Genomic DNA, 55,158 nt, shown 5'->3' on the forward strand with positions numbered 1-55,158 from the left:
CGATGCTGCATGGGAGGAGAGCGGCAGCTCAGCCAAACCGCTCCGTCGCCCAGGCATACAGGCTGCCGTGAATCGGCTTCTCGCCGCCGCGGCCCTTGGGAGAGATGTGCAGGCCGATGATCTCGGGGTTGGTGACGAGGCCGAGATAGCTCGACGGATCGAAGAACAGTTTTGGCTCGGCGTGCACGGCGTAGAACGATTGCTTCGGCAGCGCATAGGGCAGCTCGCCGGTGCGGCGCGCGAGCGCGGTCAGCGCCGCGGGCCCGTAGATCGCGACGCGAATGTCGGAGAGACGGTTCGAGCCGCCGCGCAGGCGCCGCATCATGAAGGTGACGCGATGGCGCACCGACAGCCAGTTCGGCGTCAGCTCCTCCTGCTCCATCAGCTCTTCGAACGCGGCAACGATGCCGTGCTCGGGCGGAAGATAGATCACGGAGTTGCCGAGCTGGCGCGGCCGCTCCCAGGCGAAGTAGGGCTTCTCCGGATCGATGTCGACCGGCTTCAAGAGCAGCACGTCGGCATCGAGCCAGAGGCCGAGGCCCTTTGCCATCAGCTTCATGCGGAAGAAATCGCTGAATTGCAGCGTGGTCCAGTCGCGCCAGCTGCCGTCCGGCTGCGGCGGCCGCAAGCGCTCGGAGAACGCGTGCGGCAGGATCGCTTCGGCATCGGCATTGTCGACGCCCGGAGGAAGACCCGGGATGGTGTCGAAGCTATAGACCGTGACCTTGTGGCCGGCAGCGAGTTGCGAGCGCAGACAGGTCTGGCGCAGCGCGTCCATCGGGCCATGCCAGAAGGTGACGATCTCGGGCAGCATGAGGCGAGCTATACGGGATAACGAGGGCAAAGAAAAAGCCCCGGCACGCACCGGGGCTTCGAATGAAACTAGAGCCTGATCCGGAAAAGTGTGCAGCGGCTTTCCGAAAAGATCATGCTCAAACCATATGGGATCAGGCCCAGGTGCGTTCGCGCTTGAGCTTCTCCTCATAGGTGTCGATCGAGGACTTCTTCTCCATCGTGAGGCCGATGTCGTCGAGGCCGTTGATCAGGCAGTGCTTGCGGAACGGGTCGATCTCGAACTTGACCTTGCCGCCGTCAGGACCGCGGATCTCCTGGTTCGGCAGGTCGATCGTCAGCGTCGCGTTGGCGCCGCGCTCGGCGTCGTCGAACAGCTTGTCGAGGTCTTCCTGCGACACGCGGATCGGCAGAATGCCGTTCTTGAAGCAGTTGTTGTAGAAGATGTCGCCGAACGAGGTCGAGATCACGCAGCGAATGCCGAAATCGAGCAGTGCCCAGGGCGCGTGCTCGCGGCTCGAGCCGCAGCCGAAATTGTCGCCGGCGACCAGCACCTTCGAATTGCGATAGGCGGGCTGGTTGAGGACGAAATCCGGGTTCTCGCTGCCGTCGTCCTTGTAGCGCTGCTCGGAGAAGAGCCCCTTGCCAAGGCCGGTGCGCTTGATGGTCTTGAGGTACTGCTTCGGAATGATCATGTCGGTGTCGACATTGATGATCTTCAGCGGCGCCGCAACGCCTTCCAGCGTGGTGAACTTGTCCATTTCGGGCTTCCCGGTTCGAAGTCAGGGGAGGGCTGTTTAGCCCGGTTGGTGCGCGAATCCTAGGCCGGATTCGGCAATCTTGGTCTGTCAGAGGGGCGGAGCCATAGCGTCAGGAATCATGGCGTCAGGGACAAAGCCGGTCGGTAGGCCGTCGATGCTCTTGCTGTTCTTCAGGCCCCAGTATTTCCGCAGATTGTTGACGCCCTGCGCCGTCCAGTAACGCACGAGGCTACCGCGCTCCTGCTTGTAGTCGAACAGCGGCACGCCCATGCCGCACGATGTCTGCACGAGCTCGACCGAGAGGCGCACGATCTGGCGGGCCCCGGTCATGTCTTCGAATCGAGGGGCGAGATCGGCGTATTCAGGCGTGCCGCGCATCAGCGATCGGCCCTGGCCATAGAGCCGCAGGATCACCGGCGGGCCCTCGAAGGCGCAGAACATGATGGTCAGGCGCTTGTCATCGGAAGCGATCAGGTGCGCACGGGTCTCGCTGCCGCTGCCGGTGCAATCGAGGTAGGCGACATCGCTGTCTCCGAGCACCCGGAAGGAGGACAGGCCCTTCGGGGACACGTTGATGCGTCCCTTCGGCGGGGCGCTCGCGACGAAGAAGATCTTCTGCCGCTCGATGAAAGCCCTGTGCTCGGGCTCGATCTTGGCGAATTGCTTGCCCATGTCCGTGCGTCCTTCGAAGTCGGATCAAAGGCTAGCACGCGGTAGATACCGGTTTAAGGTTCTATGTTATACTGGTATAAATACCACCATGATAAGACAAGACCCACTTGCTCCAGCCCTCTCGCTCAGCGCGTTCCTGCGGGCGCTTCGTGAGCGCCAGTCTCCGGTAGAATTCGGCCTCGCCGCCGGCTCCCGGCGGCGTACGCCCGGCCTGCGGCGCGAGGAGGTGGCTCAGCTCTGCGGCTTGAGCGTCACCTGGTACACGTGGATCGAGCAGGGGCGCGATGTATCCGTCTCTGCTTCGGCACTTGCGCGTCTCGCAAACGGATTGCGCCTGTCGCGGGCCGAGCGCAGCTATTTGTTCGAAGTCGCCGGCAAGCGCGATCCCGAACGTCCCGGAAACAGGGATGATCCGCCTGACGAGATCATGACCTGCGTCGATGCGATCGATGGACCCGCCTACATCCTCGATCGCACATGGCGCGCGCGTCGCTGGAATGCGCAAGCGTCCTTTCTGTTTGCGGGATGGCTCGATGCGGACGGCGAAAAAAATCTGCTGCGCTACATCTTCCTCAGGCCGGAGGCGCGAACCCTGATCCTTGACTGGACCACGCGAGCACGTCGCGTCGTCGCAGAGTTCCGTGCGGCGGTGACAGCCTACGCCGACGATCCGGAGATTCGCCGGCTGGTCGAGGAACTGAGACTTGGAAGCCCCGATTTCGAACGCTGCTGGGAAGCGCAGGGAGTCCTGGCGCGCGAGGGAGGCGAACGTGCGTTCGATCATCCGACCATGGGACTCCTGCACTATCAGCAGGTGTCGCTGTCCCTCGCGGGGTGGTCCGATTACCGATTGACGATGCTTCTCCCTGCACCCCGCCTGGATAAATCTGTGTCCTACTCTGCCTGAGCCTCAATCGCTTCCATATCGTCGTCCGAGAGACCGAAATGATGCCCGATCTCGTGGATCAGGACGTGGCGGACGATGTGACCGAGGCTCTCGTCGTGCTCGGCCCAGTAATCCAGGATCGGCCGGCGGTAGAGCCAGACCATGTTGGGCAGCCGCGCTACGTCGCCGAAACTCTGCTGGGGCAGGCCGATGCCCTGGAACAGGCCGAGCAGGTCGAACTCGCTCTCGCATTCCATCTCGTCCAGGACCTCCTCGGTGGGGAAGTCGTCGACGCGGAGGATCACGCCGACACAGAGCCTGCGAATTTCCGCCGGCAGGCGCTCGAAGATATCGTGCGCCGTCGCTTCCATCTCGGCCAGCGAGGGCGCTTTCAAGTCCGTCCACATGCGCTCTCCTGACGTGGGTTTCGCGGCGGTGCATCCGGCTTTATAAGCGCTGTGAGGTTGACGGGCGACGCCAAAACGGGGAGCGTGGGCCTTGAGTGGGACCTTTCAGGTGGGCGATAAAAAATGCGAGCGAAAACAGCGCTGACGCTACTGTGCATGGGGTTGTTTTCGCAATTTGGCGTGAGCGCCCAGGCCGAGAGCGCCGCGCAGACCGCCGGCACGGTGGTCCACATGGCCCAGGCCGTCTCACCCGACGACGTCCCGCCACCACGCAAGCGACGGCCGCAGACGCGCCTGCGCGTCACGCCCTATTACACCCCCGATGGGGTCTATCCGCGTTACAACCCGGGGCCGGATGCTGTCCGCGAGTGCAACGCGACCTATGTGCAGGAATACCGGCCGAGCGGCACGGTGATCGTGCCGCATATGAGCTGCTACTGGCGTCGCGGCTGACGCGAGGACGGTGCCCGCGCAGCGCGTTGCGATCGCGCGATCTGCGTCGCTGATTGTTGTTTTGCCGAGGCATGAAATGTTGCGCCGATGCACAGGAACTTAGCCTGTGCCTTCGGCATTCATGTCCGGGGCGCGTTCATCCACAACAGATAGAAGCCCGCGGTGCGACTGTTCCGTCGCGCCCGCGTGCCGCGACGTCTGATCCGTGCGCGCGCCCCGCAACGATGTCAGGAGATCCAACGAAATGCAGTCCTTGAAAATGCTCGGCCTTGCGGCCGCCGGCGCGCTGTTCGTCCTCGCCGCACCGGTCGAGCGCGCGCAGGCGGTGTCGCTGATCAATCCCGGCGCCGCGCAATCGGTGCAGGATGAAGCCAGGCCGACGACCGAGGTGCGCTGGCATCGCCATCACTGGCGTCCTCGTCACTGGCGCGGACACCGCTGGCATCACCATCGCCGGTGGTGATGAGTCGCTCGCGTTGAGAACAGGCCCGTCATGCGGGCCTGTTTTAACTTGCGGGCGACCGTGTGATGCATTCATGTTGCGGGCGGAGGTCGTCATGGCGAGATGGATTGCATTGGCCGTTGTTGTCGGGCTTGCCGCGAGCGTGTCTCACGCATCGGCAGCGCAGAGAGCGACGAAGCTGCCGGATGCCTCCGCGGGGCGCGCGGTGTTCGATGGGCAGCGGCACATGCGGTATGATGTCGCGCGCTACGTCCCGCGGCCTGATCCGCACTATTACGCGCGACCTGTCTATTACCGTCCCTATCCCTACGGCGTGCCCGCGCCGTTCGTGCTCGGCTATGGGCCGTTTTGGTGACGCGGCTCAGGCGCCGGGCGTAAATCCCTTCACCAGCAGCACGGTGGCTTGCGCGCCCGCCTTGCGATCGCGCGAGATGTCCTGGTAGTCGGGTGAATTCGAGAAAGCGAAGAACGCAGCCTCGTCGGCAAACGACATCATGACCAGCTTGTCGTACGGCCAAGCGCCTTCGAGCACGCGCGGCTGTTCATCAGCCGCAAGCAGTCGTCCATTGAATTTCCTGAACACATCGAAGAAGCGCGCCTGGTAGCGGTCGTAAGTCGCGCGGTCCGTCATCTTCAGTTGCGCAATCGCGTAGACGGTCATCTCGCAAAACTCCTGAGGTCGAGGAACGTCGTTCATTCATGGCGCGTTCACGTCACTGTCCCTAGTTTAATCTTGGGAGCGACTGCAAATGAACAGCGATGGCGCAAGACGCTGCGCCGGAATGGCGCTGTCCACATTCAGGGAGAAATTCCATGCTGAGGATCTTGGGTCCCGGGACAAGTTCGCTGCGCCTGCTCGGGCTTGCAGCCGTTGCCACGCTGATGCTGGCGGCCGGGACCACGCGCCGCGCTGAAGCGATGACGCCGATCAATCCGACCGCGTTGCCGGCGGCGAAGGCTGCAAGCGCCGACATGATGATCCAGGTCCGCCATGGCGGCGGCGGCGGTGGCGGACATTTCCATGGCGGCGGCGGACATTTCGGCGGCTTCCACGGTGGTGGAGGTCACTTCCACGGTGGCGGCTTCCGCGCTGCGCCGGCCTTCCATGGCGGCGGCATGCGCTACGGTGGCATCCACTATGGCGGCTATCATCGTCACTGGGGCGGCGGCTACTATCGTCCGCATTACGGCTATCGCCATTTCCACCGGCGCTATTATTACGGCGGCTATTATCCCTCCTACCACTATCCGCGCCGCTGCCGGGTGATCTGGACCTATTACGGTCCGCGCCGCATCTGCCACTGGCACCGGTGGCATCGCTGGCACCACCCGTACCGCTACTATTGATGATGTGAGTTTGTGCCAGCCGCGCACGCGTCATGGCCGGGACGAGCCCGGCCATCCACGTTCTCAAGTGCGCGCGTCAAAGACGTGGATGCCCGGGACCGAGCCCGGGCACGACGGAGAGACTTGCTACTGCCAACCCTTCAGCTTCCACGACGCCGGCGTCCACCGCATCAGCGTCTCGATCTTCCATTTTCTGAACATCGCAGGCGGCCAGCGGCTCAGCTTCGAGGTTTCCTCGACCTCGGGCTTGGCGACGATACGCAGCGGCGCCGCGCGCCGCCGGTGCTGGCGAGTCGCGTCGCTGATCAGATCGACATATTCAGGCTTGTTGGCCATGCGCTCGTCCTCGCGAACCGTCGCGAGGACGAGAATGTGGGCGAAGCCGCTTAACGGCCGCTTGCCGCGATCACTACAATTGCAGGGAGCGGCTCAGCGCCAATCCCTGACGTCGACGAAGTGGCCCGCGATCGCCGCGGCCGCCGCCATCGCCGGCGATACCAGATGCGTGCGGCCCTTGAAGCCCTGGCGTCCCTCGAAATTGCGGTTCGAGGTCGAGGCGCAACGCTCCTCCGGGGCAAGCTTGTCCGGGTTCATCGCGAGGCACATCGAGCAACCGGGCTCGCGCCATTCGAAGCCGGCCTTGATGAAGATCTTGTCCAGACCCTCAGCCTCGGCCTGTTCCTTCACGAGGCCGGAGCCCGGCACGACCATGGCGTTGACATGTGCGGAGACGCTCTTGCCTTCGGCGATCTTGGCCGCGGCGCGCAGATCCTCGATGCGGCCGTTGGTGCAGGAGCCGATGAAGATGCGGTCGAGCTTGATGTCGGTGATCTTCGTCCCTGCGGTCAGGCCCATATATTTCAGCGCGCGATGCTTCGAGATGCGCTTGGCCTCATCCGCGATCTTGTCAGGGTCTGGCACGAGGCCGGTCACCGAGATGACGTCCTCAGGCGAAGTGCCCCAGGTCACGATCGGCGGCAGCTTCGCGGCGTCGAGGCGCAGCTCGTTGTCGAAATGCGCGCCTTCGTCTGAGCGCAATTTCTCCCAGTAGCGCATCGCCGCGTCCCAGTCGGCGCCTTTCGGCGCCTTCGGGCGGCCGCGCAGGAAGTCGTAAGCCTTCTGGTCGGGCGCAACGAGACCGGCGCGGGCGCCGCCTTCGATCGACATGTTGCAGACCGTCATACGGCCTTCCATGCTGAGCGCGCTGATTGCATCGCCGGCGTATTCCAGCACGTAGCCGGTACCGCCCGCGGTGCCGATCTCGCCGATGATGGCCAGGATGATGTCCTTGCCCGTCACGCCCTCCGGCAACTTGCCGTCGACGGTGACGCGCATGTTCTTCGCCTTCTTCTGGATCAGCGTCTGCGTCGCCAGAACGTGCTCGACCTCCGAGGTGCCGATGCCGTGCGCGAGCGCGCCGAACGCGCCATGCGTCGAGGTGTGGCTGTCACCGCAGACGATGGTGGTGCCGGGCAGTGTGAACCCCTGCTCGGGGCCGATGACGTGGACGACGCCCTGGCGCTTGTCGAACTCGTCGTAATATTCGATGCCGAACTCCTTGGCGTTCTCCGCCAGCGCCTTGATCTGCTCGATGCTTTCAGGATCGGGATTCGGCTTGGTGCGGTCGGTGGTCGGCACATTGTGGTCGACGACGGCGAGCGTCTTCTCGGGTGAGTGCACCTTGCGGCCGGTGGCGCGCAAGCCTTCGAACGCCTGCGGCGAGGTGACTTCGTGGACCAGATGGCGATCGATATAGAGCAGGCAGGTGCCGTCCTCGGCTTCGTGCACCAGATGGTCGTTCCAGATCTTGTCGTACAGGGTGGTCGGCTTGGACATGAGCTTAAGCTCCGAAGGACTGTGTGAAGCGAATGTGCGCGGGTGACGCGCGGGCAACAAAATCGTCAGCGCAGCTTTCAGGCTGCGCGCGTAAGCTCTGACGTTGCCGAAGTCGCGAAGCGTCCGAAGAACCGGCCAGGCAGCCGCGAGCGGTCGTCGATGACGATGCGCCGGGGGCCCACGAAGCTGGTCGGATCTGGAAACATTCCAGGAATATATAGCAGGCCGGTTTGGAAGCGCGAGTGGTTTGACGCGCACGGCTGACGCAACAAAAAAGCGCGGGGTTTTGCCCCGCGCTCTCTCAAACTCGTCTGGTCGCGGAGCTTACTCGTTGACGGCCTTGGCGTGCTCGGTCTTCTCGACGATACGAGCCGACTTGCCGCGGAGATTGCGGAGGTAATAGAGCTTGGCGCGACGCACCTTGCCGCGACGCACCACCTTGATCGAGTCGATCATCGGCGACATCACCGGGAACACGCGCTCAACGCCTTCGCCGTAGGAGATCTTGCGAACGGTGAAGCTCTCGTTGAGGCCACCGCCGGAACGGCCGATGCAAACGCCTTCATAGGCCTGCACGCGGGTGCGGTCGCCTTCGACGACCTTCACGTTAACGATCACGGTGTCGCCGGGACCGAATTCCGGAATGTCCTTGCTGGCGGAGAGCTTGTCGAATTGCTCTTTTTCAAGCTGTTGGATCAGGTTCATGGGTAAATCTCCATCGGCGCGCCCAGCCTTGGAAACGGGGGCTGCGCGAAATTCGTTTATCCAGCCATTGCGGATGTGGCCGCTCCTATAAGGCAAGCCGGAGCGTTTGTCACCCGTCTGTCTTGTTTTTTGGCGTTTTTTGGCGTCCCGGCCGATTCGGGGTTTTGGGCGGAATTTGAGACCATAAATCGGGCCGCCGCGCCGCTGTCAGAGCCTCGGATTGCGCACGCCGCCAGCTAGCGACCTTGGCGTGGTCCCCGGAGGTCAGGATCTCAGGGATCGGGACCCCCTCGAATAGCTGCGGGCGGGTGTATTGGGGGTATTCGAGCAGGCCGTCGGAGAAGCTTTCGTCGGTTCCCGAAGCTTCCTTGCCCATCACCCCCGGCAGCAGCCGGACGCAGGCGTCGATCAGGGCGAGGGCCGCGATTTCGCCCCCGGAGAGCACGTAATCGCCGATCGAGACCTCTTCCAGGCCACGCCCGTCGATGACACGCTGATCGATCCCCTCGAACCGCCCGCAGACGATCAGGGGGCCGGGACCTCGAGCAAGCTGGGTCACGCGGGCCTGGGTCAATGGCCGACCGCGTGGGCTCATCAGCAGTTTCGGCCGATCCGGGCTGATTTCAGCGGCGTCGATGGCCGCAGCGAGAACGTCCGCCCGCAGCACCATGCCCGGCCCTCCGCCGGCCGGGGTGTCGTCGACGCTGCGATGTCGATCGGTGGCTGAGGCCCTGATATCCCGCGCCTCGATCTCCCAGAGGCCGGACGCCAGCGCGCGGCCAGCGAGGCTCACGCCGAGCGGCCCCGGAAACATCTCCGGAAACAGCGTTAGCACCGTCGCGCGCCAGGGTGAGGGATGGGTCATCGTGCTTCAAAATTCCGTCGTCCCGGCGAAGGCCGGGACCCATAGCCACTGCAGTCAATTTTGCGGCGACTGGAGTCATCAGCTTAGCCAAAAACCACGGGCTGTGGTTATGGGTCCCGGCCTTCGCCGGGACGACCCGGAGAGAGGTCCTCGTCTCCGTCCTTATCGCCCTCGATCTCCTGCGGCATCGCGATCACGACGCGGCCGCCGGCGATGTCGACCTCGGGCACCACCGCGTTGGTGAACGGCAGCAGCATCGTCGCACCCTTCAGCGGCGCGATCTCGATGATGTCGCCGGCGCCGAAATTATGGATGGCGAGCACGCGGCCGAGTGCATCGCCATCAGTGGTGACGGCGGCGAGCCCGATCAGATCGGCGTGGTAATATTCGTCCTCGTCGGTCACGGGCAGCTTTTCGCGCGCGACGTAGAGTTCAATGCCGTTGAGGCGCTCGGCCTCATCGCGGGTCGTGACTCCCTTGAAGGTCGCGACCAGATGGTCCTTGGCCTCGCGGGCCTGCGCCAGCTCGAACTGGCGCTTGCCGTCCTTGGACAGAAGCGGACCGTAGCGCTTCACGGCAAAGGGATCTTCGGTGAAGGTCCACAATTTGACCGCGCCGCGCACACCATGCGCGGCGCCGATCCGCGCGACGCAGATCAGCGCCGACATGGATGAGCCTTAGCCCTTCGCAGCGGCTTCGGCCTGCGCCTTGCGCTCCTTGCGCGGCACGGCCTTCTCTGGGTTGTTGCGTGCTTCGCGCTTCTTGACGCCGGCGGCGTCGAGGAAGCGGGACACGCGGTCCGACGGCTGCGCGCCCTTGGCGAGCCAGGCCTTCACCTTGTCCATGTCGAGCTTCAGGCGGGTCTCGTTGTCCTTCGGCAGCAACGGGTTGAAATAGCCGAGACGCTCGATGAAGCGGCCATCGCGGGGGAAGCGCGAGTCGGCGACGACGACGTGATAGACGGGACGCTTCTTGGTGCCTGCGCGGGCGAGGCGGATAACGACGGACATTTAGTTCTCCTTCAAAGTACGTTTTGTTCGGTTGATTGGTATTCCGCGTTGCGCGAGACCGATGCGATCCCGTGCGACGAATTCCTCATTTCTTCTTGCCCGGAAAACCGCCGAGACCCGGCAGCGTCGGCTTGCCGCTCAGCCCGGTCAGTCCAGGGACGTTCGGCAGGCCGGTGCGAAGCCCGGCCGGCAAATCCTTCGGCAGGCTGGGCAGACCCTGTCCGCCGCCGCTCTGCATCTTCTCCTGCAGCGCCTTCATCTCGTCCGGAGACGGCATCTTCATGCCGCCGCCAAAGCCCATCGCCTGTGCGATGCCGGCGAGCGGGCCGCGCTTGCCCGAGCCCATGGCCTTCATCACGTCGGCCATGTTCCGGTGCATCTTGAGGAGCTTGTTGACCTGTTCGACGCTCTGGCCCGAGCCCGCGGCGATGCGCTTCTTGCGGCTGGCCTTGAGCAGGTCGGGATGACGGCGCTCGTCGCGCGTCATGGAATCGATCACCGCGACCTGGCGCTTCAAGATCTTGTCGTCGATGCCGGCGGCTGCGATCTGGTTCTTCATCTTGGCGATGCCGGGCATCATGCCCATCAGCCCGCTGATGCCGCCCATGTTCGCCATCTGCAACAGCTGCTCGCGCATGTCGTTGAGGTCGAACTGACCCTTGCGCATGCGCTCGGCGGTGCGCGCGGCCTTCTCGGCGTCGATATTGGCGGCGGCACGTTCGACCAGCGAAACCACGTCGCCCATGCCGAGGATGCGGCCGGCGATACGATCGGGATGGAAATCTTCCAGCGCGTCGGTCTTTTCGCCGGTGCCGATCAGCTTGATCGGCTTGCCGGTGACGGCGCGCATCGACAGTGCGGCGCCGCCGCGGCCGTCGCCATCGACGCGCGTCAGCACGATGCCGGTGAGGCCGACGCGCTCGTCGAAAGCGCGGGCGAGATTCACGGCGTCCTGGCCGGTGAGCGAGTCCGCGACCAGCAGCACTTCATGCGGGTTCGCAGCCGCTTTGATCGCAGCCGCCTCCGCCATCATCTCTTCGTCGAGCGTGGTGCGGCCGGCAGTGTCGAGCAGCACGATGTCGTAGCCGCCGAGCTTGCCGGCTTCCATCGCGCGCTTCGCGATCTGCGGCGGCTGCTGTCCGGCGACGATCGGCAGCGTCGGAATGTCGAGATCGCGGCCGAGCACGGCGAGCTGCTCCATCGCCGCCGGGCGATAGACGTCGAGCGAGGCCATCAGCACCTTGCGCTTGTCGCGCTGGACCAGGCGGCGGGCGAGCTTTGCGGTGGTGGTCGTCTTACCCGAGCCTTGCAGACCGACCATCATGATCGGCACCGGCGGCACGGAATTGACGTCGATGGTCTGGCTTTCGGCGCCGAGCGTGTTGATCAGCTCGTCATGGACGATCTTGACCACCATCTGGCCTGGTGTGACCGATTTGACGACGGTGGCGCCGATCGCCTGCTCGCGGACGCGCTCAGTGAAGCTGCGCACGACCTCGAGCGCAACGTCGGCCTCGAGCAGCGCGCGGCGCACCTCGCGCATCGCGGCATCGACGTCCTTTTCGGTCAGCGCACCGCGCCCCGTCAGACGATCGAGAATGCCACCAAGCCGTTCCGACAGATTGTCGAACAATGAAGTTGTCCTTGTCCTGCTCGCCAGAATGGCGATCTTCCAAACACCTTTACGCCCGAGGGCGCATAGCGCTGTCGGGCGTTGACCTCTGGCCTCAGGGGCCAGGCGGCGGGTCGAAAAGAAAGCCTTTCCGAGAAAGTGGCGGGGTTAAACGCCGCCCGAGCCCAAAAGTCAAGGAAAGTTAGGGTGCCGGGGAGCGTTTGCCAACGCAAGGCCTTGAAAACAGGGCGTTTCCGGCGATGGGTTCCTTTTTCGGCGGTCCCGCCCATATAGCCGGGGATGTCTTACCGACCCAACCATCCCTGAAGCGCGCCCCGTGTCGATCACCCGCCGCCGCCTGTTCGGACTGCTTGCCGGGGCCGGCGCGCTGGTCGGCGTGCCCTCCCTCTGGATGTCCCGCATGAAAACCTATGACGGCCCCGTCTCCGACCATTTCAATGGCCTGCATTTCTTCGATCCGGACGGTTCGCCGCCAAAATCGCTCCGCGAGGTGCTGCGCTGGCAGTTCAGCGGGCGTGAGCGGGCCAAATGGCCGGATTGGGCGCCGAGTCCCCATGCCGATACCCCTCCGGAGCGGGTCGAGGGCGACAAGACGCGGCTCTCTTTCGTCGGCCATGCCAGCTGGCTGATCCAAACCGGCGGCCTCAACATCCTTGTCGACCCCGTCTGGTCGATGCGGGTCTCGCCGGTCAGTTTTGCCGGGCCGAAGCGGCACAACGATCCCGGCATCGCCTTCGAGAAGCTGCCTGACATCGACGTCGTGCTCGTCTCGCACGGCCATTACGATCATCTCGATATCGCGACGCTGTCGCGGCTCGCCAAGAATTTCGCGCCACGCGTGGTCACCCCGCTCGGCAACGACGTGACGATGCGAAGCAGCGACTCCTCGATCAAGGTCGAGGCGTTCGATTGGCACGAGCGCGTCGAGCTCGGTAACGGCATCGCTGCGACGCTGGTGCCGACGCGGCACTGGACCGCGCGCGGCGTGTTCGATCGCAACAAGGCACTGTGGGCGAGCTTCGTGCTGGAGACGCCGGCGGGGAAAATCTACGTCGTCTGCGATTCCGGCTATGGCGACGGAAGCCACTTCCGCCGCGTCGCCGAGAAGCACGGGCCGCTGCGTCTGGCGATCCTTCCCATCGGCGCCTACGAGCCGCGCTGGTTCATGCGCGACCAGCACATGAATCCGGAAGATGCGGTGAAGGCGCTCGCCGATTGCGGCGCGGAGCAGGCGCTCGGGCACCATCACGGGACGTTTCAGCTGACCGACGAGGCGATCGATGCGCCGGCGAAGGCGCTGGTCGAAGCGCTCGATGCCGCCAGGATTCCGCAGGAGCGGTTTGTCGCGATGAAGCCTGGGCAAGTGGTGGAGATTTAGTTCTCGCTACACTCTCCGCTGTCGTCCCGGCCTTCGCCGGGATGACGCTTTTGTTGCAGCAGGCAGTGCGCCTCTTACCGCCTACGGCTCTTTCGCTTTAATCGCCCAGCTCACATTCACCGTCACCGACAGCGTTTCCTCGCCCGGCGCAACCGCGGCAGGCGCGGCCATGGGTGCTGCGGCCATGCGGCCCTTGAACAGCGGCATCGGAGCGCCGCCTTCGGAGACACTGAGCGGCGCACCCAGCGTGACGCCGGTGGCCTTGGCGTAAATCTCGGCCTTGCGCCGCGCATCCGCCACAGCCTGCTCACGCGCGTCGTCCAGCAGCTTTGAGGCCTGCGTCACCTCGAACGAGATGTTGCCGATGTCGTTCGCGCCGGCGCCAACCAGCGTGTCGATGATGCCGGCGACCTTGGTCACGTCGCGGATCTTCACCGTGACGCGATTGGAGGCGCGGAAGCTGACCACGGGCGAAGCGCCGGTCGAGCGGTTCGGCGCATATTGCGGCTGCAGCGACAGACGCGAGGTTTGGTAGTCCTTTTCGGGGATGCCGGCGCCCTTCAGCGCCAGCAGCACCTTGCCCATCGCGGCATTGTTGGCGTCGGACGCTTCCTTCGCGGACTTGGCGTCATTGGCGACGCCGGCGTCGATCTGCGCGAGGTCGGGCGCGGCCGAGACGGTCGCCTCGCCGCTGACGGTGATGGCGGACGGAAAATCGTCGGCGAGCGCGGGCGCGGCCAGCAAAGTGGCGGCGAAAATGGCGGCGAGGGCGGCAGGCTTTTTCATGGGTCTCACTTCAGCGGCACGAACACATTGATCACGAGCTTGTCCTCGGCCGTCTTCAGGGGATCGGTGACGTACTCCTCGACGAACGTGTCCTTGGCTTCGAGCTTCTTGTCGTCGAGGTGATTGGTGATCGCCTCATAGGTATTGTCCATGTTGTCGTAAGAGCCGTGATGAACGAATTTCAGCGCCTTGCCTTCCGGCGATTTTCCGATGCTCATGTCCTTGGTCAGGTTCTTCGGATCCTGATCGACCGGGATCTCGGCGAGGAAGGTGAAGCCGGTATCGTCCGTCGAGGTGTAGACAATCATCGGATTGCCGGCGCGCTTGATGCCCTGCTTGTCCAGCAGCGCGGTCAGCGCCTTGAAGGAGTCGATCAGCGTGTCGAAGGCGGAGTCCCAATTGGCGGTGCCCTTGATCATCACGACCTTCCTGGCCTCGAGCGTGGTCTCCAGCCCAAACGGATCGGCGGTCTGTACCGGGGCGGGTGTGGCGGCCGCGGCAGGGGGCGGAGCCGCCGGGCTCGGTGAGGCGCTGGCGGCGGGGGAGGGCGATGCCGCCGGCGACGGCGTTGCCGCTGGCGTGGGCGAAGCGCTCGCAGCCGGGGCGGGCGCGGCCGACGGGGCCGGCGCGGGGCTCGCCGACGCCGCGGGCGCCGGGCTCGGGGTCTGCGCGAGCACGCCGGGCAGGCCAAGCGTCAAGGCCGCTGCCGGGATCAGCGCGGCCAGTGCGAAACGACGAAACCCGATCATTCTATTCTCCCCAAAACCTTCCGCATCAAAGCCTTGCCCACCAAGGCCCAGATCCGGCCGCACATCCCTGATCGCGCGAATTGCGCCGTTCTAACACGCGAGCGCCAAATTCGTCCCATGACAGATGCGTCATGGCAGACGTCTGGGCCTCGGGCCGTAAATCACTGGCCAAGCGGGCCAAGGATCGCCATATAAGGCAGGCGAAATTCGGGAATTTTCATGAGCGCGCTGGCCAACCACGCATTTGCCAAGATGAACGGCATCGGCAACGAGATCGTCGTTGTCGATATGCGCGATTCCGCCGACAAGATCACGCCGGACGACGCCCGTGCGGTGGCGTCCGCGCAGGGCGGCGTGCCCTATGACCAGCTCATGGTGCTGCAGAAGCCGCGGCTCGACGGCACCGAAGCCTTCATCAGCATCTACAACAATGACGGTTCGGAAGCCGGTGCGTGCGGCAACGGCATGCGCTGCGTGGTTCGTCGCATCTTCGAAAAGACCGGACAGGCCACGGCGACCTTCGAGACCGCGGCCGGCCTGCTCAATGCCTGGCAGGGGCCGGCGCCCGATCTCTACACCGTCGACATGGGTGCGCCGAAGTTCGGCTGGCAGGACATTCCGCTGGCGGAAGAGTTTCGCGACACCCGCTATATCGAATTGCAGATCGGACCGATCGACAAGCCGATCCTGCATTCGCCATCCGTGGTCAGCATGGGCAATCCGCACGCGATCTTCTGGGTCGACGACGTCAACGCCTATGATCTCGAGCGCTTTGGGCCGCTGCTGGAAAATCATCCGATCTTCCCCGAACGCGCCAACATCACGCTCGCTCATATCGCCGATCGCGAGCACATCACCATGCGCACCTGGGAGCGTGGCGCTGGCCTCACCAGGGCCTGCGGTTCGGCGGCGTGCGCGACTGCGGTTGCGGCGGCGCGGCTGAAGCGCACCGAGCGCAAGGTCGAGATGACGCTGCCCGGCGGCAGGCTTGGCATCGAATGGCGCGAGCGCGACGACCACGTGCTGATGACGGGCACCGCGACCTTCGAATATGAAGGCAATTTCGATCCGGCGCTGTTCGCGCCGGCCGGCTGATGGCCGTCGATATCGTCACCTTCGGCTGCCGCCTCAACGCCTTCGAGGCCGAGGTGATCCGCAGCAAGGCGGAAGGCGCGGGTCTTTCCGACACCATCGTCATCAACAGCTGCGCCGTCACCAACGAGGCGGTGGCGCAGGCGCGCCAGTCGATCCGCAAGTTGAAGCGCGAGCGGCCCCATGCGCGCATCGTCGTCACCGGCTGCGCCGCGCAGACGCAAAGCGGCATGTTCGCCGAGATGGCCGAGGTCGATCGCGTCGTCGGCAATGACGACAAGATGCGCGGCGACGCCTGGCGCGCGGCGCGCGAGGCCTTCGATCTCGGCGCCGGCGAGAAGATCGCCGTCAGCGACATCATGGCCGTCAGGGAGATGGCGCCACATCTGATCGACGGCTATGCGAGCGGCCTGCCGCGCGTGTTCGTGCAGGTCCAGAACGGCTGCGATCATCGCTGCACCTTCTGCATCATCCCCTATGGCCGCGGCAATTCGCGTTCGGTGCCGATGGGCGCGGTGGTGGATCAGGTGCGCACGCTGGTCGAACGTGGCCATGCCGAGATCGTGCTCACCGGCGTCGATCTCACCAGCTACGGCACCGACCTGCCGGGCGCGCCCAAGCTCGGCATGCTCACCAGGCAGATCTTGCGGCACGTGCCGGAGCTGAAGCGCCTGCGCATTTCCTCGATCGATTCGATCGAGGCGGATGCCGATCTGTTAGATGCGATCGCTGATGATGCGCGGCTGATGCCGCATCTGCATCTGTCGCTGCAGTCCGGCGACGACATGATCCTGAAGCGCATGAAACGGCGGCATTTGCGGAGCGACGCGATCGCGTTCTGCGATCAGGTGCGGCGGCTGCGGCCGGATATCGTCTTCGGTGCTGACATCATCGCAGGCTTTCCGACCGAGACCGAGGAGATGTTTTCGCGCTCGCTCGACCTGGTCGACGAATGCGGCCTGACGTTCCTGCACGTCTTCCCGTACTCGCCACGCCCCGGCACGCCGGCCGCGAAGATGCCGCAGGTTGCGGGGCCCGCGATCAAGGGGCGCGCGAAACGGCTGCGTGCGGCGGGCGAAGCTGCGTTACGGAAGCGGCTGGATGCAGAGATCGGCGCGACGCGCGATGTGCTGATCGAGAGCGACGGGCAGGGGCGCACCCAGCATTATCTGCCGGTGGCGATTGCCGGTGAGCGCGTGGGCAGTGTCGTGCCGTTGACGATCGTCGGCAGCGATGGCGAGCGGCTCACGATATAGCTACGACGCCCGCACCTGCCAGAAGCGCAGCGTGCGCCGCGCGTTCTCCGGCGACATGCGTGCAAAATTGTTCTTTGCTCTTGCAACATCCGCGGGCTTCATCGCGCCGGTCGCAAACCGGCTTTCGAGCACGGCGGCGGTGGTTTCCCAGCTCAGCTGCGCCGCCTTGCACGGCACCAGCAGTCCGTCTTCGCGCAGGCTCTGCATCAGCGGACGAATCACCTCCACGGTCGAGCCGGACAGTGCCGCCAGCGCAGCTACGGCCTCCTCGTAGCGCCGCTGCCTGGCGAAGCCGAGCAGCGTCGCCTCGTTGAGCTGGCCGGTTGCCTTGAGGTTTCCGATGGCACGCTTGGCGCCCTCGAAATCGCGCACGCCCGACATCTCGCGCTCGACGCCGACGGTCACCGCGGCGATCGCATTCTGGATTTCGTCGAACAGGTCTGGCGGCGCGCGCGACAACAGGCGGGTGCGAACGGTGTCGGTTGCGGAACGCAGCAATCGGCGGCGCAGGTCCGATGGCAGGTCGACGCGGACGCCGATGTTGACCGCGAGCTCGGGATCGCTCTCGGCCTGTCCCACGATGACGGTGAAGCCCTTTCCGGACAGGCGCGCGCCGGGATTGGCGGCGAGCCGCCGGCTCACGCTCGGATAGCGGCGCGCCAGCAGCGCGTCGGTGACGATCTCCTTCAGCCACCAGCGGCCGGCGACCGCGAGCAGATGCGTCTCGCCCTTGCTGGAGGCGATCTTCACCAGTTCGCCGTCGTCGAGGCGCGCAGATTCCTGGAGCACGGGACCGGCGATGCGGATTTCGTCATTGTTGGCGAGGCGGCGGATGACGGAGGGCGGCGCCTGCGCGATCGGCGCGAGCTGGGTGCTGATCTCGGCCAGCGCAACGCGCGCGCCCATGTCGGCGATGGCGCGCAGCTCGATAGTACCGATCAGCCGCTCGAGCACGTCGTCGAACAGCGCGATCTGCTCGTCGTTGAAGCTTCCGGCGGAGGAGAGAAACAGGTCGGTGACGCGCCGGGCGGTCTCCAGGCCCTTTTCCGACGAGCCGGTCCGGATTGCGGATTCGACCTCGTCGATGATCGATAGCTGGGCCGTGGACATGACGCGTTGCTCGTCCTGAGCGGATGACGGAAGCTTGTTCTAAGCAACCGCCATCATTAGCGACGAGCACTGAACGTTTCGTAAACCATGCCTTGGAGAAGTCGCTATTCCCCGTTCCAGCCGCAGGCGCGGAGTTTTTCGTGCATGTGGGGCGGGGCCGGCGCGACGACGCGGACTGGCTCCTTGTTCCGCGAGATCGGCACCACGATCTCGCGGGAGTGCAAATGCAGCTTCGGCTCGCCGAAGCGCGGGCCGTTGCCGTAAATGTTGTCGCCGAAGATCGGCCAGCCGGTCGCGGACGAATGCACCCGCAATTGATGGGTTCGGCCGGTCACCGGTTCCATGGCGAGCCAGGTGAAGCCGTCGCCCCGGCCCATCACCTTCCAGTTGGTGATCGCCTTCTGCCCCTCCGGGTCCGGTTTTTGCCACCAGCCACGCTCGGCATTGAGCCGGCCGAGCGGCATGTCGATGGTACCTTCGTCCTCGGCAGGCCCGCCCTCGACCACGGTCCAGTAGGTCTTGCCGATCTTGCCGTGCTTGAAGAGCAAGCCGAGCGAGGCGGTGGCTTTCCGATGGCGGCCGAGCACGAGGCAGCCCGAGGTGTCCTTGTCCAGCCGGTGGGCCAGCACCGGCGGCCGGGGCAGCCCGAACTGGAGCGCGTGGAAGGAGTCTTCCAGATTGGCGCCGCCCTTGGGGCCGCGATGCACCGGCAGGCCCGAGGGCTTGTCGATGATCAGCATCAGCCCGTCGCGATGAAGTACGCGCGCCTGGATCTCCTCGGCGGTCAATTGGGGAACATCGAGCAATTGCAGGACCTTTGGCTCAACACTTTCGTTTAGAGGCGGGAACGGCTAACACACCGCCACCATGAACGATACCACTGACACCCCCAAGCTGAGCTGGTGGCGCCGCCTGTCGAACGGGCTGAAGCGCACCTCGTCCTCGCTTGGGACCGCGGTCGCCGACCTCGTCACCAAGCGCAAGCTCGACCGCGCCATGCTCGACGACATCGAGGACGTGCTGCTGCGCGCCGATCTCGGCACCGCAGTCGCGGTGCGGATCGCCGATGCGGTCGGCACCGGGCGCTACGACAAGGCGATTTCGCCCGACGAGGTCAAGGACGTGGTCGCGACCGAGGTCGAGAAGGTGCTGGCGCCGGTGGCGAAGCCCCTCGAGATCGAGGCGGGCAAGAAGCCGTTCGTGATCCTCGTGGTCGGCGTCAACGGTTCCGGCAAGACCACGACCATCGGCAAGCTCTCGCAAAAATTTGCGTCCGAAGGCCGCAAGGTGATGCTGGCCGCCGGCGACACGTTTCGAGCAGCAGCCATCGAACAGCTCAAGGTCTGGGGCGAGCGCACCAGGACGCCGGTCGTCGCGGGCGCGCAGGGCTCGGACTCGGCGAGCCTCGCCTTCAACGCGCTGACCGCGGCGAAAGAGCAGAACGTCGACGTGCTCCTGATCGACACCGCCGGCCGCCTGCAGAACAAGGCCGAGCTGATGAACGAGCTCGAGAAGGTCGTGCGCGTCATCCGCAAGGTGGACGCTTCGGCGCCGCACGCGGTGCTGCTCGTGCTCGACGCCACCGTCGGCCAGAACGCGCTGTCGCAGGTCGAGGCCTTCCATCGCACGGCGGGGGTGACCGGCCTGGTGATGACCAAGCTCGACGGCACCGCGCGCGGCGGCATCCTGGTGGCGCTCGCGGAGAAATTCAAACTGCCGGTGCATTTCATCGGCGTCGGCGAAGGCGTCGACGATCTCGCGCCGTTCACCGCGCGCGATTTCGCCCGCGCCATCGCCGGAATCGAAAGCTAGAGAATGGACAAGACCCAGCCGCATCCGCTGTTCAAGCTTGCGACCGAACTCGGTCCGCTGCTCGTGTTCTTCTTCGTCAATGCGAAGTTCAACCTGTTTGCGGCGACCGGCGCCTTCATGGTCGCGATCGTGGCGGCGATGATCGCGTCCTATGTGGTGACGCGCCATATCCCGATCATGGCGATCGTCACAGGCGTGATCGTGCTGGTGTTCGGCACGCTGACGCTGGTGCTGCACGACGAGACCTTCATCAAGGTCAAGCCGACCATCATCTACGGCCTGTTCGCCGCGATCCTCGGCGGCGGCTTGTTGTTCGGCCGTTCCTTCATCGCCGTGATGTTTGACCAGATGTTCAACCTGACCCCGCAGGGCTGGCGCATCCTCACCCTGCGCTGGGCGCTGTTCTTCGCCGGCATGGCGGTGCTGAACGAGATCGTCTGGCGCACCCAGAGCACGGACTTCTGGGTGAACTTCAAGGTGTTCGGCGTCACGCCGCTGACCATGATCTTCGCCATCGCCCAGATGCCGCTGACCAAACGCTACGGTGTCGAGCCGGTGTCGCTGGAGACCAGTGAGGCCGAGGCGGGGGATGTGCGGAAGGGCTGACGGTCTCTCCACTCGTCATTGCTTCGTCGCAAGAGCTCCTCGCAATGACGCGGCGAGAGCGCGCTCGCAATGACCGGCTTGGCTAAGATCCCGCCTTCAACGCCTTCTCCATCTGCGGCAGCAGCACCGTCCGATAGTTTTCTGCCGTGATCGGCCCGACCAGCTTGTAGACGATGGTGCCTTCGGGGCCGACGACGAAGGTCTCGGGCACGCCGTAGACGCCCCATTCGATCGAGGCGCGGCCATTGGCGTCGGCGCCGACGCGGCCGAACGGATTGCCGTAGCGCCCGAGGAAGCGGCGCGCGTTATCCGGCGCGTCCTTGTAGTTGATGCCGACGATCTGGAAGCGCTTGTCCTTGGCGAGCTCCGTCAGCAGCGGTGCCTCGTCGTGGCAGGGGACGCACCAGGAGGCCCAGACGTTGACGAGGCTGACCTTGCCCTTGAACGCGGCGGGATCGAGCCCCGGCACCTGGGCGCTATCGGCCTGCAACCCCTCGAGCGGCGGCAGCGTGGTCTGCGGCGCGGGGTGACCAATCAGCGCAGAGGGAATGCGCGAAGGATCGCTGCTGCCGAGCCGGAACCAGAACAGCACGGCAAGTCCGATGAAGGCGAGCAGCGGCAGCACCATCAGGAAGGTGCGGCGCTGCGGCGGCGCGGAGGTTGTTTGATCGCTCATGGTGTGTCCGTCGCGCTGCGGCCCGAACGGCGGGTGACGCCGCTGCGTTCGAGCTGGCGCAGCCGCTGCGTCTGGTTGCGATAGTCGATGATGACCCAGCCGATCAGCAGCGCGACCACGATGCCGGCGGCGGCATATGACGTGACAATGAACCACGCGTAGGGACCAAGCGACATGATCATGCAGCCCCTGTTGATGCGTTTTCCTGACGCGAGCCGGTGCCCATTTCGCTCGAAAACGCGACGCGGCTCGCTTGCATCATCTGCAACGACCGCACGCGCCGGCGCAAAATCTCGTTGCGCATCGCCGCCAGATGCAGCGTGACGAACAGCAGCGTGAACGCGACCGCCATCACCAGCAGCGGAATCAGGAACGCCTTGTCGAGCGTGGAACCGCCCATGCGCATCACCGAGGCCGGCTGGTGCAGCGTGTTCCACCAGTCGACCGAGAACTTGATGATCGGAAGATTGAGCGCGCCGACCAGTGTCAGCACCGCCGCCGCACGCGCCGCGCGCGAGGGATCCTCCACCGCGCGCCACAGCGCCATCAGGCCGAGATACATCAGGAACAGGATCAGCACCGACGTCAGCCGCGCATCCCATTCCCAATAGGTGCCCCACATCGGCCGACCCCACAGCGAGCCCGTCAGCAGCGCGAGAAAAGTGAAGCTGGCGCCGATCGGAGCTGCGGCTTTCGCGGCGACGTCGGCGAGCGGATGGCGCCACACCAGCGTGCCGAGCGAGGCGACGCTCATCACGCCCCACACGAACATCGACAGCCACGCATTGGGCACGTGGATGAACATGATCTTCACGGTTGCGCCCTGCTGATAATCATCAGGCGCAAGAGCGGATTGATAGAGGCCGATCGTGAGCAGGATGATTGTCGCGGCCGCAAGCCATGGCAGCACCCGTGCACTGAGCGCGAGGAACCGTGTGGGGTTGGCGAGGTCGATCAGCGTCATGTTATTCTGATAATCACCGGAGACTGCTCACGCAATCAGCATGAAAGCGCGCAGCGAAAGTTGATCGGGGTCGAGGCAACCGAGCCCATGTCAGTCCAGTCCATGTTTCAGGCTCGCAGCGGCCGCGAATGGGCCGATCACGAGGCTCACCAGCGACAGCGCGCAGAGGATCGAGAACGGCGCACCGAATGACGACGGTCCCGTGATCGCGGCCTGCGAGGCCGCAACCCCGAAGATCAGCACCGGGATCGACAGCGGCAGCACCAGCACGGCCATCAGCAGCCCGCCCCGGTGCAGCGTCACCGCCAGCGCCGCGCCGATCATGCCGGTGAAGGTCAGCGCCGGGGTGCCCGCGAGCAGCGTCAGCGCCACTGCGCCGGTTGCGACCATATCGAGGTTGAGCAGCAGGCCCAGCACGGGGGTTGCGACAATCAGCGGCAGGCCCGCGGCCAGCCAATGCGCCAGCGCTTTGGCAGCGCAGGCCAGTTCCAGCGGGGTTCGGCTCATCGCGATCAGGTCGAGCGAGCCGTCTTCGTGGTCGGACATGAACAGCCGGTCGAGCGTCAGCAGGCTCGCCAGCAGCGCGCCCAGCCACAGGATCGCCGGTCCCAGCCGTGACAGCAGCGCGAGGTCCGGGCCGACGGCAAACGGCATCAGCACCACCACGGTCAGGAAGAACAGAACGCCGATCAGCGCCCCGCCGCCAACGCGGAGCGCGATCCGGATGTCCCGGCGGATCAGGGCGGAGAGGGCGGTCATGGGACGGCCCCTCCGGCGGGCGGATGGACATGGGAGCCCGGCCCACGCCTCAAGCAGACTGCGCTCCCTCCCCCCTTGCGCGGGAGGGTTGGGGAGAGGGGTAGCCCCGAAAAAGCTGCGCTTGGGTCGAGAGAAGGACTTCGTTCGATTGCGAGAGTCCCCGTGTGGCACCCCTTTCCCTGACCCTTCCCCGCAAGGGGGGAGGGAAGGGAAAGAGCGGAGCCCAGCCGCTTGGAAAGCTGAGGGTCGCGCCGTCTCATGCCGCACCCCCGATCCGCAACTCCCGCGAACCGATCCCGAGCGGCCCATGGGTCGCCGCAATGATCATCCCGCCGCGCGCCAGATGGTCGCGCATCAGGCCGCCGAACATATCCTGGCCGGCGACGTCCAGCGCGTTGGTCGGCTCGTCGAGCAGCCAGACGGGTCGGCGCACCGTGAGCAGCCGGGCCAGCGACAGCCGCCGGCGCTGGCCCGCCGACAGGAAAGCCGCGGGCAGATGGGCGGCGTGGTCGAGGCCGACGGTGGCGAGGCTTTCGGCGGCGTCGCAACGTTCGCCGCCCAGAAATTCAGCCCAGAATGACAGGTTTTCCGCCACGCTCAGCGCCGGCTTCAGAGCATCGCGATGGCCGAGATAGTGGCACTGCTCGGGCAGCGTCATGTCGGCGTCGCCGCCGCCCAGTAAGATCGTGCCGTCAGCCGGAATGAGCAGCCCGGCGATCAGCCGCAGCAGCGAGGTCTTGCCCGATCCATTGCGCCCGACAACCGCCAGGGCTTGGCCGGAGGCAGCCTCGAAATCGAGCCCGGAAAACACTTCGCGCCCGCCCCGCACGCAAGTCACCCCGCGTCCGGACAGCTGCATCTGGCCTGGTACCAACCCGTTCAAAGTCGGGCCTCAGGAAATCTTGGGGTAGCGCATCAGAATTTGTGGCTCGCGACTTGCTGGGTTCGATTGTGGCTGTGGCGGCGCGGTTAGAAAGCTTCTATAAGCCCGGAACTACTTGATGCAGCAACTCAACCTGCCCCTGCAAGCGATCCAGCCCGATACGCTGAAGGTGTTAAAATACCCCCTGCCGGGTAGAACTAACAATTGGGATTTCCTTTCATGACCTCGCTCGACAGCTTCAAATGCAAAAAGACCCTCAAGGTCGGCGCCAAGACCTATGTGTATTACAGCCTGCCCACGGCGGAGAAGAACGGTCTCAAGGGAATTTCGAAACTTCCCTATTCGATGAAGGTCCTGCTCGAGAACCTGCTCCGCAATGAGGACGGCCGCTCGGTCAAGAAGGAAGACATCGTCGCGGTGTCGAAGTGGCTGCGCAAGAAGTCGCTGGAACACGAGATCGCGTTCCGCCCCGCCCGCGTGCTGATGCAGGACTTTACCGGCGTTCCCGCGGTGGTCGATCTCGCCGCGATGCGCAACGCGATGCAGAAGCTCGGCGGCGATGCCGAGAAGATCAATCCGCTGGTGCCGGTCGATCTCGTCATCGACCACTCCGTGATCGTGAACTTCTTCGGTGACAACAAGGCCTTCGGCAAGAACGTCACGGAAGAGTACAAGCAGAACCAGGAGCGCTACGAGTTCCTGAAGTGGGGCCAGAAGGCGTTCTCGAACTTCTCGGTCGTGCCGCCCGGCACCGGCATCTGCCACCAGGTCAATCTCGAATATCTCTCCCAGACGGTGTGGACCAAGAAGGAGAAGATGACGGTCGGCAAGAAGACCGGCACCTTCGAGGTCGCCTATCCCGACTCGCTGGTCGGCACCGACTCGCACACCACCATGGTCAACGGTCTCGCCGTGCTCGGCTGGGGCGTCGGCGGCATCGAGGCGGAAGCCTGCATGCTCGGCCAGCCGCTGTCGATGCTGCTGCCCAACGTCGTCGGCTTCAAGCTGAAGGGTGCGATGAAGGAAGGCGTCACCGCGACCGACCTCGTGCTCACCGTCACGCAGATGCTGCGCAAGCTCGGCGTGGTCGGCAAGTTCGTCGAGTTCTTCGGCCCCGGCCTCGACAATCTCTCCGTCGCCGACAAGGCGACCATCGGCAACATGGCGCCCGAATATGGCGCGACCTGCGGCTTCTTCCCGGTCGACGCCGCCGCGATCGACTACCTCAAGACCTCCGGCCGCGCTCCGGCGCGCGTCGCGCTGGTGCAGGCCTACGCCAAGGCGCAGGGCCTGTTCCGCACTGCCAAGTCGGCTGATCCCGTGTTCACGGAAACGCTGACGCTCGATCTCGGCGACGTCGTGCCGTCGATGGCTGGTCCGAAGCGCCCCGAGGGCCGTATCGCGCTGCCCTCTGTCGCCGAAGGTTTCTCGCTCGCGCTCGGCACCGAGTACAAGAAGGCCGAGGAGCCGGCGAAGCGCTTTACCGTCGAGGGCAAGGACTTCGAACTCGGCCACGGCGACGTCGTCATCGCCGCCATCACCTCCTGCACCAACACCTCGAATCCGAGCGTGCTGATCGGCGCCGGCCTGCTGGCGCGTAACGCCGCAGCGAAGGGCCTCAAGGCCAAGCCGTGGGTGAAGACTTCGCTCGCCCCGGGCAGCCAGGTCGTCGCGGGCTATCTCGCCGATTCCGGTCTGCAGAAAGATCTCGACAAGGTCGGCTTCAACCTGGTCGGCTTCGGCTGCACCACCTGCATCGGCAATTCCGGTCCGCTGCCCGAGGAGATCTCGAAGTCGATCAACGACAACGGCATCGTCGCCGCCGCCGTGCTCTCCGGTAACCGCAACTTCGAAGGCCGCGTCTCGCCGGACGTGCAGGCGAACTATCTGGCATCGCCGCCGCTGGTCGTCGCGCATGCGCTCGCGGGCAGCGTCACCAAGAACCTCGCCGTCGAGCCGCTCGGCGAAGGCAAGGATGGCAAGCCGGTGTACCTGAAGGACATCTGGCCGACGACCAAGGAGATCAACGCCTTCATGAAGAAGTTCGTGACCGCGTCGATCTTCAAGAAGAAGTATGCCGACGTGTTCAAGGGCGACACCAACTGGCGCAAGATCAAGACCGTCGAGAGCGAGACCTATCGCTGGAACATGTCGTCGACCTATGTGCAGAACCCGCCCTATTTCGACGGCATGAAGAAGGAGCCCGAGCCGGTCACCGACATCGTCGAGGCGCGCATCCTCGCCATGTTCGGCGACAAGATCACCACCGACCACATTTCGCCGGCCGGTTCGATCAAGCTCACCTCGCCCGCGGGCCAATATCTCAGCGAGCACCAGGTGCGCCCCGCCGACTTCAACCAGTACGGCACGCGTCGCGGCAACCACGAAGTGATGATGCGCGGCACCTTCGCCAACATCCGCATCAAGAACTTCATGCTGAAGGGCGCGGATGGAAACATCCCCGAGGGCGGCCTGACCAAGCACTGGCCTGACGGCGAGCAGATGTCGATCTACGACGCCGCGATGAAGTACCAGCAGGAGCAGGTGCCGCTGGTCGTGTTCGCCGGCGCCGAATACGGCAATGGCTCCTCGCGCGACTGGGCTGCAAAGGGCACGCGCCTGCTCGGCGTTCGCGCAGTGATCTGCCAGAGCTTCGAGCGCATTCATCGCTCGAACCTGGTCGGTATGGGCGTGCTCCCGCTCACCTTCGAGGACGGCACTTCGTGGTCGTCGCTCGGCCTGAAGGGCGACGAGAAGGTCACGTTGCGTGGCCTCGTCGGCGACCTGAAGCCGCGCCAGAAGCTGACCGCGGAGATCGTGTCCGGCGACGGCTCGCTGCAGCGCGTTTCGCTGCTTTGCCGCATCGATACGCTGGACGAGCTCGATTACTACCGGAACGGCGGCATTCTGCACTATGTGCTGCGCAAGCTCGCGGCCTAAGCGCGAATTTGTGAACGGTGGCTCACCGCGACGTGAGTAGAAGGTTAAACGAAGGCGGCCTATCAAAAGGCCGCCTTCGTACGTTTGCGGCCATGCTTCGGGTGGACCCGCCGGGCAAAAAAGTCGCTTCGGCGGTCGAAGGTGCTGCGCCCCGTAAGACTACGGTGACCATCAGGCGATAAGATCCCCCTCACGAGCTACCATGTGTGACGTTCGACATGACTGGAATGATCGCTTCTAATTTCGCTTCGCGCTGGTCCGGTGCATTCTGGTCGGGAGCACTCGGCATCTGCGCGATCGTCGCCGTCATCCGTCCGGCCGAGGCCGATCCCCGCGCCGTGGTCGAACTCTTCACGTCCCAGGGCTGCTCCTCCTGCCCGCCCGCCGACAAGGTCATCGGCGACCTCGCCAAGGATCCCTCGATCATCGCGCTGAGCATGCCGATCGATTATTGGGATTATCTTGGCTGGAAGGACACGCTGGCGGATTCACGTTTCTCGGCGCGGCAGCGCGCCTATTCACGCATGCGCGGTGATCGCGAGGTCTATACGCCGCAGGTCGTGGTCAATGGCGCCGCGCATGTCATCGGCAGCGACCGCGCTGGCATTGAAAGCGCCATCGGCAAGACCGACCTTGGCACCGGCGTGATGAGCGTGCCGGTGACGATGTCGCTGGCGGGCAAGCAGATCAACGTGTCGGTCGCTGCGAGCAAGGAGCCGACGGTCTCGCATGGCGAGGTCTGGATCTGCTCGATCGCGAAATCGGTGCCGATCGAGATCGGCCGCGGCGAGAACCGCGGACAGCAGATCACCTACCACAATGTCGTGCGCAATCTGCTTAAGGTCGGCGACTGGAACGGACATCCCGAAAGCTGGACCGTGCCGCTCGAGAATCTGACGTCACGCGATGGCGTCGACGGTGCGGTGGTCTATGTCCAGGACGGCAGCCGCGACAAGCCCGGCCCGATGCTGGGCGCGGCATACACGTCGCTGCACTGAAGCGCGCTTGGATCGTCTCGGCAATTGATTGCTCGTCATTCCGGCGCGCCTCCTGGCGCGAGCCCGGAATCCATTTCTCAATGTGAAAAATTGGATTGATGGATTCCGGGCTCGCGCTTCGCGCGCCCCGGAATGACAGCGAGTCGAAAACGTCCCGCCATAAACAAAAAAGGACCAACTCGCGTTGGCCCTCCTTGTAGCGCGTACAGACCCGATCCTGTCCGACCCCGGGGGGCTGGGGGCTGAGGAATCCGGAACCGAAAGGACCGGGTCAACGCACATAAGCCTTTTCGCAGTGCAGGGCGGCAGGCGATGGGCGGAAAAGCGGCGATCCTGTGATTCCTGCTAACGATCCCGTGACGGTTTGCCGCTGTGAAGCTCCACCGTTGCGTGTGTCATGATTCGCAACCCGTCGGCGAGTTGAATCACGATCCCCAAGAGGCCCTTCAGAGCCCCTTGCGGTGGGGAACAGTTGGCGCAATCATGCCATTGTCATGATCCGCGGCTCCGGGGACGGTCTTCGCGGACGTGGGTCATGCTGATGCGACAGGAGGCGCTCCATGAATTTGACGTCGGAGGATGCCGATCCGAGCGAGCAGCGCGCGGCGGCGCGCCCCGCCGCTGCGAATGCCCAACCGAACCGGGTGACCTTCAACCGGCTCGAGCTGAACCGAATTCTCAATCTCTACGGCCGCATGGTCGCCGATGGTGAATGGCGCGACTATGCCATCGACTTCCTGAAGGACCGTGCGGTGTTCTCGGTCTATCGCCGCGCCTCGGAAGTGCCGATCTATCGCATCGAGAAAGACCCGCGGCTCGCGCGCAAGCAGGGCATGTACAGCGTGATATCGGCGACCGGCCTGATCCTGCGCCGCGGCCATGAACTCGACCGCGTGCTGCTGGTGATCGATCGGAAGCTGGCGGTGGTGTAGCGGCACGCGCGGTGCCGCAGGGTGGGCAAAGCGAAGCGTGCCCACGTGCTCGCAGATGAATGAGAGATCGTGGGCACGGCGCTGCGCGCCTTTGCTCACCCTGCGACGCCGGTGATGTGGCGAAGAAGCTACTTCTCCGGCACCGTCTTCGCGCCCTCGCCGAGGTCGCGCTGCATCATCACCGTATCCAGCCAGCGGCCAAATTTCAGGCCGACATTCGGATGCGTACCGATCATCTTGAAGCCGCCCCGGGTATGCACGCCGATCGAGCCGGCATTGGCGGAATCGCCGATGACCGCGATCATCTGGCGGAACCCGCGCGCCTCGCATGCGGTGATCAGCTTCTCCAGCAGCAGAGAGCCGATGCCGCGGCGATGGAAGCTTGGGTCCAGATAGATCGAGTTCTCGACCGTGAAGCGATAGGCTGGGCGCGGCCGGTAGGCGCCGGCATAGGCGTAGCCGGCGATGCGGCCGTCGAGCGTGGCGACGAAATAGGGATAGCCGCCGTCGACCAGCGCGCGGTAGCGGCGCGTCATCTCGGCCAGATCGGGCGGATCGATCTCGAATGTCGCCGTGCCCTCGCGGACGGCCTGCTGGTAGATGGCGGTGATGGCGGGAAGGTCGGCCTCGGTGGTGGGCCTGATTTCGGGTGCGGACATGCGGCGAGATTAGAGGCTTCGCAGGACGGCTGGAAGAGGCAACGCGGCTTCCACACACCCCGTCATTGCGAGGAGCTCTTGCGACGAAGCAATCCAGGAATGCATCTGTGAAGGCAGTCTGGATTGCGTCGCTGCGCTCGCAATGTCGGCGGTTAGGGAAACACCCGGCCCCAAACAAAAACCCCGGCCTCGCGGCCGGGGTTCGTGTCCGTTCTCTCGTCCTGGCGCTTAGTCGCGCTGGCCGAGCAGCTGCAGCAGCAGCGTGAACAGGTTGATGAAGTTCAAGTACAGCGACAGCGCACCGGAAATCGCCGCACGCTCGGCGATGTCACCGCCGGCTGACGCGTAGCCGTAGATGTAGTCGTTCTTCAGCCGCTGCGTATCCCAGGCGGTGAGGCCCGCGAACACGAGAACGCCGACCACGGACACCACGAACTGCAGCACCGAGCTGGCCAGGAACAGGTTCACCAGGCTCGCGATGATGATGCCGATCAGGCCCATGAACAGGAACGAGCCCATGCCGCTCATGTCACGCTTGGTGGTGTAGCCGTAGAGGCTCAGCGCGCCGAAGGTTGCCGCGGTGATGAAGAACACCCGCACGATCGAGGTGTGCGTATACACCAGGAAGATCGAGGACAGCGAAATGCCCATCAGCGCCGAGAACACCCAGAACAGGATCTGGGCGGTCGAGGGTGCCAGGCGGTTGATGCCGGCCGAGATCACGAACACCATGGCGAGCGGCGCCAGCATGAACAGATATTTCAGCGGGCTCACGAACATCGCGTAGCCGAACGGCGTCAGGAACAGCTTGCCGACGCGGACGGCTTCCGGCGTCGGCACGTCAGTCACGGCAGCCATGTAGACACCGAGCGCGGCCAGACCGGTGATGGCGAGGCCGATGCTCATGTAATTGTAGATGCGCAGCATATAGGCGCGCAGGCCGGCGTCGACCGTCGCGGCGTCAACACGCCCGGCGGCCCTACCGAAAGGAGAAGCGTAATTGCGGTCTAGGTCCGACATGGTCGAATTCCCGTTGGTTGGTCCGGTCCGGTACGAGGGTCGCCGTGCCGCCGGTTCGTCAAATTCTATCTCGGATACCGATGTCTGCCGACATTAATTCTGGCTAACAATTCGGAGCTCCGAACCCATCCGATATGTGGGAAACTAACACATCCGCTGCAACCGTCCACGCGCGGCTGAATGTCGCCCTCCGCATGCGTTCCTGACGCGAACCTGACAAGCGGGCGTGGTTAATCGCAGAAATCGTGCGATTTCGGTCCCGCACCGCCATCCGCTACCTTTTGTCACAAATTCCGCAACACCGTGGCGGGCTTTTTGTTCAACGCCAGCAGCGTGCCGGCGAGCCCGAGCCCGACCGTGACGATCAGGGCAGCCGCGACCACGCCGGCCGCGCTGCCGGCCTGCCAGACGAAGGTCAGCGTCATCAGCCGCGTCACGATCATCCACGCCGCGACGCTGCCGGCGATTACGCCGAACACCGCGGTGGCAAGGCCGATCAGGAGATATTCGAGCGCATAGGCGCCGAGCAGCCGCAGCCGCGTGGCTCCAAGCGTCTTGAGGATCACCGCATCATAGACCCGGTGGCGATGACCGGCGGCGAGCGCACCGCCCAGCACCAGGATCGCCGAGATCAGTGTCACGGCGCTGGCACCGCGGATCGCGAGCGCGAGGTTGGTCACGACCGCGCCGACCGTCTCCATCACCTCGCGCACGCGCACGCTCGTCACCATTGGGTAAGCGTCGGCGACCTGCTTGATGATCTTGCCGTCGCCGCTCGCATCGCCGCCGGCTTCGGTCAGCGTCGCGATGTGGGTGTGCGGCGCGCCCTTGAAGGCGTTCGGCGAGAACACCAGCACGAAATTGATGCCGAGCCCCTGCCAGTCGATGGTCCTGAGATTGCCGATCTTCGCGGGAATGTCGCGGCCGAGCACGTTGACCACCACCTCGTCGCCGAGCTTGAGGCCGAGGCCGTCGGCGATCTTCTTCTCCATCGAGACCAGCGGCGGGCCGGAATAGTCGGCGCCCCACCATTCGCCCGCGACCACCTTGGAGCCCTTCGGCAGCTCGCCGGTATAGGTCAGGCCGCGGTCGCTCTGCAGCACCCATTCGGAATCGGTCGTGGGCTTGAGGTCCTCGGCGCGGACGCCGCGGGCGCCGACGATGCGGCCGCGTAGCATCGGCACGTCCTCGACCTTCGCACCCGGCGCAACCTGGCGCAGATAGCCGTCGAACTCGGCGGCCTGCGCGCTCGGAATGTCGATGAAGTAGAACGCCGGCGCATGATCGGGAAGTGCTGCGAGGAACTGACGGCGCAGATTGCCGTCGATCTGGGTGATGGTGACGAGCACGGCGAGGCCGAGGCCGAGCGACAGCACGACCGACGGCGTCAGCGCGCCCGGCCGGTGGATGTTGGCGATCGCCAGCCGCAGCATGGTGAAACGCGTGCGCGGCAGCCGGCGCGCGATCGCCATCAGCACGGCTGCGACGCCGCGCAGCACCGCGAACACGACGACGGAGGAGACCACGAACACCGCGGCAATGCGCTTGTCGAACGACAGTCCGATCACCACGGCAACCAGCAGCGCGACGACGATCGCCATGAATACGAGATAGCTCCAGCGCGGCCGGTGCCATTCGGCGGTGATGGTGTCGCGGAACAGTGCGGCCACCGGCACGTCATGCACGCGTCCGAGCGGCCACAGGCCGAAGGCGAGCGCGGTCAACAGGCCGTAGAGGAAGGACAGCGCGAGCTCGTCGGCATGCACGGCCGGCACCACCGGCAGCGGCAGCAGCTTTCCGAACAGGCCGACAATGGCAAACGGCATCACCGCGCCGAGTGCCAGCCCGATCACCGAGCCGATCGCGGCGAGCAGGACGACTTGCGCGAGATAGATGCCGAACACGTCGCGCCCGGTGGCGCCGACGGCCTTGAACGCTGCGATCACCTCGAGCCTGCGGTCGATATGGCTCTTGACGGCATTGGCGACGCCGACGCCGCCGACCAGTAGCGCGGCAAGGCCGACAAGGGTGAGGAACTGGGTGAAGCGGCTGATGTTGCGCTCGAGCTGCGGCGAGGCATTGGAGCGGCTGCGCACCTCCCAACCGGCCTGCGGCGCGGCGTTGCGCGCATCCGCGATGAAGGCCTCGGTGGCGCGCTCGCTGTTGGCGGTATCCGGCAGCTTCACGCGATACACCCAGCGCACCAGGCTGCCGGGCTGGATCAATCCGGTAGCACGCAGGCCGGCCTCGCTGATCAGGAAACGCGGACCAAAACCAATGCCGCCGGCGAGCTTGTCGGGCTCGGCTTCGACGCTGCTGCGGATCTGAAAGGTTGCGGAGCCGATGGTGACACGGTCGCCTGTTTTCAGCGACAGCCGCGCCAGCAGTGTCGGATCGGCCGCGGCGCCGAACGCGCCGTCGCGCTCCGCGAGCAGGTCAGACAGCGGCAGCGGCGGGGCCAGCGTCAACTGTCCAAGCATCGGGTAGGTGCCGTCGACCGCCTTCATCTCGACCAGCGCCAGCTTGCCATCGGCCGAGCGCGCCATGCCGCGCAAGGTCGCGGCCACGGAGACGGTGCCGCGCGAACGCAGGAAGGCGACTTCTTCCGGTTTGGCTTCACGCTGGAACAGCACGAACGACACGTCGCCGCCGAGCAGCGTGCGACCCTCGCGGGCGAGACCATCGCTCAGGCTTGCCGACACCGAGCCGACGCCTGATATCGCCATCACGCCGAGCGCGATGCAGGCGATGAAGACGTAGAAGCCGCGCAGGCCCCCGCGCAATTCACGCATGGCATAACGCAGCGACAGCGCGACGCCGTTCGGCTTCGCAAACGATTCGACTGTGACGCTCATGCGTTGGTCGTCTGCGTGTCGATGCGCCCGGAGCGCAGGCGGATCACGCGATCGCAGCGCTGCGCGAGCGAGGAATCGTGCGTCACCAGCACCAGCGTCATGCCGCGCTCGGCATGCTTGGTGAAGAGCAGGTCGACGATCTGCTTGCCGGTCGCCTCGTCGAGATTGCCGGTCGGCTCGTCCGCGACGAGGATCGCGGGATCGGGCGCCAGCGCGCGCGCGAGCGCGACGCGCTGCTGCTCGCCGCCGGAAAGCTGCGTCGGATAATGATGCAGGCGATCGCCGAGCCCGACCGATTGCAGCTCCTCGGCCGCGCGCTTGCCGGCATCGGGATTGCCGGCGAGTTCGAGCGGCACGGCGACGTTCTCCAGCGCCGTCATCGTCGGGATCAGATGAAAGGACTGAAAGACGATGCCGACCTGGCGGCCGCGGAAGCGGGCCAGCGCGTCCTCGTCGAGGGCATTGAAAGGCGTGCCCGACACCACCACCTCTCCGCTATCAGGACGCTCCAGCCCCGCCATCACCATCAGCAGCGTGGATTTGCCCGAGCCTGACGGGCCGATCAGGCCGATCGTCTCCCCCGAGCCGACGCGCAAGCTGATATCCTTGAGGATGTGAACGCGTGCCGCCCCCGTGCCCAATGACAGATTGACGTTGGAGATGGCGATGGTGTCCGGCGCGGCGCCGACGAGTGAAGAGGGAGAGATACGAGTGTCCATGGTCCGGTCATATGGCAACTCCGTACGCGCGGTCGAGAGGCGTTGCGGATTGTTCATGCACATAGCCGTGTTGATGCTCGCTTTGATGACGATTTCCCATCCGGCCTGGGCGGACGCGACAAAGCCGATCAAGCTTGTCGTTCTCGGCGATTCCCTGAGCGCCGGTCTTGGCCTCCCGGCCCCGGACGCGTTTCCCGCGAAACTTCAAAAAGCCTTGCAAGCCAAGGGCATAGCGGTCGACATGACCAACGCCGGCGTCTCGGGCGACACCGCGTCCGGCGGACGCGACCGCCTCGACTGGTCGGTGGCCGATGGAACCGACGGTGTGATCGTCGAGCTCGGTGCCAACGACGCGATGCGCGGTATCGACCCCGACTTGACGCGGGCGGCGTTGACCGACATCGTTCAGCGTCTCAAGGCGCGCAAGATCGCCGTGATGCTGTGTGGCATGCTGGCGCCGCCGAATTTCGGCGCAGACTATGGCGCGCGCTTCAATTCGATTTATCCGGATCTGGCGAAGCAGTTCGACGTGCCGCTCTATCCGTTCTTCCTCGACGGCGTCGCCGCCGACGCGAAGCTCAACCAGGCGGACGGTATTCATCCGACCGCAGCAGGCGTCGACATCATCGTCGACAAGATGCTGCCCACGGTGGAGGTATTCGTGCGCACCATCGGCGAGCAACGCCGTTGAAAAGCAGGCAACGCTAACCCTAATACCCGGGGATTTCCCGGTGTAGCCTCGGCGACTCTTCGCAGAGTCACACAACTGCGATAGGAATCAGAGTACAGATGATTCGTCGCCGGCTCTAAAATTTGGATATGATCCTCCCCAGGGATCATGCCCAAGCATCGGGAGTGCGAAACGATGCCGCGTTTGTTTACTGGCTTGGAAATCCCGGCAGAGGTCTGCCAGACACTTTCCAATTTGCGAGGTGGCCTTCCGGGCGCCCGCTGGATCGATCCCGAAAATTATCACGTCACCCTGCGCTTCATCGGCGACATCGATGGCATGTCTGCCAACGAGATCGCATCGATGTTGTTTCGCGTCGACCGCAAGCCGTTCGAGGTGAAGGTGCAGGGGTTGACGAGCTTCGGCGGCCGCAAGCCGCGCGCGGTGGTCGCTACCATCGCACCGAGCAAGCCGCTGATGGAATTGCAGGCCGAGCTCGAACGCATGATGCAGCGGATCGGTCTCGATCCGGAGGGACGCAAATTCATCCCGCATGTCACGCTGGCCCGATTGCACGACGCCTCCGACCGCGATGTCGCCGACTATCTCTCGATCCGCGGCTACTTCCCGAGCAAGGCCTTCATGGCGGAGCGGTTCGTGTTGTTCTCGTCGCGGGCATCGACCGGCGGCGGCCCGTATGTCGTCGAGGACGCCTACGAGTTGTGTGAGTAGGTCTCGTGCCCCGGACGCAGTGCGCCACGAAGTGGTGCACTGCCGAGCCGGGGCTCAACTTTCAGCGTTCGATGTACGAAACAGTGGGTCCCGGCTCTGCGCACAGCGCGTGCGGGACACGGATCCGCATACCCCGTCCACCAATTGACGGCTTGCAATTTCCGCCGGTCTCTGGCGGTAAAGAGTGATGCTCTCCACCCAAGATTCCTCCTTCAGCGAAGCGTATCAGGCCCAGATCTCCTCCGGTGCGATCGAACCGGATGCCGCGCAAGCCGACGTCGCCGAGGCCTATGCCGCGCTCGACTTGCGGCTCGCGAACTACAAGCCGCAGCGCAAGCAGGGCCTGCTGGCCCGCCTGTTCAGCGGCGGCGACAAGGATGAGGCGCCGCGCGGGCTCTACATCCACGGCGAAGTCGGCCGCGGCAAGACCATGCTGATGGATCTGTTCTTCCAGCACTCCGCCGTCGAGCACAAGCGCCGTGCGCATTTCCACGAATTCATGGCCGACGTGCATGAGCGCATCTACGACTATCGCCAGAGCATCGCGCGCGGCGAGACCGCTGACGGCGACGTCATCGCGCTGACCGCGCATGCGATCTTCGAAGAAAGCTGGCTGCTCTGCTTCGACGAATTCCACGTCACCGATATCGCCGATGCAATGATCCTCGGGCGCCTGTTCGCAAAGCTGTTCGAACTCGGCACCGTCGTGGTCGCGACCTCCAACGTTGCGCCCGACGATCTCTACAAGGGCGGTCTGAACCGCGCGCTGTTCCTGCCCTTCATCAAGCAGATCACCGACCACATGGACGTCTCGCGGCTCGATGCGCGCACCGACTTCCGTCTGGAGAAGCTGCAGGGCGTGCCGATGTGGCTGACGCCTGCAGATGGCGACGCCGACGCTGCGCTCAACAAGGCGTGGGTGAAGATGACCGGCAATGCCAAGTGCAAGTCGCGCGACATCTTGATCAAGGGCCGCACCCTGCACGTGCCGTGCTCGGCCCACGGCGTGGCGCGCTTCGCCTTTGCCGATCTCTGCGAGAAGCCGCTCGGCGCGTCCGACTATCTCAGGCTGGCGCACGACTACCACACCATCCTGGTTGACCATATTCCAGTGATGGACTTCGCCCAGCGCAACGCCGCCAAGCGCTTCATCACGCTGATCGACACGCTCTATGACAATGCCGTGAAGCTGATGGCCTCGGCCGATGCCAATCCGATCTCGCTCTACCTCGCCCACGAGGGCAACGAGGCCATGGAGTTCAAGCGGACCTCGTCGCGCCTGATCGAGATGAGTTCGGAATCCTATCTGGCGCTGGCTCACGGCCGCAAGGATTCCACCGCCAGCGGCTCAACCAAGGGCCTGGTCGAGACTTAAGTCCTATTTGTCAGCGCTGTCATTCCGGGCCGCCCGTCTTGGCTGGCAAGCTCGGATTTAGCTGCGTGACTTTCGGGTTAATGCCTGCGCGCGGGCGGGAATGACAGGGTTGCGCTTGTATACGCGGCGAGCCCGACAATTGGGCATTCACCGACTTGAACGGGGCAAGCGAAAGGGATAACCACCCTCTCAGTTTTCCCCTCCTTAACGTGTCTAAAGGACAGGTTCACATGGCGCGCGACAAGATTGCTTTGATTGGCTCCGGCCAGATCGGCGGAACGCTGGCTCACCTCATCGGCCTGAAAGAACTGGGCGACGTCGTGATGTTCGACATTGCCGAGGGCGTGCCGCAGGGCAAGGCGCTCGATATCGCGCAGTCCTCGCCGGTCGACGGCTTTGACGCGCATTACACCGGCGCCAATTCCTATGAGGCGCTCGACAACGCCAAGGTCTGCATCGTCACCGCAGGCGTGCCGCGCAAGCCCGGCATGAGCCGCGATGACCTCCTCTCCATCAACCTCAAGGTCATGGAGCAGGTTGGCGCGGGCATCAAGAAGTATGCCCCCGACGCGTTCGTCATCTGCATCACCAACCCGCTCGACGCCATGGTCTGGGCGCTGCAGAAGGCCTCAGGCCTGCCGCACAAGAAGGTCGTCGGCATGGCCGGCGTGCTGGATTCGTCGCGCTTCCGCTACTTCCTGGCCGACGAGTTCAACGTCTCCGTCGAAGACGTCACCGCCTTCGTGCTCGGCGGCCATGGCGACACCATGGTGCCGCTGGTGAAGTACTCCACCGTCGCCGGCATCCCGCTGCCCGACCTCGTCAAGATGGGCTGGACCTCGCAGGCGCGCCTCGACGAGATCGTCGACCGCACCCGCAATGGCGGCGCCGAGATCGTCAATCTGCTCAAGACCGGCTCGGCCTTCTATGCGCCGGCCGCGTCGGCCATCGCGATGGCCGAGAGCTATCTGCGTGACAAGAAGCGCGTGCTGCCCTCGGCCGCGTACCTCAACGGCGAATACGGCGTGAAGGACATGTATGTCGGCGTGCCCGTCGTGATCGGCTCCAAGGGCGTCGAACGCGTCGTCGAGATCGAACTCGCCGGCAAGGACCGCGAGGCCTTCGACAAGTCGGTCGGCGCAGTGCAGGGCCTGGTAGACGCCTGCAAGAAGATCGCACCCGATCTTCTCGGCCGCTAAGCGCGAGAATTCCCGCCGAAGATCGAAACCCGGTCTTCGGCGGTTTCATTTCCGGACCCCGGCTGCACCACTCGACGGTGGCGGGTTCCGGATCCGAGATTCCGATGTCAAAGAATCCGGGTTGCAGTTCCTGTGGTATATGGTATGCCAGCCACAAGACTGAGGTGGGCCCCTAGGGGTCTCCGCCCGCGGGTTCAGGGAGCGACCATATGAATATTCATGAGTACCAGGCCAAAATCCTCCTGAGCGAGTTCGGCGTTCCGATCTCCGCGGGCAAGCCGGTGCTGAACCCGTCCGAGGCCGAGGCTGCCGCCAAGGCGCTGCCCGGTCCGGTCTATGTGGTGAAGAGCCAGATCCACGCCGGCGGCCGCGGCAAGGGCAAGTTCAAGGAAGCCTCCGCCGGCGACAAGGGCGGTGTCCGCATCGCCAAGTCGGTCGCTGAAGTGACCGAGTTCGTGAAGCAGATGCACGGCGCCACGCTGGTGACCATCCAGACCGGCCCGGCCGGCAAGCAGGTCAACCGCCTCTACATCGAGGACGGCTCCGACATCGACAAGGAATTCTACCTCTCGATCCTGGTCGACCGCGAGACCTCGCGCGTCTCCTTCGTCGTCTCGACCGAAGGCGGCGTCAACATCGAGGACGTCGCACACAACAATCCCGAGAAGATCGTGACCTTCTCCATCGATCCCGCGACCGGCATCATGGGCCATCACGGCCGCACCGTCGCGAACGCGCTGAAACTCTCCGGGGATCTCGCCAAGCAGGCGGAAAAGCTCACCGCGCAGCTCTATGCGGCCTTCGTCGCCAAGGACATGGCCATGCTGGAGATCAACCCGCTGGTCGTGACCAAGCAGGGTCAGCTCCGCGTGCTCGACGCCAAGGTATCGTTCGACGACAACGCGCTGTTCCGTCATCCCGAGGTGCTCGCGCTGCGCGACGAGACCGAGGAAGACGCCAAGGAAATCGAGGCGTCCAAGTACGACCTCAACTACGTCACCCTCGACGGCAATATCGGCTGCATGGTCAACGGCGCCGGTCTCGCCATGGCGACGATGGACATCATCAAGCTCTACGGCATGGCGCCGGCGAACTTCCTCGACGTCGGCGGCAGCGCCAGCAAGGAGAAGGTCGCGGCCGCGTTCAAGATCATCACCGCGGATCCCAACGTGAAGGGCATCCTGGTCAACATCTTCGGTGGTATCATGAAGTGCGACGTGATCGCCGAGGGCGTCACCGCCGCCGTGCGCGAGGTCGGCCTCAGCGTGCCGCTGGTGGTTCGTCTCGAAGGCACCAATGTCGAGCTCGGCAAGAAGATCATCCGTGAATCCGGTCTGAACGTGGTGCCGGCCGACAATCTCGACGACGCCGCGCAGAAGATCGTGAAGGCCGTCAAGGGAGGCTAAGGCCATGGCCCAGGACCATCTCTCCGCATCGTCCCCGCTCGCCGAGCACATGCGCCTGTCGGCGTTCGCCGGCGAATGGAATGGTGAAGAGATGGTCTTTCCGTCGCGCTGGACCGAAGGCGGCCCGGCGACCTCGCGCACCGTCGCGCGCATGGACCTCAATGGCTTCTATCTGATCCAGGACTCGGTCCAGATGCGTGAGGGCAAGCAGGCCTTCGCCACTCACGGCCTCTTCACCTACGATCGTGACGACCGGACCTACAAATTGTTCTGGTACGATTCACTCGGCTACACGCCGCCCTCGCCCGCCTCCGGCGGGTGGGTCGGCAAGACCCTGACGCTGGTGCGCGGCTCGCTCCGCGGCAATGCGCGCCACGTCTACGAGATCATCGACGACGATTCCTACTCGTTGAAGATCCAGTTCTCGCCGGACGCGGAAGGCTGGGCTGACGTGCTCACCGGCGTCTACCGCCGCATCCACTGACCTCTCACTCGTTAGTTTCGCGAAAGCAGACCTCATGTCCATCCTGATCGACAAGAACACCAAGGTCATCTGCCAGGGCTTCACCGGCAAGAACGGCACCTTCCATTCCGAAGCCGCGATTGCCTACGGCACCAAGATGGTCGGCGGCACCTCGCCCGGCAAAGGCGGTTCGACCCATCTGAACCTGCCGGTGTTCGACACCGTGCGCGACGCGCGCGAGAAGACCGGCGCGGATGCGTCGGTGATCTACGTGCCGCCGCCGGGCGCGGCGGATGCGATCTGCGAAGCCATCGACGCCGAGATCCCGCTGATCGTCTGCATCACCGAGGGCATTCCGGTCATCGACATGGTGCGCGTGAAGCGCTCGCTGGCCGGCTCCAAGTCGCGCCTGATCGGGCCGAACTGCCCGGGCGTCATGACCGCCGGCGAGTGCAAGATCGGCATCATGCCCGCCAACATCTTCAAGACCGGCTCGGTCGGCATCGTCTCCCGTTCGGGCACGCTGACCTATGAAGCCGTGTTCCAGACCTCCCAGGAAGGCCTCGGCCAGACCACCGCGGTCGGCATCGGCGGCGACCCGGTCAAGGGCACCGAATTCATCGACGTCCTGGAAATGCTCCTGGCCGACCCCAAGACCGAGTCGATCATCATGATCGGCGAGATTGGCGGTTCCGCCGAGGAAGACGCCGCCCAGTTCCTCAAGGACGAGGCCAAGCGCGGCCGCAAGAAGCCGATGGTCGGTTTCATCGCCGGTGTCACGGCCCCTCCCGGCCGCCGCATGGGCCACGCCGGCGCGATCATCTCGGGCGGCAAGGGCGACGCCGGTTCCAAGACCGATGCGATGAAATCCGCAGGGATTACAGTGTCGCCGTCGCCGGCCCGCCTCGGCCATACGCTTGCCGAAAAATTGAAAGGCTAATTCATTCCTTCGTGCTTTTCCGGGCGAAGTTTCGCAGCAAATAGGATAAATGGTGCCTGTCGCGTCGAGCCTCTGCCGGGGAGCTCGACGCCAGCGCCGTTTGTTATGCGCGAACCGAAATCGCCAGGAACTCAAGTATGTCTCGCCAGGACGCGAACGCAGCCTTTGCCCTCTCATCCTTTTTGCAGGGCACCAACGCCACCTACATCGACGAAATCTACGCCCGTTACGAGAAGGACCCGTCCTCGGTCGATGCCGAGTGGCAGGAGTTCTTCAAGAGCCTCAACGACCAGCCCGCCGACATCAGCAAGAACGCCGAAGGCCCGTCCTGGGAGCGCGCCAACTGGCCGCTGACCCCCAAGGACGATCTGACCTCCGCGCTCGACGGCAACTGGGCCGAGGTCGAGAAGGCGGTCGGCAGCAAGATCGCCGCCAAGGCGCAGGCCAAGGGCGCCGACATCTCCTCCGCCGACCTGCTCCAGGCCACGCGCGACTCCGTCCGCGCGTTGATGCTGATCCGCTCCTACCGCATGCGTGGGCACTTTCACGCCAAGCTCGACCCGCTCGGCATCGAAGCCCCGCGTAACCGCGAAGAGCTCGACCCCCGCACCTACGGCTTCAGCGAAGCCGATTTCGACCGCAAGATCTTCCTCGATCACGTGCTCGGTCTCGAATACGCGAACTTGCGCGAAATCACGGCGATCTGCGAGCGCACCTACTGCCAGACGCTCGGCGTCGAGTTCATGCACATCAGCAATGCCGCGCAGAAGGCCTGGATCCAGGAGCGCATCGAGGGACCGGACAAGGAAATCTCCTTCACCCGCGAAGGCCGCAGAGCCATCCTGATGAAGCTGGTCGAGGCCGAAGGCTTCGAAAAATTCTGCGACACCAAGTTCACCGGCACCAAGCGCTTCGGCCTCGACGGCGGTGAATCGCTGATCCCCGCGCTCGAGCAGATCATCAAGCGTGGCGGCAATCTCGGCGTGAAGGAAGTCGTGCTCGGCATGCCGCATCGCGGCCGCCTCAACGTGCTGACGCAGGTGATGGGCAAGGCCCATCGCGCGCTGTTCCACGAGTTCAAGGGCGGTTCGGCCAACCCCGACGCGGTCGAAGGCTCCGGCGACGTCAAATACCACCTCGGCGCGTCTTCGGACCGAGAGTTCGACGGCAACCGTATCCATCTGTCGCTGACCGCGAACCCCTCGCATCTCGAGATCGTCGATCCCGTCGTGCTCGGCAAGGTGCGTGCGAAGCAGGACCAGCACGGCGATCCGCCGGACCAGCGCATCTCGGTGATGCCGCTGCTCATGCATGGCGACGCGGCGTTCGCGGGCCAGGGTGTTGTCGCGGAATGCTTCGGCCTGTCGGACCTGAAGGGCTACCGCACCGGCGGCTCCGTGCACTTTATTGTCAACAACCAGATCGGCTTCACGACCTATCCGCGCTACTCGCGCTCCTCGCCCTATCCGTCCGACGTGGCGAAGATGATCGACGCGCCGATCTTCCACGTGAACGGCGACGATCCTGAAGCCGTGGTATTCGCGGCCAAGGTCGCCACCGAGTTCCGGCAGAAATTCCACAAGCCCGTCGTCATCGACATGTTCTGCTACCGCAGGCATGGCCATAACGAAGGCGACGAGCCGGCGTTCACCCAGCCGGTGATGTACAAGAAGATCGCGGCTCACCCGACGACGCTGGAGCTCTACGCCCGCCGCCTGGTCAGCGAAGGCGTGCTGACCCAGGGCGAAGTCGACAAGGCCAAGGCTGATTGGCGCGCGCGTCTCGACGCCGAGCTGGAAGCCGGCGCAGGCTACAAGCCCAACAAGGCCGACTGGCTCGACGGAAAGTGGGCCGGCTTCAAGATTGCGGATCAGGAAGAAGACGCACGGCGCGGCGTCACCGGCGTCGACATCGCCGAGCTCAAGGAAATCGGCCGCAAGATCACCAAGGTGCCGGACGGTTTCCGCGCTCACCGCACCATCCAGCGCTTCCTCGAGAACCGGTCGAAGGCGATCGACACCGGTGCCGGCATCGACTGGGCGACCGGTGAAGCGCTGGCGTTCTGCACGCTGCTCAACGAGAACCATCACGTCCGTCTGTCCGGGCAGGATTCGGAGCGCGGCACGTTCTCGCAGCGCCACTCGGTCCTGATCGACCAGGAGGACGAGAGCCGCTACACGCCGTTCAACCATCTCGGCAACGAGCAGGGCCATTACGAGGTCATCAACTCGCTGCTGTCGGAAGAAGCCGTGCTCGGCTTCGAATACGGCTATTCGCTCGCCGAGCCGAACACGCTGACGCTGTGGGAAGCCCAGTTCGGCGACTTCGCCAACGGTGCGCAGGTCGTGTTCGACCAGTTCATCTCGTCGGGCGAGCGCAAATGGCTGCGCATGTCCGGTCTCGTCTGCCTCCTGCCGCACGGCTATGAGGGCCAGGGTCCGGAGCATTCCTCGGCGCGTCTGGAGCGTTACCTGCAGATGTGCGCGGAAGACAACATGCAGGTGGTCTACCCGACCACGCCCGCGAACTACTTCCACGTGCTGCGCCGCCAGCTGCATCGCGAGATCCGCAAGCCGCTGATCCTGATGACGCCGAAGTCGCTGCTGCGTCACAAGCGGGCGGTCTCGCGCCTCGAGGAGCTCGCGAAGGGCACGACCTTCCACCGCATCCTGTACGATGACGCCCAGATGCTGCCGAACGAGCCGGTCAAGCTCGTGGCGGACGACAAGATCCGCCGCGTCGTGCTGTGCTCGGGCAAGGTCTATTACGACCTCTACGAGGAGCGCGAGAAGCGCGGCATCGACGACATCTATCTAATGCGCGTCGAGCAGCTCTATCCTGTGCCGCTGAAGGCGCTGGTCGCCGAACTGTCCCGCTTCAAGAAAGCGGAGGTGATCTGGTGCCAGGAAGAGCCGCGCAACATGGGTGCGTGGCACTTCATCGAGCCCTATCTGGAATGGGTGCTGAACCAGGTGAACGGTGCGAGCCGGCGTCCGCGTTATGTCGGTCGCGCCGCTTCCGCCGCGACCGCCACTGGTCTGATGTCCAAGCATCAGGCGCAGTTGAAGGCGTTCCTGGACGAAGCATTGAGCTGAACTTCTAGAACTGCGTCATGCCCCGCCCCAAAGGCGGGGCATCCGGCAAGACGTGACGTCCTCGCGAATGGGATTCGTTCCGGCTTGCTGGATGGCCTGCTTTTCGCCGGCCGTGACTTCCGAATTCATGACCGCGACTGGCGATCTCCTTAAGGAAAAGACCATGACTGAAATTCGTGTGCCGACGCTCGGCGAATCCGTCACCGAGGCCACCATCGGCCGCTGGTTCAAGAAGGCAGGCGACGCGGTCGCCGTCGACGAGCCCTTGGTGGAGCTCGAGACCGACAAGGTCACCATCGAAGTCCCGGCGCCGTCCGCCGGCACGCTGAGCGAGATCATTGCCGCGGATGGCACCACCGTCGCGGTCGGCGCGCTGCTCGGCCAGATCACCGATGGCGCCGCCGGTGCAAAGCCGGCCGCTGCTCCGCCGAAGCCCGCCGCCGTGGCTCCGGCCCCCGCTGCTGCCGCTCCCGCACCGGCCGCGAAAGCGCCGCCGGCTGATGCCCCGCTCGCTCCGTCCGTGCGAAAACTTTCCGCCGAGACCGGCGTCGACGCCTCGACCGTTCCGGGCTCCGGCAAGGACGGCCGCGTCACCAAGGGCGACATGCTCGCCGCGATCGAGCGTGCGGCCTCGGCTCCGACCCCGGTCAACCAGCCCGCCGCTGCCGTTCAGGTTCGTGCACCGTCGCCGGCCGATGATGCTGCCCGCGAAGAGCGCGTCAAGATGACCCGCCTGCGCCAGACCATCGCGCGCCGCCTCAAGGACGTGCAGAACACCGCGGCCATGCTGACGACCTTCAACGAGGTCGACATGACCAACGTGATGGCGCTGCGTGCCCACTACAAGGATGCGTTCGAGAAGAAGCACGGCTCCAAGCTCGGCTTCATGGGCTTCTTCACCAAGGCCGTCGTGCAGGCGCTGAAGGACATCCCGGCCGTCAACGCCGAGATCGACGGCACCGATCTGATCTACAAGAACTACTATCACATCGGCGTCGCCGTCGGCACCGACAAGGGCCTCGTCGTTCCCGTCGTGCGTGACTGCGACAACAAGTCGATCGCCGACATCGAGAAGGGCATCGCCGATTTCGGTCGTCGCGCCCGTGACGGTCAGCTCAAGATCGACGAGATGCAGGGCGGCACCTTCACCATCACCAACGGCGGCATCTACGGCTCGCTGATGTCGACGCCGATCCTGAACGCGCCGCAGTCCGGCATCCTCGGCATGCACAAGATCCAGGATCGCCCGATGGTCGTCGGCGGCAAGATCGAGGTCCGCCCGATGATGTATCTGGCGCTGTCCTACGATCACCGCGTGATCGACGGCAAGGAAGCGGTGACCTTCCTGGTTCGCGTCAAGGAGAGCCTGGAAGATCCGGCACGTCTGGTGCTCGATCTCTGATCGCTAATGCTCTGCGAGCGCCGTCGCTGTTTTTTGCGACGGCGCGTGTCGAACCATGGAGGCGCGCGTGACGGATAAGGTCGTTGTCATCACCGGCGGCAGCCGCGGCATTGGCCGCGCGACCGCGCTTGCGGCGGCTGCGCGCTGTTACCGCGTCGTGGTCGGCTATGCCAGCAACAAGAAGGCTGCCGACGAGGTCGTCGCCGAGATCGAGGCCGGCAACGGCAAGGCGATCGCGGTGAAGTGCGATGTCGCCGAGGAGCCCGACATCCTCGACCTGTTCAAGGAGGCCGACAAGTTCGGCACGCTTGCCGCGCTCGTCAACAATGGCGGCATCGTCGGCAAGAGCGGCGTGCGCGTCGACGAGATGTCGGCCGAGCGCATCCAGCGCGTGCTCGCGGTCAACGTCACCGGCTCCATCCTCTGCGCGCGCGAGGCGGTGAAGCGGATGTCGACCAAGCACGGCGGCAAGGGCGGCGTCATCGTCAACCTGTCGTCGGTTGCTGCCAAGCTTGGTTCGCCCAACACCTATGTCGACTACGCGGCGTCCAAGGGCGCGATCGATTCCTTCACCATCGGCCTCGGCTATGAGGTCGCGGGCGAAGGCATTCGTGTTGCGGGCATCCGCCCTGGCCTGATCGACACCGAGATCCACGCGGCGGGCGGCGAGCCTGATCGTGCCCATCGTCTGGCCCATGTGGTGCCGATGAAGCGCGTCGGCACCGCGGACGAAATCGCCAACGCCATCGTCTGGCTGATGTCGGACGAGGCCTCCTACGTGACTGCAGCCACTCTCGATGTGTCCGGCGGACGCTGACGCGCCGCGCGGACGCATCATCACAACACTAAACCTACGGGACTTTCTCTCATGGCTACCTACGATCTCGTCGTCATCGGCACCGGACCCGGCGGTTATGTCTGCGCGGTGCGCGCCAGCCAGCTCGGCATGAAGGTCGCAGTCGTTGAAAAGAACGCCACGCTCGGCGGCACCTGCCTCAACGTCGGCTGCATGCCCTCGAAGGCGCTGCTGCACGCCTCCGAAATGTTCGAGGAAGCCGGGCACTCCTTCGCCAAGATGGGCGTCAACGTCTCCGCGCCGAAGCTCGAGCTTCCGGCGATGATGAACTTCAAGCAGCAGGGCATCGACGGCAACGTCAAGGGCGTCGAGTTCCTGATGAAGAAGAACAAGGTCGACGTGCTCAAGGGCACCGGCAAGATCCTGGGCACCGGCAAGGTCGAAGTCTCCGCCGACGGCAAGTCGCAGGTGATCGAGACCAGGAACATCGTCATCGCCACCGGCTCCGACATCGCGCGTCTCAAGGGCATCGAGATCGACGAGAAGCGCATCGTGTCGTCCACCGGCGCGCTGTCGCTGGACAAGGTCCCCGGCAAGCTGCTGATCGTCGGCGCCGGCGTGATCGGCCTCGAGCTCGGCTCGGTGTGGAAGCGGCTCGGCGCCGAAGTCGTCGTCGTCGAATTCCTGGATCGCATCCTGCCCGGCATGGATGGCGAGATCGCCAAGCAATTCCAGCGCATCCTCGAGAAGCAGGGCTTTGCGTTCAAGCTCGGCGCAAAGGTCACTGCCGTTGACACGTCCGGCAAGACGCTGAAGGCGACGATCGAGCCCGCTGCGGGCGGTGCCGCCGAGACGATCGAGGCCGATGTTGTGCTCGTCTGCATCGGCCGCGTGCCGTACACCGATGGTCTGGGCTTGAAGGAAGCCGGCGTTGCGCTCGATCCGCGCGGCCGCGTGCAGATCGATCCGCATTTCGCCACCAGCCTCAAGGGCGTCTATGCGATCGGCGACGTCGTCGCTGGTCCGATGCTCGCTCACAAGGCCGAGGATGAGGGCGTTGCCGTTGCGGAGATCATCGCAGGGCAGGCCGGCCACGTGAACTACGACGTTATCCCAGGCGTCGTGTATACCACCCCGGAAGTGTCCTCCGTCGGCAAGACCGAGGAAGAGCTGAAGCAGGCCGGCGTCGCCTATACCGTCGGGAAGTTTCCCTTTACCGCCAACGGCCGCTCCAAGGTCAACCAGACCACCGATGGCTTCGTGAAGATTCTCGCAGATGCGAAGACCGACCGTGTGCTCGGCGTGCACATCATCGGCATCGAGGCCGGCGAAATGATCCACGAGGCCTGCGTGCTCATGGAGTTTGGTGGCAGTGCGGAAGATCTCGCTCGCACCTGCCACGCGCACCCGACCCGGTCGGAGGCCGTGAAAGAGGCCGCGCTTGCAGTCGGCAAGCGGGCCATCCATATGTAGGGTCGCGCCAAGAGCCGAATCGGGCGGGACATCACATGCTGCGCCGCCTTCTTCAACCGGTCTGGGTCCTGCTGGCGATCATCTTTTTGATCGAAGCCTGGCTGTGGGATCATTGCGAGCCGATCGTCGCGCGGGTTGTCGCGCTCATCCCGCTCGCCCGGTTCAAATCATGGCTGGCGGATCGTGTCGACGCGCTGTCGCCTGCGATGACGTTGATCGTCTTCGCCGTTCCGATCATCCCGCTGTTTCCGCTCAAGCTTGTCGGCCTGTGGCTGCTCACGCATGAATACTGGACCAGCGCGGTCTTCACGATCCTGTTCGCCAAGATGCTCGGCGTCGGCGTCACCGCCTTCGTGTTCGACGTCACGCGCGACAAGCTGCTGGAGATGCACTGGTTCGAGCAGCTCTACGAGCTGGTGCTGAAAGTGCGTGCCAAGGCGACCGAGGTGGTCGAACCGGTCAAGCGCCGCATCAAGGAATTGCTTAGCGGCAACGGCGAAGGCTGGTCCTCGCGGACGCTTCGCCTGATCCAGCGCTTCCGCAAGAGCGTGCGCGAGGCGCGCTGAGAGGCGGCCTCGCCTTTATCCTTCGTCATTGCGAGCGGAGCGAAGTTGCAAAGGCTCCTCGCAATGAGGCGGCGAGGGCCGTAGTTCCCCTCACCCGTGCAGATGCAACAGATGCGGCGCCCAGGCGCCGAGCATGGTCATGCCCAGCCCGGCGAGCGTCAGCAGGCCGGCGATCCAGGCGAGCGGCAGCATGCCGGTGATGATGGTCGCCGATGCCAGCACGATGCCGATCTGGAACGCGGCCGACGCCAGCTCGAAGTGATGATATTTCGCCGTCGCCTCGTCGCGTTCATGCTCGGCATGCTTGGCCTTCTCGGCGAGCTGCTCGGTGCCTTCGCCGGTCTCGGGCTCGGAGCGGTAGCGCGTCGCCGTCTTCTGCCAGTCGTCGATCTGCTTCTGCACCGTGGCCTTCATGGCGTCGTCGGTGGCGGTGCCCAGCGTCAGCTTGCCCTGGTCGGCGGCGGTTTGCACGACCGTGCGGCGGATGCTCTTGGCCTGGAAGAACGCCCAGAGATTGGAGGCCTCGACGTTCTTGCTGATGGACTCGGTCTGGGCGCCCTTGCCGAGCGTTTCCGAGATCGCCAGGAACAGCGCGAGCACCGCGATCAGAAGGGCGATCTTCTTGTTCTCGCCGGATGCGTGCTCGGCATGTTCGGCGTGCTCCATGCTTTCGTGTGCGCTCATCAGTCCCTCCTGCCTCGGTTCCGCAACGATTGACCGAACCGCGCGGCCTGCGCAAGAGGCATGCTCGCTATGACAGCTTCATGTCAGGATTCAGCGCCGCGGATGCGCGCTCGCATAGACTTCAAGCAGCCGCTCGGAATCGATGCCGGTATACACTTGCGTGGTCGAGAGCGAGGAATGGCCGAGCAATTCCTGGATCGCGCGCAGGTCGCCGCCACGCGAGAGCAGATGCGTGGCGAAGGAGTGGCGCAGCGCGTGCGGCGTCGCGCTGTCGGGCAATCCGAGTGCGCCGCGCAGCCGCTCCATCGTGAGCTGGATGATGCGCGGACTGAGCGGGCCGCCGCGGGCGCCGACGAAGATCGGCCCCTCGGCCGGCAGCGCGTGCGGGCACATCGCGACATATTCCTGCACCAGCGCCAGCACGTTTTGCAGCACCGGCACCATCCGGGTCTTGTTGCCTTTGCCGGTGACGATGAGAACATCGCCTTCGCCGGGTCGTGGCACCTCGCGACGCTTCAGGCCGAGCGCCTCGGAAATACGCAGGCCTGATCCGTAGAGCAGCGCCATCACGGCGGCGTCGCGCACCAGGATCCAGGTCTCGCGGTCCTCGCCGGCGCGCTCGTCGGCGTCCGCAAGCCGTTTTGCGGATGCCATCGGCAGCGGCTTGGGCAGGCTTTTCGCGACCTTGGGCGCACGGATGGCGGAGAGTGCGCCGACCTTGCCCTTGCCTTCGCGCTCCAGGAAGCGGCCGAACGAGCGCAGGCCCGCGAGCGCGCGCATCAATGAACGGCCGGCAATCTCGTCGGCGCGGCGCATCGCCATGAAAGCACGGATGTCGGTCGCTTCCAGCGAGGCGAACCGCTCCAGCGTGACGCGCTCGCCCCAATGGGCACAGAGGAAATCCAGGCACTGCCTGAGATCGCGGCCATAGGCCTCCAGCGTCTTCGGCGACAGCCGCCGCTCGGCGCCGAGATGCAACAGCCAGCGCGCCATCTCCTGCGCGATCGAGGGATCGGCGCTGGCAAGCTCGATGACTGGGGCGGCTGCTTTGCTCATGCGCTCTGGACGGAGTGATTCCGCACAGTATATCGCATCACACCCGTTTACTGTTCGCTAAGGCGGCCCCGGGGCGATAGCCTCAAGGCCCCAAGGTTCCGATTCTCTCCATGGATCATCCGTCACGCAGCTCGACCGTCCCCGCCAACGTGACCCGCATGGTCGACGTGCTGGTGCCGGTCGCGCTCGACCAGACCTATTCCTACAAGGTGCCGCGCGGCATGGAGCTGAAGGCCGGCGATCTCGTCGGCGTGCCGCTTGGAGCCCGCGAGGTGGTCGCCGTGGTCTGGGCGGAAAATGCCAATCCGGATCCGCGCCTGCATAACCGTCTCAAGGAGGTCAGCGAGAAGCTCGACGTTGCGTCCCTCCAGCCCGAGCTGCGTTCGGTCGTCGACTGGGTCGCCAATTACACGCTGAGCCCGCGCGGCATGGTGCTGCGCATGTGCCTGCGCATGGGTGAGAACCTCGGTCCCGAACGGGTGCGCGCCGGCGTGCGGCTAACAGGCGATTCCCCGCGGCGGCTGACGCCGGCGCGGGCGCGCGTGATGGAGGTGCTGTCGGACCGGCTGCTGCACGCCAAATCCGAGGCAGCCAGGGAGGCCGGCGTCTCGGCCGGCGTGATCGACGGCCTCGTCGACGAAGGCACGCTGACGGTCGAGCCGATGCCGCCGCCGCCACCACCGCCGGCGCCCGATCCGGAGTTCGGCCGGCCGGATTTCTCGCCGCTCCAGCGCGCCGGCGTCGATGCGATGCGCGCGCTCGCGGCGAACGGCACCTTCCACGTCGCGCTGCTCGACGGCGTCACCGGCTCCGGCAAGACCGAGGTCTATTTCGAGGCCGTCGCGGAAACCATCCGCCGCGGCAAGCAGTCACTGATCCTGATGCCGGAGATCGCGCTGACCGGCCAGTTCCTCGATCGTTTCGCGCAACGCTTCGGCGTACGTCCGATCGAATGGCACTCCGAGCTCACCCCGCGCACCCGCGCGCGCAACTGGGCCGCGATCTCCGAAGGCACCGCGCCGGTCGTGGTCGGCGCGCGCTCGGCGCTGTTTCTGCCCTACGCCAATCTCGGCCTCATCGTAGTCGATGAAGAGCACGACCAGGCCTACAAGCAGGACGAAGGCGTGCATTATCACGCCCGCGACATGGCCGTGGTGCGCGCGCATATTGCAAAGATCCCGATCGTGCTGGCCTCGGCCACGCCCTCGGTCGAGTCAGAAGTCAATGCGCGCAAGAACCGCTATCAGCGCGTCGCGCTGCCGTCGCGCTTCGGCGGCCAGCACATGCCGCATATCGAGGCCATCGACATGCGCCGCGAGCCGCCTGCGCGCGGCCGCTATATCTCGCCGCGCTTAGCCGGCGAGATCAGAAAGGCGATCGAGAAGCGCGAGCAGGCGCTGCTGTTCCTCAATCGCCGAGGCTACGCGCCGCTGACGCTGTGCCGAGCTTGCGGCCATCGCTTCGCCTGCACCATCTGCGATGCCTGGCTGGTCGATCATCGCTTTCGCCAGCGCCTCGTCTGTCACCATTGCGGCTTCTCGATGCCGCGGCCCGCAACCTGTCCGCATTGCGCGGCAGAGGAATCGCTGGTCGCGGTCGGCCCCGGCGTCGAACGCCTGCAGGAGGAGGCCGCCGCCCTGTTCCCCGACGCGCGCACCATGGTGCTGTCGAGCGATCTCATCACCTCGATCGAGACGATGCGCAGCGAGCTTGCCGAGATCGCGGAGGGCCGTGTCGACATCATCATCGGCACGCAGCTCGTCGCCAAGGGTCATAATTTCCCGCGGCTCAATCTCGTCGGCGTGGTCGATGCCGATCTCGGTCTTTCCAACGGCGATCCGCGCGCGGCGGAGCGCACCTGGCAATTGCTCAACCAGGTGATCGGCCGCGCAGGTCGCGAGCAGGGCCGCGGCGTCGGCTATCTCCAGACCCACCAGCCCGATCATCCCGTGATGAAGGCACTGATCGCCTGCGACCGCGAGGCCTTCTACGACAGCGAGATCGATCTGCGCGAGCGCACGCTCTATCCGCCGTTCGGACGGCTCGCGAGCCTGATCATTTCCGCGGGCGATCGTCCGAGCGCGGAAGGCCTGGGCCGCAGGCTCGTTGCGCTCGCACCGCACGACGAACGCGTCGTGGTGCTGGGCCCCGCGGAAGCCCCGCTCGCGGTCATCAAGGGCCGCTACCGGTTTCGCATTCTGGTGAAATCGGCTCGCGGTTTTGATCTGTCCGATTATCTGCGGAACTGGCTCGCGGTGTGCCCGAAGCCGAAGGGCAACCAGAAGCTCGAGGTCGATGTCGATCCACAGAGCTTTTTGTAGCGACAAGGCACATTGCGCTCCCTCCCCCGCAAGGGGGGAGGGAACGCACCTGTACGTGCCGCCCACGTTGATGCAACGACAACCAAACAAAAAGCCCGCCGTCCCCCAAGACGGCGGGCTTGTTACCCGCGGCGCATCAAACTGCTCATGTCCGTGCGGACGATGATGGAAACTGCGCGTGTGGGCTGAGGCGCCGGAGCGCCGTTAGGAGACGACTTCCGCGGTGACGCGGCCGACGCCGGCACCGGTGAGGCCGATGGCGCGGGCAGCGCCGGTGGAGAGGTCGAGCACGCGGCCGCGCACGAACGGGCCACGGTCATTGATGGTGACGATCACGCTCGAGCCGCCGTGGGTGACGCGCAGCTTGGTGCCGAACGGCAGCGAGCGATGCGCCGCGGTCATGGCGTTCTGGTTGAAGCGCGCGCCCGAGGCGGTGCGGCTGCCGGACTCGTTGCCGTAATAGGAGGCCATGCCGGAGAAGCTGCGGCCCGTGCCCTGCGACGGCGTCATCGACGCGTTGGCGTTGCGCCAATTGGAGGTCGCGTTGGAGTCGTCCTGGGCGTGATGGCGGTGGTGGTGAGAATACCGGTGGTGATGCCTCGATTTGGCGGAAGCCTCGGTGGCAGTTCCACCGACGATGAGAGTTGCAGCGACGAAAGCGATCGCCGTACGCGGCCGGGTCACGGTGCCCAGCGTCTTCAAAGACAGCATTTAGTGGTCCCTACGCTAGTAATGCCACATATGTGGCAAGTGGAGCCCCCATCAGTTTGCGAGCGGGACCGCGTTTCGATTCCTAATGAGGCGTGAATTGGGCAGTAAATCCGTTCGATGTCGCGTTGAAATATCTTGTGATCTGAATCGATATTCAGCCGAAGTTTCGTGATCTTTCGCTTTAACGAATAATTAACCGATCTATTACTTGCGAATACTGTAAAGTGAAGTTGTTACTCTTCGTGTTTAGAAATGAGTAAGTATTCGGAGGCCGCTGCCGGCGCGGTCAGCGTCACGCCTCTGCGAGCCGTGTTCATGGCCGCTATGCGCTGAAGGCAGGAACGAATGGGCGTGTTGCCGACGAACGGCCCGCGGCAATTCCGTGGCGTGGCAGACATTGCGGCGCCCCCTATAAGGAGGTCGCGCGCTGCGACGAACTGGCGACAGAAGGTCGTGCCTTTAATTTGGCGTCATGTTGCACGTGCGCGCCTGCTATGTTAGCAAAGCCGCGATTTTAACGGACCCGGCACGTCCCGTGCCGGCCGAGAATCAAAGTCCCGCTTGAATTCCAAGGGCTTGGATCGCTAGGCGCCGCGTTGTGGCGACGGTTTTTCCCTTGCGAATTTGACAGCACAAAGAGCGCGTCTGTGGCTGCAGAAGATACGTCCGTTTCCGGTGTGTCGGGTCGTTATGCAACGGCCTTGTTTGAACTGGCCCGCGACCAGAAATTGGTCGACGAGGTCAAGGCCGATCTCGAAAGGTTCGAGGGTCTGCTGAACGAAAGCGCTGATCTCAAGCGCCTCGTCCGCAGTCCGGTTTTCGCGGCTGACGCCCAGTCCAAGGCCCTCTCGGCCGTCCTGGACAAGGCTGGCATCGCCGGCATCTCCGCCAATTTCCTCAAAGTGCTGACCGCCAACCGCCGCCTGTTTGCGGTGGCTGACGTCATCCGCGCCTATCGCGCTCTCGTCGCCAAGTTCAAGGGCGAAGCGACCGCGGATGTCACGGTCGCGGAAGCGCTCTCGGACAAGAATCTCGACGCCCTCAAGGTTGCCCTGAAGTCGGTGACCGGCAAGGACGTCGCGCTCAACGTGAAGATCGATCCCTCGATCATTGGTGGCCTCGTCGTCAAGCTTGGCAGCCGCATGATCGATAGTTCGCTTCGCACCAAACTCAATTCGATCAAGCACGCGATGAAAGAGGCAGGCTGATGGACATCCGCGCCGCGGAAATTTCCGCGATCCTCAAGGACCAGATCAAGAATTTCGGCCAGGAAGCTGAAGTCTCCGAAGTCGGACAGGTGTTGTCCGTCGGCGACGGTATCGCCCGCGTCTACGGTCTGGACAACGTCCAGGCCGGCGAAATGGTCGAGTTCGAGAACGGCACCCGCGGCATGGCGCTGAACCTCGAAACCGACAACGTCGGTGTCGTTATTTTCGGCGCCGACCGCGAGATCAAAGAAGGCCAGACCGTCAAGCGCACCCGCGCCATCGTGGACGCGCCGGTCGGCAAGGGCCTGCTCGGCCGCGTCGTCGACGGTCTCGGCAACCCGATCGATGGCAAGGGCCCGATCCAGGCCGACAAGCGCATGCGCGTCGACGTCAAGGCGCCCGGCATCATTCCGCGTAAATCGGTGAACGAGCCGATGGCGACCGGCCTCAAGGCGATCGACGCCCTGATCCCGATCGGCCGCGGCCAGCGCGAGCTGATCATCGGCGACCGTCAGACCGGCAAGACCGCGATCGCGCTCGACACCATCCTGAACCAGAAGCCGCTCAACGCGCAGCCCGACGAGAACATCAAGCTGTACTGCGTCTACGTCGCAGTCGGCCAGAAGCGCTCGACGGTTGCCCAGTTCGTGAAGGTGCTGGAAGAGCAGGGCGCGCTCGAATATTCGATCGTCGTCGCCGCCACCGCGTCGGATCCGGCGCCGATGCAGTACATCGCGCCCTTCACCGGCTGCACCATGGGCGAGTATTTCCGCGACAACGGCATGCACGCGGTCATCATCTATGACGATCTGTCCAAGCAGGCCGTCGCCTACCGCCAGATGTCGCTGCTGCTGCGCCGCCCGCCGGGCCGCGAAGCCTATCCCGGCGACGTGTTCTATCTGCACTCCCGCCTGCTCGAGCGCGCGGCGAAGCTGAACAAGGACCAGGGCTCGGGCTCGCTGACGGCGCTGCCGGTCATCGAAACCCAGGCCAACGACGTGTCGGCCTACATTCCGACCAACGTCATCTCGATCACC

At 64.7% G+C, this 55,158-nt stretch carries 56 protein-coding genes (1 of these 56 running past the window's edge); 28 read left to right on the plus strand and 28 right to left on the minus strand.

The window, feature by feature from the left end:
• Positions 1-28: 28 nt before the first annotated feature.
• The 3 genes from JQ631_RS19875 to JQ631_RS19885 all read right to left on the minus strand — a co-directional run bounded on the left by JQ631_RS19875 (position 29) and on the right by JQ631_RS19885 (position 2,225).
• Entirely contained in the window at positions 29-814 is a 786-nt protein-coding gene (locus tag JQ631_RS19875; RefSeq protein WP_212328348.1) for a glycosyltransferase family 32 protein, read from the minus strand.
• Positions 815-947: 133 nt separating this feature from the next.
• Positions 948-1,553, minus strand: coding sequence for a 3-isopropylmalate dehydratase small subunit (gene leuD / locus JQ631_RS19880; RefSeq protein WP_212328349.1), 606 nt, complete (start codon positions 1,551-1,553; stop codon positions 948-950).
• Between the two features lie 87 nt (positions 1,554-1,640).
• Complete coding sequence (locus JQ631_RS19885) at positions 1,641-2,225, minus strand: pyridoxamine 5'-phosphate oxidase family protein (protein ID WP_212328350.1); 585 nt, start codon at positions 2,223-2,225, stop codon at positions 1,641-1,643.
• Between the two features lie 88 nt (positions 2,226-2,313).
• Between JQ631_RS19885 and JQ631_RS19890 the strand changes: the two genes are divergently transcribed.
• Entirely contained in the window at positions 2,314-3,132 is an 819-nt protein-coding gene (locus JQ631_RS19890; protein WP_212328351.1) for a helix-turn-helix transcriptional regulator, read from the plus strand.
• Here JQ631_RS19890 and JQ631_RS19895 read toward each other — a convergent pair.
• Positions 3,120-3,518: a metallopeptidase family protein gene (locus JQ631_RS19895; protein WP_212328352.1), complete on the minus strand. Its 399-nt coding sequence runs from the start codon at positions 3,516-3,518 to the stop codon at positions 3,120-3,122. The genes JQ631_RS19890 and JQ631_RS19895 overlap by 13 nt on opposite strands.
• Positions 3,519-3,674: 156 nt before the next feature.
• Between JQ631_RS19895 and JQ631_RS19900 the strand changes: the two genes are divergently transcribed.
• From JQ631_RS19900 to JQ631_RS19910, 3 genes are all read left to right on the plus strand, one after another.
• On the plus strand, positions 3,675-3,971 hold the full coding sequence (locus JQ631_RS19900; protein WP_212328658.1) for a hypothetical protein: 297 nt from the start codon (positions 3,675-3,677) through the stop codon (positions 3,969-3,971).
• A 244-nt stretch (positions 3,972-4,215) separates the two neighbouring features.
• Positions 4,216-4,434 (plus strand): hypothetical protein, encoded by a 219-nt coding sequence (locus JQ631_RS19905; protein ID WP_212328353.1) that lies wholly within the window; start codon positions 4,216-4,218, stop codon positions 4,432-4,434.
• Between the two features lie 94 nt (positions 4,435-4,528).
• Positions 4,529-4,789: a hypothetical protein gene (locus tag JQ631_RS19910; RefSeq protein ID WP_212328354.1), complete on the plus strand. Its 261-nt coding sequence runs from the start codon at positions 4,529-4,531 to the stop codon at positions 4,787-4,789.
• Positions 4,790-4,795: 6 nt separating this feature from the next.
• On the opposite strand, the gene JQ631_RS19915 is transcribed toward JQ631_RS19910, so the two are convergent.
• Positions 4,796-5,095, minus strand: coding sequence for a DUF1330 domain-containing protein (locus JQ631_RS19915; protein WP_212328355.1), 300 nt, complete (start codon positions 5,093-5,095; stop codon positions 4,796-4,798).
• A 152-nt stretch (positions 5,096-5,247) separates the two neighbouring features.
• Here JQ631_RS19915 and JQ631_RS19920 point away from each other — a divergent pair, with 152 nt between their 5' ends.
• A complete protein-coding gene (locus JQ631_RS19920; protein WP_212328356.1) occupies positions 5,248-5,781 on the plus strand; it encodes a hypothetical protein in 534 nt (177 codons plus the stop codon).
• 126 nt (positions 5,782-5,907) lie between these two features.
• Here JQ631_RS19920 and JQ631_RS19925 read toward each other — a convergent pair whose 3' ends face one another.
• The 7 genes from JQ631_RS19925 to ffh form a co-directional block, all read right to left on the minus strand.
• Positions 5,908-6,117 carry a hypothetical protein gene (locus tag JQ631_RS19925; RefSeq protein ID WP_212328357.1) on the minus strand — a complete coding sequence of 70 codons (210 nt, stop codon included), beginning with the start codon at positions 6,115-6,117 and terminating at the stop codon, positions 5,908-5,910.
• Positions 6,118-6,210: 93 nt separating this feature from the next.
• On the minus strand, positions 6,211-7,617 hold the full coding sequence (gene leuC, locus JQ631_RS19930) for a 3-isopropylmalate dehydratase large subunit (RefSeq protein WP_212328358.1): 1,407 nt from the start codon (positions 7,615-7,617) through the stop codon (positions 6,211-6,213).
• A gap of 324 nt (positions 7,618-7,941) precedes the next feature.
• On the minus strand, positions 7,942-8,322 hold the full coding sequence (gene rplS, locus JQ631_RS19935) for a 50S ribosomal protein L19 (RefSeq protein ID WP_212328359.1): 381 nt from the start codon (positions 8,320-8,322) through the stop codon (positions 7,942-7,944).
• A gap of 109 nt (positions 8,323-8,431) precedes the next feature.
• Positions 8,432-9,187 (minus strand): tRNA (guanosine(37)-N1)-methyltransferase TrmD, encoded by a 756-nt coding sequence (gene trmD / locus JQ631_RS19940; RefSeq protein WP_212328360.1) that lies wholly within the window; start codon positions 9,185-9,187, stop codon positions 8,432-8,434.
• A 107-nt stretch (positions 9,188-9,294) separates the two neighbouring features.
• The gene (gene rimM, locus JQ631_RS19945) at positions 9,295-9,855 is read right to left on the minus strand and encodes a ribosome maturation factor RimM (RefSeq protein ID WP_212328361.1); all 561 of its coding nucleotides are present in this window, start codon (positions 9,853-9,855) and stop codon (positions 9,295-9,297) included.
• A 9-nt stretch (positions 9,856-9,864) separates the two neighbouring features.
• Positions 9,865-10,197 carry a 30S ribosomal protein S16 gene (rpsP, locus tag JQ631_RS19950; RefSeq protein WP_014438992.1) on the minus strand — a complete coding sequence of 111 codons (333 nt, stop codon included), beginning with the start codon at positions 10,195-10,197 and terminating at the stop codon, positions 9,865-9,867.
• Positions 10,198-10,282: 85 nt separating this feature from the next.
• On the minus strand, positions 10,283-11,830 hold the full coding sequence (gene ffh, locus JQ631_RS19955) for a signal recognition particle protein (RefSeq protein ID WP_212328362.1): 1,548 nt from the start codon (positions 11,828-11,830) through the stop codon (positions 10,283-10,285).
• A gap of 316 nt (positions 11,831-12,146) precedes the next feature.
• On the opposite strand from ffh, the gene JQ631_RS19960 reads away from it, so the two are divergent.
• Positions 12,147-13,208, plus strand: a complete 1,062-nt coding sequence (locus tag JQ631_RS19960) for an MBL fold metallo-hydrolase (protein WP_212328363.1) — start codon at positions 12,147-12,149, stop codon at positions 13,206-13,208.
• 81 nt (positions 13,209-13,289) lie between these two features.
• Here the strand turns inward: JQ631_RS19960 and JQ631_RS19965 are convergent, their stop codons facing one another.
• Both JQ631_RS19965 and JQ631_RS19970 read right to left on the minus strand, forming a co-directional pair.
• The gene (locus JQ631_RS19965) at positions 13,290-13,994 is read right to left on the minus strand and encodes an SIMPL domain-containing protein (RefSeq protein WP_212328364.1); all 705 of its coding nucleotides are present in this window, start codon (positions 13,992-13,994) and stop codon (positions 13,290-13,292) included.
• 5 nt (positions 13,995-13,999) lie between these two features.
• A complete protein-coding gene (locus tag JQ631_RS19970) occupies positions 14,000-14,743 on the minus strand; it encodes a GyrI-like domain-containing protein (protein WP_212328365.1) in 744 nt (247 codons plus the stop codon).
• 219 nt (positions 14,744-14,962) lie between these two features.
• Between JQ631_RS19970 and dapF the strand changes: the two genes are divergently transcribed.
• Both dapF and mtaB read left to right on the plus strand, forming a co-directional pair.
• Complete coding sequence (gene dapF / locus JQ631_RS19975) at positions 14,963-15,838, plus strand: diaminopimelate epimerase (protein WP_212328366.1); 876 nt, start codon at positions 14,963-14,965, stop codon at positions 15,836-15,838.
• Positions 15,838-17,091, plus strand: coding sequence for a tRNA (N(6)-L-threonylcarbamoyladenosine(37)-C(2))-methylthiotransferase MtaB (mtaB, locus tag JQ631_RS19980; protein WP_212328367.1), 1,254 nt, complete (start codon positions 15,838-15,840; stop codon positions 17,089-17,091). Before dapF ends, mtaB begins: the two co-directional genes overlap by 1 nt.
• On the opposite strand, the gene JQ631_RS19985 is transcribed toward mtaB, so the two are convergent.
• Both JQ631_RS19985 and JQ631_RS19990 read right to left on the minus strand, forming a co-directional pair.
• Positions 17,092-18,201, minus strand: a complete 1,110-nt coding sequence (locus JQ631_RS19985) for a DUF2336 domain-containing protein (protein ID WP_212328369.1) — start codon at positions 18,199-18,201, stop codon at positions 17,092-17,094.
• Between the two features lie 104 nt (positions 18,202-18,305).
• A complete protein-coding gene (locus JQ631_RS19990; protein ID WP_212328370.1) occupies positions 18,306-19,007 on the minus strand; it encodes an RluA family pseudouridine synthase in 702 nt (233 codons plus the stop codon).
• Positions 19,008-19,068: 61 nt separating this feature from the next.
• Here JQ631_RS19990 and ftsY point away from each other — a divergent pair, with 61 nt between their 5' ends.
• Both ftsY and JQ631_RS20000 read left to right on the plus strand, forming a co-directional pair.
• A complete protein-coding gene (ftsY, locus tag JQ631_RS19995) occupies positions 19,069-20,013 on the plus strand; it encodes a signal recognition particle-docking protein FtsY (RefSeq protein WP_212328371.1) in 945 nt (314 codons plus the stop codon).
• 3 nt (positions 20,014-20,016) lie between these two features.
• Complete coding sequence (locus JQ631_RS20000; protein ID WP_148778471.1) at positions 20,017-20,619, plus strand: septation protein A; 603 nt, start codon at positions 20,017-20,019, stop codon at positions 20,617-20,619.
• Positions 20,620-20,701: 82 nt separating this feature from the next.
• On the opposite strand, the gene JQ631_RS20005 is transcribed toward JQ631_RS20000, so the two are convergent.
• The 5 genes from JQ631_RS20005 to ccmA all read right to left on the minus strand — a co-directional run bounded on the left by JQ631_RS20005 (position 20,702) and on the right by ccmA (position 23,877).
• Positions 20,702-21,295 carry a DsbE family thiol:disulfide interchange protein gene (locus JQ631_RS20005; protein ID WP_212328372.1) on the minus strand — a complete coding sequence of 198 codons (594 nt, stop codon included), beginning with the start codon at positions 21,293-21,295 and terminating at the stop codon, positions 20,702-20,704.
• Positions 21,292-21,477, minus strand: a complete 186-nt coding sequence (gene ccmD / locus JQ631_RS20010) for a heme exporter protein CcmD (RefSeq protein ID WP_212328373.1) — start codon at positions 21,475-21,477, stop codon at positions 21,292-21,294. The genes JQ631_RS20005 and ccmD overlap by 4 nt, the downstream gene beginning before the upstream one ends.
• Entirely contained in the window at positions 21,474-22,259 is a 786-nt protein-coding gene (locus JQ631_RS20015) for a heme ABC transporter permease (protein ID WP_212328374.1), read from the minus strand. Before JQ631_RS20015 ends, ccmD begins: the two co-directional genes overlap by 4 nt.
• Positions 22,260-22,349: 90 nt before the next feature.
• Entirely contained in the window at positions 22,350-23,018 is a 669-nt protein-coding gene (gene ccmB / locus JQ631_RS20020) for a heme exporter protein CcmB (RefSeq protein ID WP_212328375.1), read from the minus strand.
• Positions 23,019-23,274: 256 nt separating this feature from the next.
• A complete protein-coding gene (gene ccmA / locus JQ631_RS20025; RefSeq protein ID WP_212328376.1) occupies positions 23,275-23,877 on the minus strand; it encodes a heme ABC exporter ATP-binding protein CcmA in 603 nt (200 codons plus the stop codon).
• Positions 23,878-24,120: 243 nt separating this feature from the next.
• Here ccmA and acnA point away from each other — a divergent pair, with 243 nt between their 5' ends.
• From acnA to JQ631_RS20040, 3 genes are all read left to right on the plus strand, one after another.
• On the plus strand, positions 24,121-26,841 hold the full coding sequence (gene acnA / locus JQ631_RS20030) for an aconitate hydratase AcnA (RefSeq protein ID WP_212328378.1): 2,721 nt from the start codon (positions 24,121-24,123) through the stop codon (positions 26,839-26,841).
• 218 nt (positions 26,842-27,059) lie between these two features.
• Positions 27,060-27,839 (plus strand): DUF1223 domain-containing protein, encoded by a 780-nt coding sequence (locus JQ631_RS20035; RefSeq protein ID WP_212328379.1) that lies wholly within the window; start codon positions 27,060-27,062, stop codon positions 27,837-27,839.
• 560 nt (positions 27,840-28,399) lie between these two features.
• Positions 28,400-28,771 carry a DUF2794 domain-containing protein gene (locus tag JQ631_RS20040; RefSeq protein WP_212328380.1) on the plus strand — a complete coding sequence of 124 codons (372 nt, stop codon included), beginning with the start codon at positions 28,400-28,402 and terminating at the stop codon, positions 28,769-28,771.
• Between the two features lie 128 nt (positions 28,772-28,899).
• Here the strand turns inward: JQ631_RS20040 and JQ631_RS20045 are convergent, their stop codons facing one another.
• The 4 genes from JQ631_RS20045 to JQ631_RS20060 form a co-directional block, all read right to left on the minus strand.
• A complete protein-coding gene (locus tag JQ631_RS20045; RefSeq protein WP_212328381.1) occupies positions 28,900-29,430 on the minus strand; it encodes a GNAT family N-acetyltransferase in 531 nt (176 codons plus the stop codon).
• 228 nt (positions 29,431-29,658) lie between these two features.
• Positions 29,659-30,450, minus strand: a complete 792-nt coding sequence (locus JQ631_RS20050; RefSeq protein ID WP_187437545.1) for a Bax inhibitor-1/YccA family protein — start codon at positions 30,448-30,450, stop codon at positions 29,659-29,661.
• Positions 30,451-30,734: 284 nt separating this feature from the next.
• Entirely contained in the window at positions 30,735-33,305 is a 2,571-nt protein-coding gene (locus JQ631_RS20055; RefSeq protein WP_212328382.1) for an ABC transporter permease, read from the minus strand.
• Positions 33,302-34,024 (minus strand): ABC transporter ATP-binding protein, encoded by a 723-nt coding sequence (locus JQ631_RS20060; protein WP_212328383.1) that lies wholly within the window; start codon positions 34,022-34,024, stop codon positions 33,302-33,304. Before JQ631_RS20060 ends, JQ631_RS20055 begins: the two co-directional genes overlap by 4 nt.
• 55 nt (positions 34,025-34,079) lie before the next feature.
• Here JQ631_RS20060 and JQ631_RS20065 point away from each other — a divergent pair, with 55 nt between their 5' ends.
• From JQ631_RS20065 to JQ631_RS20120, 12 genes are all read left to right on the plus strand, one after another.
• The gene (locus JQ631_RS20065) at positions 34,080-34,715 is read left to right on the plus strand and encodes an arylesterase (protein WP_212328659.1); all 636 of its coding nucleotides are present in this window, start codon (positions 34,080-34,082) and stop codon (positions 34,713-34,715) included.
• Between the two features lie 174 nt (positions 34,716-34,889).
• Entirely contained in the window at positions 34,890-35,426 is a 537-nt protein-coding gene (gene thpR, locus JQ631_RS20070; protein ID WP_212328384.1) for an RNA 2',3'-cyclic phosphodiesterase, read from the plus strand.
• A 187-nt stretch (positions 35,427-35,613) separates the two neighbouring features.
• Positions 35,614-36,801 (plus strand): cell division protein ZapE, encoded by a 1,188-nt coding sequence (gene zapE, locus JQ631_RS20075; protein ID WP_212328385.1) that lies wholly within the window; start codon positions 35,614-35,616, stop codon positions 36,799-36,801.
• Positions 36,802-37,031: 230 nt separating this feature from the next.
• Entirely contained in the window at positions 37,032-38,000 is a 969-nt protein-coding gene (gene mdh, locus JQ631_RS20080; RefSeq protein ID WP_094972741.1) for a malate dehydrogenase, read from the plus strand.
• A gap of 209 nt (positions 38,001-38,209) precedes the next feature.
• Entirely contained in the window at positions 38,210-39,406 is a 1,197-nt protein-coding gene (sucC, locus tag JQ631_RS20085) for an ADP-forming succinate--CoA ligase subunit beta (RefSeq protein ID WP_212328386.1), read from the plus strand.
• A gap of 4 nt (positions 39,407-39,410) precedes the next feature.
• The gene (locus tag JQ631_RS20090) at positions 39,411-39,890 is read left to right on the plus strand and encodes a DUF1579 family protein (RefSeq protein ID WP_212328388.1); all 480 of its coding nucleotides are present in this window, start codon (positions 39,411-39,413) and stop codon (positions 39,888-39,890) included.
• A gap of 34 nt (positions 39,891-39,924) precedes the next feature.
• Positions 39,925-40,809 carry a succinate--CoA ligase subunit alpha gene (sucD, locus tag JQ631_RS20095; RefSeq protein WP_212328389.1) on the plus strand — a complete coding sequence of 295 codons (885 nt, stop codon included), beginning with the start codon at positions 39,925-39,927 and terminating at the stop codon, positions 40,807-40,809.
• 137 nt (positions 40,810-40,946) lie between these two features.
• Positions 40,947-43,904, plus strand: a complete 2,958-nt coding sequence (locus JQ631_RS20100) for a 2-oxoglutarate dehydrogenase E1 component (protein ID WP_212328391.1) — start codon at positions 40,947-40,949, stop codon at positions 43,902-43,904.
• A gap of 163 nt (positions 43,905-44,067) precedes the next feature.
• Positions 44,068-45,306 (plus strand): 2-oxoglutarate dehydrogenase complex dihydrolipoyllysine-residue succinyltransferase, encoded by a 1,239-nt coding sequence (odhB, locus tag JQ631_RS20105; protein ID WP_212328392.1) that lies wholly within the window; start codon positions 44,068-44,070, stop codon positions 45,304-45,306.
• 55 nt (positions 45,307-45,361) lie between these two features.
• A complete protein-coding gene (locus JQ631_RS20110; protein ID WP_212328393.1) occupies positions 45,362-46,123 on the plus strand; it encodes an SDR family oxidoreductase in 762 nt (253 codons plus the stop codon).
• A 51-nt stretch (positions 46,124-46,174) separates the two neighbouring features.
• Positions 46,175-47,575: a dihydrolipoyl dehydrogenase gene (gene lpdA / locus JQ631_RS20115; RefSeq protein ID WP_212328394.1), complete on the plus strand. Its 1,401-nt coding sequence runs from the start codon at positions 46,175-46,177 to the stop codon at positions 47,573-47,575.
• 35 nt (positions 47,576-47,610) lie between these two features.
• Positions 47,611-48,141: a hypothetical protein gene (locus JQ631_RS20120; RefSeq protein ID WP_212328395.1), complete on the plus strand. Its 531-nt coding sequence runs from the start codon at positions 47,611-47,613 to the stop codon at positions 48,139-48,141.
• Between the two features lie 90 nt (positions 48,142-48,231).
• On the opposite strand, the gene JQ631_RS20125 is transcribed toward JQ631_RS20120, so the two are convergent.
• Both JQ631_RS20125 and JQ631_RS20130 read right to left on the minus strand, forming a co-directional pair.
• Positions 48,232-48,825 carry a DUF4337 domain-containing protein gene (locus tag JQ631_RS20125; RefSeq protein WP_212328396.1) on the minus strand — a complete coding sequence of 198 codons (594 nt, stop codon included), beginning with the start codon at positions 48,823-48,825 and terminating at the stop codon, positions 48,232-48,234.
• Between the two features lie 90 nt (positions 48,826-48,915).
• A complete protein-coding gene (locus JQ631_RS20130; RefSeq protein ID WP_212328397.1) occupies positions 48,916-49,881 on the minus strand; it encodes a tyrosine recombinase XerC in 966 nt (321 codons plus the stop codon).
• Positions 49,882-49,991: 110 nt separating this feature from the next.
• Here JQ631_RS20130 and JQ631_RS20135 point away from each other — a divergent pair, with 110 nt between their 5' ends.
• On the plus strand, positions 49,992-52,202 hold the full coding sequence (locus tag JQ631_RS20135) for a primosomal protein N' (protein ID WP_212328398.1): 2,211 nt from the start codon (positions 49,992-49,994) through the stop codon (positions 52,200-52,202).
• 204 nt (positions 52,203-52,406) lie between these two features.
• On the opposite strand, the gene JQ631_RS20140 is transcribed toward JQ631_RS20135, so the two are convergent.
• On the minus strand, positions 52,407-52,913 hold the full coding sequence (locus JQ631_RS20140; protein ID WP_212328399.1) for a septal ring lytic transglycosylase RlpA family protein: 507 nt from the start codon (positions 52,911-52,913) through the stop codon (positions 52,407-52,409).
• Between the two features lie 647 nt (positions 52,914-53,560).
• On the opposite strand from JQ631_RS20140, the gene JQ631_RS20145 reads away from it, so the two are divergent.
• Positions 53,561-54,121, plus strand: a complete 561-nt coding sequence (locus tag JQ631_RS20145) for a F0F1 ATP synthase subunit delta (RefSeq protein ID WP_212328400.1) — start codon at positions 53,561-53,563, stop codon at positions 54,119-54,121.
• On the plus strand, positions 54,121-55,158 hold the 5' portion of the coding sequence (gene atpA / locus JQ631_RS20150) for a F0F1 ATP synthase subunit alpha (protein WP_212328401.1). It continues 492 nt past the right edge of the window; the window shows 1,038 of its 1,530 coding nt (coding positions 1-1,038); the start codon lies at positions 54,121-54,123; its stop codon lies off the right edge, out of view. Before JQ631_RS20145 ends, atpA begins: the two co-directional genes overlap by 1 nt.

The sequence above is a fragment of the Bradyrhizobium manausense genome (assembly GCF_018131105.1).
Classification (GTDB): domain Bacteria; phylum Pseudomonadota; class Alphaproteobacteria; order Rhizobiales; family Xanthobacteraceae; genus Bradyrhizobium; species Bradyrhizobium manausense_B.

Excerpts from the sequence above, each read along its gene's own strand:
- JQ631_RS19875 (WP_212328348.1), bottom strand. The coding sequence starts at position 814 with ATGCTGCCCGAGATCGTCACCTTCTGGCATGGCCCGATGGACGCGCTG.
- leuD (WP_212328349.1), bottom strand. The coding sequence starts at position 1,553 with ATGGACAAGTTCACCACGCTGGAAGGCGTTGCGGCGCCGCTGAAGATC.
- JQ631_RS19885 (WP_212328350.1), bottom strand. The coding sequence starts at position 2,225 with ATGGGCAAGCAATTCGCCAAGATCGAGCCCGAGCACAGGGCTTTCATC.
- JQ631_RS19890 (WP_212328351.1), top strand. The coding sequence starts at position 2,314 with ATGATAAGACAAGACCCACTTGCTCCAGCCCTCTCGCTCAGCGCGTTC.
- JQ631_RS19895 (WP_212328352.1), bottom strand. The coding sequence starts at position 3,518 with ATGTGGACGGACTTGAAAGCGCCCTCGCTGGCCGAGATGGAAGCGACG.
- JQ631_RS19900 (WP_212328658.1), top strand. The coding sequence starts at position 3,675 with ATGGGGTTGTTTTCGCAATTTGGCGTGAGCGCCCAGGCCGAGAGCGCC.
- JQ631_RS19905 (WP_212328353.1), top strand. The coding sequence starts at position 4,216 with ATGCAGTCCTTGAAAATGCTCGGCCTTGCGGCCGCCGGCGCGCTGTTC.
- JQ631_RS19910 (WP_212328354.1), top strand. The coding sequence starts at position 4,529 with ATGGCGAGATGGATTGCATTGGCCGTTGTTGTCGGGCTTGCCGCGAGC.
- JQ631_RS19915 (WP_212328355.1), bottom strand. The coding sequence starts at position 5,095 with ATGACCGTCTACGCGATTGCGCAACTGAAGATGACGGACCGCGCGACT.
- JQ631_RS19920 (WP_212328356.1), top strand. The coding sequence starts at position 5,248 with ATGCTGAGGATCTTGGGTCCCGGGACAAGTTCGCTGCGCCTGCTCGGG.
- JQ631_RS19925 (WP_212328357.1), bottom strand. The coding sequence starts at position 6,117 with ATGGCCAACAAGCCTGAATATGTCGATCTGATCAGCGACGCGACTCGC.
- leuC (WP_212328358.1), bottom strand. The coding sequence starts at position 7,617 with ATGTCCAAGCCGACCACCCTGTACGACAAGATCTGGAACGACCATCTG.
- rplS (WP_212328359.1), bottom strand. The coding sequence starts at position 8,322 with ATGAACCTGATCCAACAGCTTGAAAAAGAGCAATTCGACAAGCTCTCC.
- trmD (WP_212328360.1), bottom strand. The coding sequence starts at position 9,187 with ATGACCCATCCCTCACCCTGGCGCGCGACGGTGCTAACGCTGTTTCCG.
- rimM (WP_212328361.1), bottom strand. The coding sequence starts at position 9,855 with ATGTCGGCGCTGATCTGCGTCGCGCGGATCGGCGCCGCGCATGGTGTG.
- rpsP (WP_014438992.1), bottom strand. The coding sequence starts at position 10,197 with ATGTCCGTCGTTATCCGCCTCGCCCGCGCAGGCACCAAGAAGCGTCCC.
- JQ631_RS19965 (WP_212328364.1), bottom strand. The coding sequence starts at position 13,994 with ATGAAAAAGCCTGCCGCCCTCGCCGCCATTTTCGCCGCCACTTTGCTG.
- JQ631_RS19970 (WP_212328365.1), bottom strand. The coding sequence starts at position 14,743 with ATGATCGGGTTTCGTCGTTTCGCACTGGCCGCGCTGATCCCGGCAGCG.
- dapF (WP_212328366.1), top strand. The coding sequence starts at position 14,963 with ATGAGCGCGCTGGCCAACCACGCATTTGCCAAGATGAACGGCATCGGC.
- mtaB (WP_212328367.1), top strand. The coding sequence starts at position 15,838 with ATGGCCGTCGATATCGTCACCTTCGGCTGCCGCCTCAACGCCTTCGAG.
- JQ631_RS19985 (WP_212328369.1), bottom strand. The coding sequence starts at position 18,201 with ATGTCCACGGCCCAGCTATCGATCATCGACGAGGTCGAATCCGCAATC.
- ftsY (WP_212328371.1), top strand. The coding sequence starts at position 19,069 with ATGAACGATACCACTGACACCCCCAAGCTGAGCTGGTGGCGCCGCCTG.
- JQ631_RS20000 (WP_148778471.1), top strand. The coding sequence starts at position 20,017 with ATGGACAAGACCCAGCCGCATCCGCTGTTCAAGCTTGCGACCGAACTC.
- JQ631_RS20005 (WP_212328372.1), bottom strand. The coding sequence starts at position 21,295 with ATGAGCGATCAAACAACCTCCGCGCCGCCGCAGCGCCGCACCTTCCTG.
- ccmD (WP_212328373.1), bottom strand. The coding sequence starts at position 21,477 with ATGATCATGTCGCTTGGTCCCTACGCGTGGTTCATTGTCACGTCATAT.
- JQ631_RS20015 (WP_212328374.1), bottom strand. The coding sequence starts at position 22,259 with ATGACGCTGATCGACCTCGCCAACCCCACACGGTTCCTCGCGCTCAGT.
- ccmB (WP_212328375.1), bottom strand. The coding sequence starts at position 23,018 with ATGACCGCCCTCTCCGCCCTGATCCGCCGGGACATCCGGATCGCGCTC.
- ccmA (WP_212328376.1), bottom strand. The coding sequence starts at position 23,877 with ATGCAGCTGTCCGGACGCGGGGTGACTTGCGTGCGGGGCGGGCGCGAA.
- acnA (WP_212328378.1), top strand. The coding sequence starts at position 24,121 with ATGACCTCGCTCGACAGCTTCAAATGCAAAAAGACCCTCAAGGTCGGC.
- JQ631_RS20035 (WP_212328379.1), top strand. The coding sequence starts at position 27,060 with ATGACTGGAATGATCGCTTCTAATTTCGCTTCGCGCTGGTCCGGTGCA.
- JQ631_RS20040 (WP_212328380.1), top strand. The coding sequence starts at position 28,400 with ATGAATTTGACGTCGGAGGATGCCGATCCGAGCGAGCAGCGCGCGGCG.
- JQ631_RS20045 (WP_212328381.1), bottom strand. The coding sequence starts at position 29,430 with ATGTCCGCACCCGAAATCAGGCCCACCACCGAGGCCGACCTTCCCGCC.
- JQ631_RS20050 (WP_187437545.1), bottom strand. The coding sequence starts at position 30,450 with ATGTCGGACCTAGACCGCAATTACGCTTCTCCTTTCGGTAGGGCCGCC.
- JQ631_RS20055 (WP_212328382.1), bottom strand. The coding sequence starts at position 33,305 with ATGAGCGTCACAGTCGAATCGTTTGCGAAGCCGAACGGCGTCGCGCTG.
- JQ631_RS20060 (WP_212328383.1), bottom strand. The coding sequence starts at position 34,024 with ATGGACACTCGTATCTCTCCCTCTTCACTCGTCGGCGCCGCGCCGGAC.
- JQ631_RS20065 (WP_212328659.1), top strand. The coding sequence starts at position 34,080 with ATGCACATAGCCGTGTTGATGCTCGCTTTGATGACGATTTCCCATCCG.
- thpR (WP_212328384.1), top strand. The coding sequence starts at position 34,890 with ATGCCGCGTTTGTTTACTGGCTTGGAAATCCCGGCAGAGGTCTGCCAG.
- zapE (WP_212328385.1), top strand. The coding sequence starts at position 35,614 with ATGCTCTCCACCCAAGATTCCTCCTTCAGCGAAGCGTATCAGGCCCAG.
- mdh (WP_094972741.1), top strand. The coding sequence starts at position 37,032 with ATGGCGCGCGACAAGATTGCTTTGATTGGCTCCGGCCAGATCGGCGGA.
- sucC (WP_212328386.1), top strand. The coding sequence starts at position 38,210 with ATGAATATTCATGAGTACCAGGCCAAAATCCTCCTGAGCGAGTTCGGC.
- JQ631_RS20090 (WP_212328388.1), top strand. The coding sequence starts at position 39,411 with ATGGCCCAGGACCATCTCTCCGCATCGTCCCCGCTCGCCGAGCACATG.
- sucD (WP_212328389.1), top strand. The coding sequence starts at position 39,925 with ATGTCCATCCTGATCGACAAGAACACCAAGGTCATCTGCCAGGGCTTC.
- JQ631_RS20100 (WP_212328391.1), top strand. The coding sequence starts at position 40,947 with ATGTCTCGCCAGGACGCGAACGCAGCCTTTGCCCTCTCATCCTTTTTG.
- odhB (WP_212328392.1), top strand. The coding sequence starts at position 44,068 with ATGACTGAAATTCGTGTGCCGACGCTCGGCGAATCCGTCACCGAGGCC.
- JQ631_RS20110 (WP_212328393.1), top strand. The coding sequence starts at position 45,362 with ATGGAGGCGCGCGTGACGGATAAGGTCGTTGTCATCACCGGCGGCAGC.
- lpdA (WP_212328394.1), top strand. The coding sequence starts at position 46,175 with ATGGCTACCTACGATCTCGTCGTCATCGGCACCGGACCCGGCGGTTAT.
- JQ631_RS20120 (WP_212328395.1), top strand. The coding sequence starts at position 47,611 with ATGCTGCGCCGCCTTCTTCAACCGGTCTGGGTCCTGCTGGCGATCATC.
- JQ631_RS20125 (WP_212328396.1), bottom strand. The coding sequence starts at position 48,825 with ATGAGCGCACACGAAAGCATGGAGCACGCCGAACATGCCGAGCACGCA.
- JQ631_RS20130 (WP_212328397.1), bottom strand. The coding sequence starts at position 49,881 with ATGAGCAAAGCAGCCGCCCCAGTCATCGAGCTTGCCAGCGCCGATCCC.
- JQ631_RS20135 (WP_212328398.1), top strand. The coding sequence starts at position 49,992 with ATGGATCATCCGTCACGCAGCTCGACCGTCCCCGCCAACGTGACCCGC.
- JQ631_RS20140 (WP_212328399.1), bottom strand. The coding sequence starts at position 52,913 with ATGCTGTCTTTGAAGACGCTGGGCACCGTGACCCGGCCGCGTACGGCG.